The sequence below is a fragment of the Sorangium sp. So ce375 genome (genome assembly GCF_051473855.1).
GTDB lineage: Bacteria > Myxococcota_A > Polyangia > Polyangiales > Polyangiaceae > Sorangium.
This window is the reverse complement of sequence record NZ_CP150335.1, coordinates 12,059,234-12,116,904: the sequence shown is the minus strand read 5'-3', so window position 1 is coordinate 12,116,904 and position 57,671 is coordinate 12,059,234. Positions and strand designations below refer to the sequence as shown.

At 72.3% G+C, this 57,671-nt stretch carries 40 protein-coding genes (2 of these 40 running past the window's edge); 25 read left to right on the top strand and 15 right to left on the bottom strand.

Going from position 1 to position 57,671, the window contains the following annotated elements:
* From WME90_RS45025 to WME90_RS45010, 4 genes are all read right to left on the bottom strand, one after another.
* Positions 1 to 747: the 5' portion of a carbohydrate-binding family 9-like protein gene (locus WME90_RS45025; protein WP_437278273.1), read on the bottom strand. Its footprint begins 216 nt before the window's first position; the window shows 747 of its 963 coding nt (coding positions 1-747); the start codon lies at positions 745 to 747; the stop codon falls past the left edge of the window.
* A 112-nt stretch (positions 748 to 859) separates the two neighbouring features.
* A complete protein-coding gene (gene ffh, locus WME90_RS45020; RefSeq protein ID WP_437278272.1) occupies positions 860 to 2,512 on the bottom strand; it encodes a signal recognition particle protein in 1,653 nt (550 codons plus the stop codon).
* 185 nt (positions 2,513 to 2,697) lie between these two features.
* Positions 2,698 to 3,276, bottom strand: coding sequence for a hypothetical protein (locus WME90_RS45015; RefSeq protein WP_437283743.1), 579 nt, complete (start codon positions 3,274 to 3,276; stop codon positions 2,698 to 2,700).
* Positions 3,277 to 3,290: 14 nt separating this feature from the next.
* On the bottom strand, positions 3,291 to 3,833 hold the full coding sequence (locus WME90_RS45010) for a hypothetical protein (protein ID WP_437278271.1): 543 nt from the start codon (positions 3,831 to 3,833) through the stop codon (positions 3,291 to 3,293).
* A gap of 189 nt (positions 3,834 to 4,022) precedes the next feature.
* Between WME90_RS45010 and WME90_RS45005 the strand changes: the two genes are divergently transcribed.
* The 4 genes from WME90_RS45005 (at position 4,023) to WME90_RS44990 (ending at position 11,640) form a co-directional block, all read left to right on the top strand.
* On the top strand, positions 4,023 to 8,033 hold the full coding sequence (locus WME90_RS45005) for an RHS repeat-associated core domain-containing protein (protein WP_437278270.1): 4,011 nt from the start codon (positions 4,023 to 4,025) through the stop codon (positions 8,031 to 8,033).
* A gap of 5 nt (positions 8,034 to 8,038) precedes the next feature.
* Entirely contained in the window at positions 8,039 to 9,715 is a 1,677-nt protein-coding gene (locus WME90_RS45000; protein WP_437278269.1) for a hypothetical protein, read from the top strand.
* 313 nt (positions 9,716 to 10,028) lie between these two features.
* Positions 10,029 to 10,739: a hypothetical protein gene (locus tag WME90_RS44995; protein ID WP_437278268.1), complete on the top strand. Its 711-nt coding sequence runs from the start codon at positions 10,029 to 10,031 to the stop codon at positions 10,737 to 10,739.
* 40 nt (positions 10,740 to 10,779) lie between these two features.
* A complete protein-coding gene (locus tag WME90_RS44990; RefSeq protein WP_437278267.1) occupies positions 10,780 to 11,640 on the top strand; it encodes a hypothetical protein in 861 nt (286 codons plus the stop codon).
* Between the two features lie 114 nt (positions 11,641 to 11,754).
* Here the strand turns inward: WME90_RS44990 and WME90_RS44985 are convergent, their stop codons facing one another.
* A complete protein-coding gene (locus WME90_RS44985) occupies positions 11,755 to 12,018 on the bottom strand; it encodes a PIN domain-containing protein (RefSeq protein WP_437278266.1) in 264 nt (87 codons plus the stop codon).
* 444 nt (positions 12,019 to 12,462) lie between these two features.
* Here WME90_RS44985 and thiO point away from each other — a divergent pair, with 444 nt between their 5' ends.
* From thiO to WME90_RS44955, 6 genes are all read left to right on the top strand, one after another.
* On the top strand, positions 12,463 to 13,572 hold the full coding sequence (gene thiO / locus WME90_RS44980) for a glycine oxidase ThiO (RefSeq protein WP_437278265.1): 1,110 nt from the start codon (positions 12,463 to 12,465) through the stop codon (positions 13,570 to 13,572).
* A gap of 46 nt (positions 13,573 to 13,618) precedes the next feature.
* Positions 13,619 to 13,840, top strand: a complete 222-nt coding sequence (locus WME90_RS44975) for an addiction module protein (protein ID WP_437278264.1) — start codon at positions 13,619 to 13,621, stop codon at positions 13,838 to 13,840.
* Positions 13,837 to 14,136 carry a type II toxin-antitoxin system RelE/ParE family toxin gene (locus WME90_RS44970; RefSeq protein WP_437278263.1) on the top strand — a complete coding sequence of 100 codons (300 nt, stop codon included), beginning with the start codon at positions 13,837 to 13,839 and terminating at the stop codon, positions 14,134 to 14,136. Before WME90_RS44975 ends, WME90_RS44970 begins: the two co-directional genes overlap by 4 nt.
* A gap of 220 nt (positions 14,137 to 14,356) precedes the next feature.
* Complete coding sequence (locus WME90_RS44965) at positions 14,357 to 14,941, top strand: RNA polymerase sigma factor (RefSeq protein WP_437278262.1); 585 nt, start codon at positions 14,357 to 14,359, stop codon at positions 14,939 to 14,941.
* Positions 14,881 to 15,624, top strand: a complete 744-nt coding sequence (locus WME90_RS44960) for a zf-HC2 domain-containing protein (RefSeq protein ID WP_437278261.1) — start codon at positions 14,881 to 14,883, stop codon at positions 15,622 to 15,624. The genes WME90_RS44965 and WME90_RS44960 overlap by 61 nt, the downstream gene beginning before the upstream one ends.
* Positions 15,625 to 15,645: 21 nt before the next feature.
* Positions 15,646 to 16,749, top strand: a complete 1,104-nt coding sequence (locus WME90_RS44955; RefSeq protein ID WP_437278260.1) for a cytochrome c biogenesis protein/redoxin — start codon at positions 15,646 to 15,648, stop codon at positions 16,747 to 16,749.
* Between the two features lie 103 nt (positions 16,750 to 16,852).
* Here WME90_RS44955 and WME90_RS44950 read toward each other — a convergent pair whose 3' ends face one another.
* Together WME90_RS44950 and WME90_RS44945 are read right to left on the bottom strand one after the other, a co-directional pair.
* The gene (locus WME90_RS44950; protein ID WP_437278259.1) at positions 16,853 to 17,281 is read right to left on the bottom strand and encodes a (deoxy)nucleoside triphosphate pyrophosphohydrolase; all 429 of its coding nucleotides are present in this window, start codon (positions 17,279 to 17,281) and stop codon (positions 16,853 to 16,855) included.
* Positions 17,282 to 17,516: 235 nt separating this feature from the next.
* Entirely contained in the window at positions 17,517 to 18,860 is a 1,344-nt protein-coding gene (locus tag WME90_RS44945; RefSeq protein ID WP_437278258.1) for a hypothetical protein, read from the bottom strand.
* 286 nt (positions 18,861 to 19,146) lie between these two features.
* Between WME90_RS44945 and WME90_RS44940 the strand changes: the two genes are divergently transcribed.
* The 3 genes from WME90_RS44940 to purM all read left to right on the top strand — a co-directional run bounded on the left by WME90_RS44940 (position 19,147) and on the right by purM (position 22,081).
* Positions 19,147 to 19,779, top strand: a complete 633-nt coding sequence (locus WME90_RS44940; RefSeq protein WP_437278257.1) for a hypothetical protein — start codon at positions 19,147 to 19,149, stop codon at positions 19,777 to 19,779.
* Positions 19,780 to 19,980: 201 nt separating this feature from the next.
* A complete protein-coding gene (locus WME90_RS44935; protein WP_437283742.1) occupies positions 19,981 to 20,766 on the top strand; it encodes a PhzF family phenazine biosynthesis protein in 786 nt (261 codons plus the stop codon).
* 268 nt (positions 20,767 to 21,034) lie between these two features.
* Positions 21,035 to 22,081, top strand: a complete 1,047-nt coding sequence (gene purM / locus WME90_RS44930) for a phosphoribosylformylglycinamidine cyclo-ligase (RefSeq protein WP_437278256.1) — start codon at positions 21,035 to 21,037, stop codon at positions 22,079 to 22,081.
* A gap of 55 nt (positions 22,082 to 22,136) precedes the next feature.
* On the opposite strand, the gene WME90_RS44925 is transcribed toward purM, so the two are convergent.
* On the bottom strand, positions 22,137 to 25,703 hold the full coding sequence (locus WME90_RS44925) for a protein kinase domain-containing protein (RefSeq protein WP_437278255.1): 3,567 nt from the start codon (positions 25,701 to 25,703) through the stop codon (positions 22,137 to 22,139).
* Positions 25,704 to 25,924: 221 nt separating this feature from the next.
* Here WME90_RS44925 and purN point away from each other — a divergent pair, with 221 nt between their 5' ends.
* Positions 25,925 to 26,647 (top strand): phosphoribosylglycinamide formyltransferase, encoded by a 723-nt coding sequence (purN, locus tag WME90_RS44920; RefSeq protein ID WP_437278254.1) that lies wholly within the window; start codon positions 25,925 to 25,927, stop codon positions 26,645 to 26,647.
* On the top strand, positions 26,644 to 28,269 hold the full coding sequence (locus WME90_RS44915; protein WP_437278253.1) for an NAD(P)-binding protein: 1,626 nt from the start codon (positions 26,644 to 26,646) through the stop codon (positions 28,267 to 28,269). Before purN ends, WME90_RS44915 begins: the two co-directional genes overlap by 4 nt.
* 119 nt (positions 28,270 to 28,388) lie before the next feature.
* Here WME90_RS44915 and WME90_RS44910 read toward each other — a convergent pair whose 3' ends face one another.
* Positions 28,389 to 29,183 carry an ABC transporter ATP-binding protein gene (locus WME90_RS44910; protein ID WP_437278252.1) on the bottom strand — a complete coding sequence of 265 codons (795 nt, stop codon included), beginning with the start codon at positions 29,181 to 29,183 and terminating at the stop codon, positions 28,389 to 28,391.
* A 327-nt stretch (positions 29,184 to 29,510) separates the two neighbouring features.
* On the opposite strand from WME90_RS44910, the gene WME90_RS44905 reads away from it, so the two are divergent.
* Together WME90_RS44905 and WME90_RS44900 are read left to right on the top strand one after the other, a co-directional pair.
* Complete coding sequence (locus WME90_RS44905; protein WP_437278251.1) at positions 29,511 to 30,983, top strand: cellulose binding domain-containing protein; 1,473 nt, start codon at positions 29,511 to 29,513, stop codon at positions 30,981 to 30,983.
* Between the two features lie 200 nt (positions 30,984 to 31,183).
* Positions 31,184 to 32,548 (top strand): hypothetical protein, encoded by a 1,365-nt coding sequence (locus tag WME90_RS44900; RefSeq protein WP_437278250.1) that lies wholly within the window; start codon positions 31,184 to 31,186, stop codon positions 32,546 to 32,548.
* 21 nt (positions 32,549 to 32,569) lie between these two features.
* On the opposite strand, the gene WME90_RS44895 is transcribed toward WME90_RS44900, so the two are convergent.
* Entirely contained in the window at positions 32,570 to 33,592 is a 1,023-nt protein-coding gene (locus WME90_RS44895; protein ID WP_437278249.1) for a phosphotransferase, read from the bottom strand.
* 142 nt (positions 33,593 to 33,734) lie between these two features.
* On the bottom strand, positions 33,735 to 34,076 hold the full coding sequence (locus WME90_RS44890; RefSeq protein ID WP_437278248.1) for a hypothetical protein: 342 nt from the start codon (positions 34,074 to 34,076) through the stop codon (positions 33,735 to 33,737).
* A 71-nt stretch (positions 34,077 to 34,147) separates the two neighbouring features.
* Here WME90_RS44890 and WME90_RS44885 point away from each other — a divergent pair, with 71 nt between their 5' ends.
* Complete coding sequence (locus WME90_RS44885) at positions 34,148 to 35,998, top strand: DUF2169 family type VI secretion system accessory protein (protein WP_437278247.1); 1,851 nt, start codon at positions 34,148 to 34,150, stop codon at positions 35,996 to 35,998.
* Between the two features lie 96 nt (positions 35,999 to 36,094).
* On the top strand, positions 36,095 to 38,416 hold the full coding sequence (gene tssI / locus WME90_RS44880) for a type VI secretion system tip protein TssI/VgrG (RefSeq protein WP_437278246.1): 2,322 nt from the start codon (positions 36,095 to 36,097) through the stop codon (positions 38,414 to 38,416).
* Between the two features lie 92 nt (positions 38,417 to 38,508).
* Here the strand turns inward: tssI and WME90_RS44875 are convergent, their stop codons facing one another.
* The 3 genes from WME90_RS44875 to WME90_RS44865 all read right to left on the bottom strand — a co-directional run bounded on the left by WME90_RS44875 (position 38,509) and on the right by WME90_RS44865 (position 41,586).
* Complete coding sequence (locus WME90_RS44875) at positions 38,509 to 39,726, bottom strand: STAS domain-containing protein (protein ID WP_437278245.1); 1,218 nt, start codon at positions 39,724 to 39,726, stop codon at positions 38,509 to 38,511.
* 277 nt (positions 39,727 to 40,003) lie between these two features.
* Positions 40,004 to 40,534, bottom strand: coding sequence for a hypothetical protein (locus WME90_RS44870; RefSeq protein WP_437278244.1), 531 nt, complete (start codon positions 40,532 to 40,534; stop codon positions 40,004 to 40,006).
* Complete coding sequence (locus WME90_RS44865) at positions 40,531 to 41,586, bottom strand: AAA family ATPase (RefSeq protein ID WP_437278243.1); 1,056 nt, start codon at positions 41,584 to 41,586, stop codon at positions 40,531 to 40,533. The genes WME90_RS44870 and WME90_RS44865 overlap by 4 nt, the downstream gene beginning before the upstream one ends.
* Before the next feature lie 643 nt (positions 41,587 to 42,229).
* On the opposite strand from WME90_RS44865, the gene WME90_RS44860 reads away from it, so the two are divergent.
* The 4 genes from WME90_RS44860 to WME90_RS44845 all read left to right on the top strand — a co-directional run bounded on the left by WME90_RS44860 (position 42,230) and on the right by WME90_RS44845 (position 51,885).
* Positions 42,230 to 44,206: an ATP-binding protein gene (locus WME90_RS44860; RefSeq protein WP_437278242.1), complete on the top strand. Its 1,977-nt coding sequence runs from the start codon at positions 42,230 to 42,232 to the stop codon at positions 44,204 to 44,206.
* The gene (locus WME90_RS44855; RefSeq protein WP_437278241.1) at positions 44,203 to 49,584 is read left to right on the top strand and encodes a hypothetical protein; all 5,382 of its coding nucleotides are present in this window, start codon (positions 44,203 to 44,205) and stop codon (positions 49,582 to 49,584) included. The genes WME90_RS44860 and WME90_RS44855 overlap by 4 nt, the downstream gene beginning before the upstream one ends.
* Positions 49,585 to 49,646: 62 nt before the next feature.
* Positions 49,647 to 50,258 (top strand): DUF488 domain-containing protein, encoded by a 612-nt coding sequence (locus tag WME90_RS44850; protein ID WP_437278240.1) that lies wholly within the window; start codon positions 49,647 to 49,649, stop codon positions 50,256 to 50,258.
* Between the two features lie 466 nt (positions 50,259 to 50,724).
* The gene (locus WME90_RS44845; protein WP_437278239.1) at positions 50,725 to 51,885 is read left to right on the top strand and encodes a hypothetical protein; all 1,161 of its coding nucleotides are present in this window, start codon (positions 50,725 to 50,727) and stop codon (positions 51,883 to 51,885) included.
* Between the two features lie 205 nt (positions 51,886 to 52,090).
* Here WME90_RS44845 and WME90_RS44840 read toward each other — a convergent pair whose 3' ends face one another.
* Complete coding sequence (locus WME90_RS44840) at positions 52,091 to 53,020, bottom strand: ketopantoate reductase family protein (RefSeq protein ID WP_437278238.1); 930 nt, start codon at positions 53,018 to 53,020, stop codon at positions 52,091 to 52,093.
* A gap of 86 nt (positions 53,021 to 53,106) precedes the next feature.
* Between WME90_RS44840 and WME90_RS44835 the strand changes: the two genes are divergently transcribed.
* Positions 53,107 to 55,851, top strand: a complete 2,745-nt coding sequence (locus WME90_RS44835) for an ATP-binding protein (protein WP_437278237.1) — start codon at positions 53,107 to 53,109, stop codon at positions 55,849 to 55,851.
* A gap of 362 nt (positions 55,852 to 56,213) precedes the next feature.
* Positions 56,214 to 57,671 carry the 5' portion of a nitrite reductase large subunit NirB gene (nirB, locus tag WME90_RS44830; RefSeq protein WP_437278236.1) on the top strand. 1,083 nt of this gene lie beyond the right edge of the window, so the window shows 1,458 of its 2,541 coding nt (coding positions 1-1,458); its start codon is at positions 56,214 to 56,216; its stop codon lies off the right edge, out of view.

Below are 57,671 nucleotides of genomic sequence, written 5' to 3'. Positions count from 1 at the left end.
CGCCGCCCCGCCGTTGTTCTGCATGGCGTAGAAGTTCATCCGCCACGCGTCCCCCGGCGCCGGCGGCGCGGCCTTCGCCTTCGTGAACGAGCTCCACGGGATCTTCGCCTCGACCACGTACCCCCGGTCCTCGTCCGAGCCGTCGTCGATCGTCCCTCTCAGCGCGACCGCGCTCGCGAGCCCCGCGCTCCACTCCTCGTGACCGAAAGGCCCGCCGGGGCCGCCCCTTGGAGCGTTGTAGTCGTCGAACTGCGAGTCGAAGACGAGGTTCTGAGGGCTTATCTGGATCTCGTAATAGTCCTTGTTGTCCCCGTCGCCGTCAGGGTCGATCATCACCTCGACGGTGTCCCGCTCCCAGAGGTGCGGATCCCGCGCGCCCTCGGGGAACCCGCCGGTGATCGTCCTGTCGCCGACGTCGAATCCGACGTAGAGGAACCCGTCGTCCCAGAGCAGCCGCGCCTCGCCCTGCGTCGGCAGCGACGGATCCTCGCGGCCCGTGCCCACGTTGACGAACGGGCCTGTCGTCGCCGCCGCCTGCCACGCCGGCTCGTCGAGGCGGCCGTCGACGGCGATCACCGCGCCGGGCGCGAGCTTGCGCACCGAGAGCTCTTTCACGACGGCAGGCGGTCTTCTCCCGCTCTGGCCGGCGCCGCTGCTCGCCGGCGCGGGCGCGCGACCCGTCGCCCCGGACGGCGCGGCTTCCTGCTCGCCGCCGCCGCCCCGGGAGCACGCGGCGGCGAAGGCCACGGCGACCAGCGCGAGCGCCAGCAGGCGAGCGTGTGCGCCGTGAGGACCGTGCGCGCCTTGCGCACCGCCGACAGCGCGCCGCCGGCAGCAGGGCCCGAGCACGCGACGGCCGCTACTTCCGCCCCTTCTTGCGGGCGTCGCGCTCGCGCTTGCGCTGCGCCTTCTTGGCGTTGCGCTCGGAGGCGCTAAGCGTCTTCATCTTCGTCATGTTCGGGCCGCCCGCGCCGGCGCCCGGGAAGCCGCCCATGCCCGGCATCCCCATCCCGGGCATCCCCGGAAAGCCCATGCCTGGGAAGCCTCCCATGCCCGGCATCCCCATCCCGGGCATCCCCATCCCGGGCAGGCCGCCGCCGGCCATCATCTGCTTCTGCATCTCGCGCAGGTTCTTGGCCATGTTCATCTGCTTCATGCCGGGGATCTTGCCCAGGAGGCCCATGTTCTGGCCGAGGCCGCTCATCATCTGGCGCATGAAGAGGAACTTCTGGACGAGCTCGCTCACCGCCTCGGGCTTCGAGCCCGAGCCCTTCGCGATGCGCTCCACCCGCTTCGGCTCGCGGACCAGCGCGTACGGGTCGCTCTTCTCGAAGCGGGTCATCGACTGGATGATCGCCTCGATGCGGACGAGCTCGCGGTCGTCGAGGTTCACGTCCTGCGGCAGGCCGCCCGGGAACATGCCGCCGAGGGGCAGCTTGTCGACGAGGTCCTTCAGCGACCCCATCTTCTGGATCATCCGCACCTGATCGAGGAAGTCCTCGAGCGTGAAGTCGCCCTGGAGCATCCGCGCGGCGTCCTTCTCGGCCTTCTTCTGGTCGACGACCTCCTCGAAGTCCTGCATGAGGCCGACGACGTCGCCCATGCCGAGGATGCGGCTCGCCATGCCGTCGGCGCGGAACGGCTCGAACTTGTCCGTCGTCTCGCCGATGCCGGTGAAGAGCACCGGCGCGCCCGTCACCTCCTTGATGCTGAGCGCCGCGCCGCCGCGGGCGTCGCCGTCGAGCTTCGTCAGCACGACGCCGCCGATCGACAGCCGCTCGTTGAAGCCGCGCGCCGTCTTCACGGCGTCCTGGCCGATCATCGCGTCGACAACGAGGAAGATGTTCTCCGGCTTCGTCGCGTCCTTGATCTGCGCGAGCTCCTGCATGAGCGGCTCGTCGATCGCGAGGCGGCCGGCGGTGTCGTAGATGATGACGTCGCGGCCGAGCCGCTTCGCCTCGCCCCGCGCCGCGGCGCAGATGGCGACCGGCGACTCGCCCGGCACGTTGAACACGGGGATCTTGAGCGACTCGCCGAGGACCTTGAGCTGCTCGACGGCGGCGGGGCGCTGCATGTCGGCCGCGACGAGCAGCGGCTTTTTCCCCTGCTTCTCGAGGTAGCGCGAGAGCTTCGCACAGCTCGTCGTCTTACCGGAGCCCTGGAGGCCGACCATCATGATGCCCGTGGGCCCGCCGTCGGCCCAGGCGATCTCGTCGCCCTCGTGGGTCATCATCGCCTCGAGCTCGTCGTGGCAGATCTTGATGAAGTGGTCGCTCGCCGAGACCTGGTGGACCTCGCCGGCGTGCTTCACGCGCGTCTCGAGGGTGCGGCCGACCGCGGCCTCCTTGACCCGGGCGAGGAACGCCTTGACCACCCCGATCTCGACGTCCGCCTCGAGCAGGCTGAGCCTTACCTCGCGGAGCGCGACGTCGATGTTGCTCGCGGTGAGCTCCGTGAGCCCGGCGAGGCGGTTTCTGGCCTGACGAAAGCCCCGTGTCAGCGTGTCGAACATGGCAGGGCGGTCTTAGCACAGGGGACCGCGAGCGCGGATCCCCTTGCCCTTTCCAGCGGCGAGCGACGCACGCCGCGGGCGCGGCCGGCGCCCCTCCCGGCGGGGGCGCAGCGCGGGCGCACCGGGGGCCGACGCGGGCGCCGCCGGCGGGACGCCGCCGATGCGGACGCGCCCGACGCGGGCCGTCACATCCCGCGCCGGCCCGAGCGGCGGAGGATCGCGAGCGCGTCGGCGCACCTCGGCATGACCTCGGCGCTCTCCTTGACCTTGGCGTCCGCCGCGGCGAGATCGGCCAGCGCGCCGGGTCCGGCGGCCCCGTCGGGCGCCTCGAGCAGGGCGCGGACGCGCGCCTCGGCGGCCGTCGCGTCGAGCAGCAGGCGGTAGGCCCGCGCGCACGTGTCCTTGGCGCTCGCGGCGGGCGGCGTCGACGCGGGCATCCGCTCGAGCTCCGCGAGCAGCGCCTCGCGCGCGGCGCGCGGCTCGCTCGGGGCGTCGCGGAGGACGTCGATGGCGTGCAGGAGCGCGTCCGCCTCCTTCTGCTCGGCCGACTGGCCGCACCCGGGCGCCGCCTGGACCACGGCGACGGCAGCGAGCGCCGCGGCGATCCGCTTCGCCGCGGCGGTTCGCCGCGCGGCCGTTTCTGCTGCGTTCGCCGTTCCTGCCGCCCCTGCTGCGCTCGCTGCCCCTGCTGCGCTCGCCGTCCCTGCTGCGCCTGCCGCCCTCGCCGCCGTCCCTGCGCTGCCCGTCCTGCCGGGCCTCGTCATCACGCTGGGCGCCCTCAGTCGGCCGGCTTCGCGGGCGGACCCATCTGGATGCGCTCGCCGAGGTAGGAGCCGATCAGCGTGAAGAGCACGCCGATGAGCGCCATGATCACGTACATGAACAGCGGCATCGTCCGGACGGTCTGGCTGTGCAGGAGGTAGAAGACGGTCGGGATCGCGACGAGGAACGAGGCGACGACCGGCTCGAGGAAGGTCTTGCCGGGTGAGATCATGCCGAGGAGGACGCCGCCGATGAACCAGACGGGGATGGCGACGATCATCCCGTTCGACCCCTCGAAATCGAGCTGCTGCACGATCATGGGGAGGCCGCCGACGAGGGCCGCGGTGAGCACGCTCTGCAGGACGAGGGCGATGAGGCACCAGAGGATCGAGAAGCCCTCCTGCTGGTAGCGGCGGTTGCGGTCGAGCTCGGAGTCGCGGAAAGGCGCGAGCGAGCCCATCCTGGCGCCGCACGCGATGCAGCGCCCGCTCGCCGTCACGGAGGCGTTGTTCGCGCCGCACGACGGGCACACGATGGAGCTGTCGTTCTTCGAGGGCATCGCGGCTAGGCTAGGCAAGGCGCCGCGTGCGGGCAAGCGCGCGGCGCGGTCCCCCCTGCACCGCGGTCGTGCGAGCGGGGCGGCTCCCTGCACCGCGGCCGTGCGAGCGCGCGGCGAGCTCAGGGGCAGCCCCGTGAGGACGGTGGGCCGCTTGACGGTGCGCGCGGCGCCTAGCGACCATGCAGGCCCATGGCACGCACGGCCCCGGTCCCGAACATTCCCGCCATTCCCGGCATGAACCCGGGCACATTCATCCTGGGTGGCGGGGGCGGAGGGGGCGGCGGCCGCGGCCGCGGAGGGCGGGGCCGCGGCGGCGACCAGGGGGCGGGCGGCAAGAGCGGCGGCAAGGGGCCGCGAGGCGGCGGCAAGAACGCAGGCGCGTGCGGGCCGGGGAGCGGCGGCGGGTGCCCGAATCCGTCGCACGGGCGCGGGGGCGGCACGTCGGCCGGGGATCCGGTCGATCCGGTGACGGGGCGGGTCTACACCGCGAAGGCCGTAGATCTGGCGCTCGGCGGGATGATCTTGCCGCTCCGGATCGAGCGGAGCTACTCGTCGGAGACGAGCGACGTGGATCTGGGGCTCGGGTTCGGGTGGAGCCACTCGCTGGCGTGGGCGATCGAGGAGCGGCGGTGGACGCTGCGTGTCCTGGAGCCCCACGCGGCGCCGACCGAGGCGGAGATCCCCGAGCCGGGCCATCCCGTCCCGATGCCCTGTGGCGTGCTGAGGCGTCACGAGGGCGGCTACACGCTGGAGGCGGGCGGCGTGCTGCTCGTCTTCGGCGAGAGGGAGGAGAGCAGGTGGCTGCTGTCGCGCATCGTGGACCGGTACGACAACGAGATACGGCTCTCGTACGAGCGAGGGCGCCTGTCTCATGCGACCGACGCGGTGGGGCGGATGGTGCGGGTGCGTCGGCGCTCGGATGGAATGATCGCTGCGTTCGAGGTGAAGGACGAGTCGGCGGGAGGCGAATGGCGAGCTTTTCGGACGTACCGTTATGATGACCGCGGCGATCTGTTGGCGGCGCGCGACGCGGCGGGCCACGAGGAGCGGTACGAGTACGACGAAGAGCACCGCATGCTCCGGCGCCGCGAGCCTGGGGGATTGGTGGCGGAGTTCCGCTATGGCGACAATGGCCGCTGCGTGGAGGCGTGGTGCCATCGCGAGGGCAACGACGCGCTCGATCCTGACGTGCCGGACACGCTGGATGACCGGGCGACGAGGGCGAAGGGGTTCTGTCACGTCAAGATCGAGGACTGCGAGCACTTCGTCGAGGTGATCACCTCGCGCGCGATCCGGCGGATTGAAGGCAACCACCTGGACAAGGCGGACAAGGTCGCGTGGTACGGCGGCCTGCACTCCTACACGTTCGATGCCGCGGGCAACGTGCTGGCGTATCGGGACGCGCTGGGGCACTCGTGGAGCTGGGAGCGAGACGAGCTGGGCAGGCTGCGCGTCGCCACGGATCCGATGGGAGCGAGGGCCGCGTACGAGTACGACGAGCGCGGCTTCGTCAAAGAGGTGCGCGATGCCCTCGGCGGGTTCGCGCGCTACGAGCGGAACGCGCAAGGTGATGTGGTCGCGGTCGACGACGACCTCGGACCGGTGGTCCGCTTCCGCTACGACGAGCGCGGCTTGCTCGTCGAGGCGACGTTGCCGAACGGCGCTGTGACGCGGATGGCCTACGACGCGCTCGGCAATCGTGTGGAGGTGATCGAGCCGGACGGCGCGCGGCGGCAGATTCGTTATGATTTCCTGGGACGGGTGACGAGCTTCGTCGACGAGCGCGGGCTGGAGACGTCGTATGGATACGACCCCTGCGGAAGGCTGCTCCGTGTGCGGCGGCCGAGCGGCGCGACCGACTGGTACGGTTATGATGTCGACGGGAACCTGTCGGAGATCGCGGACGCCGATGGGCGGGTGACGACGCTGCGGTGGGGCGGCATCGGGGCGGTGACCGAGGTGGTGAGGCCGGACGGGAGCGCCGTGCGGTACTTCTACGACCGGGAGCAGGACCTCGTGCGGGTGGTGAACGAATCCGGCGAGGAGCACCGGTACGGGCGGCGCGGCGAGGGGCGGATCGACGAGGAGCGGACGTTCGACGGGCGGCGGATCCACTACCGTCACGATGTGATGGGGCGGATCACGCAGATCCGGGACGGCGTGGGTCAGATCGAGTTCGCCTACGACCCGTACGGCCGGCTCGTGAGCCGGAGCTTCACGGATGGGCGGACGGAGAGCATCGGTTATGACCTGCTCGGCCGGATCGAGCACGTGACGAGCGGAGAGGTGGCGTGCGAGTACACCCACGACGCGCGCGGGAGGGTGGTGCGGGAGACCGTGACGCAGGGCGAGCGGCGGACGGTGGTGGAGACGGCGCACGACGCGCTGGGCAAGGCGGTGCGCACGAGCGGGCCGTTCGGTCGGATGGAGATCGCGCGCGACGTGGTGGGGCGACCGGTGGCGGTGGCGGTCGGAGACGTCGGCGCGCAGGCGATGAAGTTGCGGATGACGTACGATCCAGCGGGCCACCTGGTCGACCGCTTGCTGGCCGCGGGAGGGCGTATATCGGAGGGGGTGACGCCGGATGGACTCCCGTCCGGGGTCCAGGTGATGGGCCCCAGGGCGACTCCTGCGGTGCGACCGGGCGAGCCGGCGTGGGTGGGGCCGCTGCAGCATGAGGTGACGTTCGCGCAAAGCTACGAGTGGTCGGCGGCCGGGCTGCTCGGCGCGGTGGGCAGCGGCGAAGCGGACGCGGCGTATGTGGAGTACCTGCGCGACGCGCAGGGGCGGGTGGTGGGGCGGCAGCGGGTGAACGGAGCGCGTCGGGAGCTGATCGAGGGATATCGCCACGGGCCTGGCGGGGAGCTCCACGAGAGCGCCGCGCCGCGGGAGTATGCGCCAGGCGGGCAGCTCAGGAGGCGGGGAGGCGCGGAGCTCGCGTATGACGAGCGCGGGCGGATGACGAGCAAGCGGCTGCCGGACGGGCGCGTCGCTCGCTTCGAGTGGGGCGACGACGATCTGCTCCAGGCGGTGCGGTTGCCGGACGGGCGGGTGGTGCGCTTCGCCTACGACCCGTTCGCGCGGCGGCTGGAGAAGCGGGTCGAGCGGGGGCGCGACCGGGTGGTGGAGAGCGTGACGCGGTATACCTGGAGCGGGGACGCGCTGGTGTACGAGCTCCGCGAGCTGTTCCCGGAAGCGGGCGGGGAGCCGGTGGTGGAAGAGCGGACGTATGCGGTGCTGCCGGAGGGCGTGACGCCGCTCGCGGACCGGGTGCGGCGGGGCGACAGCGACGAGGTGCGGTACTACGTCGAGGCGCCGAACGGGATGCCTGCGGCGCTGGTGGGCGGCGACGGACGGCTCCTCGGCGAGCTCGAGGCATCGCTGTTCGGCAAGGTCGACAGGGAGCAGGCCGGGCTGACGCCCGTGCGGTTTCCGGGGCAGTACGCCGACGAGGAGACGGGGCTCTACTACAACCGGTACCGGTACTATGATCCGGAGACGGGGCAGTACCTGAGCCCGGAGCCCATCCGGTTGGAGGGGAGTTTGATGGCATATGCGTACACCGACGGATGGCCCATCGACTTCGCCGACATCGATGGTTTGATGCGATGTACCATCACACGTAGGGATGGCTCAGCCGTGGAGGACGTTAGCGGATTCAACGATCCACTGACCGGAAACAGAAGGACACCTGACCAGCTTCATCCAGCCGTTCAGGCTGCCTTGCCTCCGTCCAACGCTCGAGGTCCGGCATCGCGAACGCCCTCGTCGGGCTGCGCGGAACCATGGGCGTTGTCCAGGCATCTTGACGACTGGGAATCCCGCAACGCGCCGAAGACTTGCCGACCAGAAGATCCGAGATGGCGAGATAACCTCAAGGCTGCACTCGGAGAAATCAACCCCCGCGGAGGCATTGCGTCTGCGGAGGTCGACTTGCCGCGGGCATCTTGTCCGAACTGCTCTCAAACGATCCCTCGTCTCTGGGCGCTCGCCGGCCAGATGCCGCCGAACGGCGTGATCGCCCCAGGCTACCAGGGGAAGAGGCGGAGGGGACCAGTCGGGCCGACGACCGATCCTGCGCCTCTCTATTTCCACCACCAGTCGTCAAATCATCTCGCCAGCACGAGTGACTATGGCGTTCGCCAGCTCGGCACCTGGAGTCACGGCGAAACTGGATGGAAGCGCCGTCCCCAGAGGTGAGAGCCATGCACATCTACTCGTCGCGCATGCTGAAGTATCTATCAGGACCCCAGAGCAGCTTCAGGCCATGGTCACCCGATGCCTTGCAGAGAGTCGAGCGCGAGCATGGGCCGCTATCGAAGAAGCATTGGGAGATCGAGAAATCGCTGTTCGAGGCCGGTGGACGTCGCGGCTCTCCAGTCATTGGACCCTATGTCTTCGGAGCTGCCGAGTGTCTTCGCGAGGGCAATGCACCGCTATACAATCGGAGCGCCGTTGACGGCTCGCGCGCGACGCTGTTTGCCTGCTCACCGCGCGGCGGGCTCTATGTGTCACCCTCGGGTTCGGTCGAAGATCATCGGGGGTACTTTATTGGTCGTGAGGCCCACTCTGTGATCGAGCGACTCGCAATGATCGAGGGGCGCGAGTGGCTGCCCATGCGAGCGGTCCTCGTTGGACACTGTCCAGACATGACGCTAAAACGATCGAATCTAAGATCAATACGGGAAGCCAGCGACGGCTCTGTTGAGGTTTGGGCGGACGAAGACGCCCTGATCGTGACAAAATCGCTCAATGGCAACAGAGCGTACTTTGGATCGTTCGAATCGATGAGTCGAGTTCTTCGAGCCCTGTCTTCATCGAGCATTTTCGTTTACATAGAATCGGACTCTCCGGTTGAGCGCATAGACTCGGACGACGTCGAGTGGACGGCTCCGCTCGAGAGCAAGGCGCAATACAACATGAATGGTGAACGACTGATCGGGAGCGACCCCTCCGCACGACTCACGTTCGAGGCAACCGGTCGCAAGGGGCGCGTCGTCGAGAAGAAGGTATTCCACCGCGACCGCACAGAAGTCACGCGTTACGCCGCGGCCTCCAGATATCTTGAAAAACTCGTTTCAAACCGAGTCGTTCGTCATTGTGATATACATGGCCTGTTTCGCGACCCGACGCTCGCAGGCGGATTCGATGCGTTGGCCACCGAACTCGAGCGACGGGATCTGCCATTTCATGATGCGTGGTTCGAGTTCGAGGAGAAATTTGGTGGGATCGCCTGGGAGAACATCCATCTCCGTCGCATGGAGATGTCTTTGGGGATATGGCAGTGCTTGTCCGCCTCTGTGAAGGACGAGCCTGCGTGGCGAATCAAGTCGGGCCAGCTCGCCCCAGATGTATGGCCAACGGCGCGCTTCGGGGAACGTCATCTCATCTTGGCAGGGGCCATGGACAATTTTGACGATCAGCTATTCGTCGATGATCACGGCGTCGTGTATCGGCTCGTGGGTCTGCTCGACGAGCTCAGCGCGGAAGCGACGGACGGTCGCTCGTTCCTCGAGAAAATGGCCGCCGAATGGGAGATGTACGGATCGATTGAGGAGTCGGCCCCTACGACGATTGATGCAGATATGTCAGAGGAGCTCGTTGGACGACTGTCGCTCTCACCTCTGGAGGAGGCTTCGGACGCGGTGTCACGCGTGTTTCGTAGCGACCAGCTCTGGGTTTGGCAGCATCTCGCCTTTGCTTCCAACACGGCCAAGACGACGCTGGTAGCGCGTACGCCGCAGGCGGTCGTTGATGCGGTCAAGATCGCGCGCGAAATAGATCCGAGCGTCGGTGTTTCCGTGCGGAGAGACCTCCCGGGGGGGCGAGCGCGCCTCTCCGCGCTCCGCGCTGCGGGGATGAGTGTGCGGGAAATGTTCTGAAATAGTGGCTCTTTCCGTGGGTGCCAATCCGTCGGCGCCGAGGCGCAGCCTTGAGCGGCCCTTCGCCCGTGTCCTGCGCGCCGCGACCGGCATCCTGCGCGCCCATGGCCGCCACGCCCGAGCCCGCTCCTCCCCTCGCCCGCGTCGCCGCGGCCGTCCTCATCGAGCGCGGCCGCGTCCTGCTCACCCAGCGCAAGGCGGGCGCGCGCATCGAGGCGCCTGGGAGCTCTCCGGCGGCAAGGTCGAGGCCGGCGAGGACCGGCGAGACGGCGGTGCACCGCGGCCGGCGCTCCGGCTATATACTCGTCGAAGCGTGCCCACCGATCCGACCTCGACCCTGGAATCCATGACGCCCGGCCCGCGCGGCCCGGGCGGCGATGGCCTCGACGTGGCGGGGCCCGATCCGGAGCTGCTCGCGCTGCCGTCGCCGCCCAAGCAGGAGCGCACGGTCACGGTGGCGCTGATGGCGGCGACCGCGATCGCCGCGCTGTGGATGGCGGTCGCGCTCCTCGGCGAAGCGCGCTACGCGCTGTCGCCGGGCCAGCCGACGGACGTGGGAGAGCTCGCGTCGCTGCGCCCGCAGGCGGACCTCGCGAACCGCTACGTGCGGGCCGTGGGCCTGCTCGGGACGCGCGGCGCGATCCGGTACGGGCGGGCCGCGGAGGGCGACTCGTTCCGGCTGGCGCCGGTGGCCGGCAACCCGGGGTTGTGGGTGGAGATCCGGGTGCCGGAGGGCTTCGAGGGCCCGCGCTTCGTCCCGCCGAGCACGTTCGCGGGGCGGCTCGTGCCGTTCAAGGAGGCGGGCGTCCGGCACGCGCGGCTGGCCGCCGAGGTGGAGGAGCAGTCGGGGGCGGCCGTCACGGACGATGCCTGGCTGCTCATCGACGGCAGCTCGCCGCGCGCGTCGCGCTGGGCGGTCGCGCTCGTCGCCCTGTTCCTGGGGTTCGCCGGCTGGAACCTGTTCGGGATCGCGCGGGTGCTCCACCGAGTGCGGGACGCGAGGGACGCGCGCCGCGGTTCTTGACGCGCTCGCGGCAGGGGAGCAGGACGCTCCCCGTCCACCGATGCCCAAGGTCACGTTCGTCAACGAGCACAGGATGGTCGAGACCGCGCCGGGTCGTCTCCTCAGCGACATCGCGGCCGAGCTCGGGATAGCTGTCTGCCGCGAGGCGTTCCGGGGCACCGGCGTCGGCGATTACACGTGCTGGGTGAAGGGAGAGCCTGGCGCGACGTCGCCCCCGACGCTCCTGGAGAAGCTGCTCGGCGCGCGCGGCCAGCGGCGGATGGCGAACAGGACGCGCGTGCTCGGCGACGTGCAGGTGTGGACGCAGGCCGGCCCAGGCAACCGGCTGCGCACGCCGCGGCCGATCGCGCCGCCGCCGAGCCCGGCGACGGATCCGGAGGCCGCGCGCAAGCCCATCGACGCGAGCGGCAGCGCGGCGTTCCCGTACGGTGATCCGCGCGCGGTCGGCCAAGGCAAGCGCGAGCCGATCGCGGCGGGCGCGCTCGAGGCGAAGGCCGCGAAGGAGAAGAAGGCGAAGGCAGCCCCGGCGAAGGCGGCGGAGGGCGCGGCGAAGACACCGGAGGCCGCGGCGAATGCGCCGGAGGCCGCGGCACCCAAGGCCGCAAAGGCGCCGAAGGCTGCTGCCAAGGCGCCGGAGGCCGCGGCACTGGACGCCGTCGAGGCGCCGGAGGCCACGGTGCCGGAGCCTGCCGCCCAGGCGACGGAGGGCGCGGCGAAGACACCGGAGGCCGCGGTGTCGGAACCTGCTGCGAAGGCGCTGGAGGCTGCGGCGAAGACACCGGAGGCCGTGGTTCCGGAGCCTGCCGCCAAGGCGCCGGAGGCCGCGGAACCCGAGGCCGCGGCCGAGGCACCCGAACCAGCAACGGCAGCCAAGGAGACCGGCGGAGGGGCATCGGAGTAGCGCTCGTCGCGCGCTCACGTCACGCCGACGCCGGCGAAGTCGGAGGCGTCGATGGCCTGTTGTCTCGAAGATCCTCCCGCCCCCTGACGCCTTTAACAGGGCGTGAGTATGTTCTTAAGGCGCTGAAGCGGCTTCGTCGAAAGGATTGAGGAGCTTCACGCCCATACGCACAACGTCGCGGGTGTTGCGGGTGACCAGGATGAGGTTCTGCACAATGGCCGTGGCTGCGAGGAGGCCATCGGCGGTCGGTAATCTGTCGGGTACGGACAGGCGACGCCAGGTTTCTGCGATCTCCTGAGTGACTGGCAAGATTCGCCCACCAAACGAGACGAGGATGCGGTCGAACCACGTATCGGGTTCCCCTACCGTTGCCGGCACCCGGCAGAGCTTCCTCCTACCCCTGCCGGGTCTCCGCAGCGCTTCCCCCTATCCCTGCCGGCACCCGGCAGAGCTTCCCCCTACCCCTGCCGGGTCTCCGCAGCGCTTCTCCCTACCCCTGCCGGGTGTCGGCAGCGCTTCCTCTTCCCCCTGCCGGTACCCGGCAGCGCTTCCCCCTACCCCTGCCGGGTGTCGGCAGCGCTTCCCCTTCCCCCTGCCGGCACCCGGCAGCGCTTCCCCCTACCCCTGCCGAGCCTCCGCAGCGCGGATGCTCCGGAAGGCGCACGCCCCGACTCGGCCCCACGGTCGAGCACCCCTCTCCCCTGCGTCGACAGATCCCGCGAAGCAGCCCCGATCTCATGTCGCGGTGCGCCGCGGTCGTCGTGGCGACGCGCTCCAGGTTGTGTGGCTGCCCGCGCCGCCCGGCGTGCTATGCACGCGCCGATGAGCGACGTGGTGGTGATCGGCGGCGGTGTGGCCGGGTGCGCCTCGGCGCTGGCCCTGGCTCGGCGCGGGCTGTCTGTCCGCGTCCTCGAACGCAACCAGGGCGAGGGCGCTTCCTGGGCGGCGGCGGGGATCATCGGCCCCCAGCTCGAGGCCGCGAGCGACGGCCCGCTCGCGCGGCTCTGCCTCGCGAGCCGCGCCCTGTACGCGGAGCTCGCCGCGTCGCTCGTCGAGGCGACGGGGATCGACGTCGGGTACCGGCAGAGCGGCGCCCTCCGCGTGGCGTTCACCGCCGAAGGTCGCGAGGAGATCGCGGGCGAGATCGCGTGGCAGCGCGAGGCCGGCCTCGCCGTGGAGATCTGCGACGGCGACGGGGCGCGCGCGCACGCGCCGGCGCTCTGCGACGAGGTCGCCGGCGGCGTGTGGCTCGCCGACGAGGCGCGCATCGATCCGCCGTCGCTCATGCGCGCGCTGCGCATCGCGGCGGAGCGCGCGGGCGTGCAGTTCAGCACCGGGGCGACCGTCCGGCGCATCGTGGTCGAGCGGGAACACGCGCGCGGCGCGCAGCTCGAGGACGGGACGAAGGTCGAGGCGCGCTGGACGGTGATCGCCGCCGGGAGCTGGTCGTCCCTGCTCGACGCGTCGGGCCTCGCGCCCTCGGCGGTGCGCCCGGTCCGCGGGCAGATCGTCGAGCTCACGCCGGCGTCGCCGGTGCTCTCGCAGGTCGTCTACGGCCCCGGGTGCTACCTGTCGCCGCGCGACGACGGGCGCGTGCTCGTCGGCGCGACCGTGGAGTTCGCCGGCTACGTCACCGCGGTGACGTCGCGCGCCGTGCGCGACCTGCTGACCGCGGCGCTCCGGCTCGTGCCCGCGCTCGGCGACGTGCCGATCGGCAGGACGTGGGCCGGCCTCCGGCCCCACCCGAAGGACGCGCTGCCGATCCTCGGCCAGGGGGAGATCGCGAACCTCATCTTCGCGACAGGGCACTTCCGCAACGGCGTCCTGCTCGCCCCCGTGACCGCGAAGATCGTGGCAGCGCTGATCGCCGGAGAGGAGCCGCCGCTCGATCTGTCGCCCTTCTCGGCCAGGCGGCCCGGCATCGCCGGCTGAGCGGCCAAGATCCTGCTACGATCCAGCCATGTCGTCCAGGAGTGCCGTGCTTGCCGAGGCCCTGCAACTTCCCCCGGAGGAGCGAGCAGACGTCGCGAAGCGCTTGATCGCGAGCCTCGACGGACCCGCGGACGAGGACGTTGAGGCTGCCTGGCTCGCCGAGGTGGAGCGACGCCTGCAGGACGTCGACCGCGGCACAACGACGGTGGAGCCCTGGGACGCTGTTCGGGAGCGGCTCGCCAAGCGTCTCCGCACGAACCGCAAATGAGGGTCGTGGTCATCGGCGAGGCCGATGCCGAGCTTACCGCTGCAGCGGACTGGTATGAGCAGGAGCGAGAGGGGCTCGGTGACGATCTGCTGGCCGAGGCCGATCGCGTACTGAACGCAATCGCGGCAAGCCCGACCACATGGCCTCTCGTTCCGGGCAGCAAGAAGGTCCGCCGATTCCTGTTCACACGGTTCCCGTACGTGGCCTACTTCGTTATCCGGGACGAACACGTCCTCGTGCTGGCGTTCGGCCACACGAGTCGGAAGCCCGGATATTGGCGAAGCCGACTCAAATAGTGAACGGGAGGGACGTACCTGCTCGACACGCCGTTGGAGCCGATCACGCGTCCGCGACAGCACACCGGCCAGGGCTGCGCTACGAGCACCGGCGGAGGGAGATGGCGGGCGCCGCGCTGTACCTCGTCGCCCGAGCAGGAACTTTTCGCGGGGCTCGCCGTGTCTTGAGAGTGTCAGGGGAACGAGGCGGCGCCCAGCCCTCCTGCTCCCGGTCCAGCCCATGCCCACGTCTCCCCACACCTCGTTCGTCGATCGGCTCCTCGCCGAGCTCCCGTGCCTCCTGCGCGCGGCGCGGCGCCTGACGCGCTCGGAGCAGGACGCCGAGGATCTGGCGCAGGCGACGGTCGTGCGCGCGATCGAGCGGCACGCCGACCTGCGCGACGAGGGTCGCATGCGCGCGTGGCTGCTCCGCATCGAGCGATCGGTGCTGCTCAACGCGACGCGCGGCGCGCGGCAGCGGCTCGAGGTGATCGAGGGGGGCCGCGGCGCCGAGTCGGTGCCGGAGCCGCAGGGAGATCTGGAGGCGGAGCTGCTCGAGCGCGGCTTCGCGGACGAGGTCGAGCGCGCGCTCGCGCGCTTGCCTCCGGAGTGGCGCGAGGCGCTGCTCCTGCGGGAGGTCGAGGAGCTTTCCTACGAGGAGATCGCGGATCTCCAGGCGTGCCCGGTGGGCACGGTGCGATCACGGCTCTCGAGGGCGCGGCTCGCGCTCGTCGAGGGCCTCTCCGAACGGCGCGAGGAGACGTCATGGCAGGGTGCAACCGCGAGTGGTTCGAGAACATTTCGGCGTGGCACGACGACGAGGTGACGCCCGGAGACGCGGCGCGGATCGAGGCGCACGTGGCCGGCTGCGGGCCCTGCCGGCGCGCCGCGGAGCTCCTCGGCAGCGTGCGGCGCGCGCTCGTCGCGAAGGCGGACGGGGAGGTCCCGGAGCGCCTGCGCGATCGGGCGGAGGCCGCCGCGCGGAACGCGCGCGCGCGGCGCCGCGGCCCCTGGGCGATCACGGCTGCCCTCGGCGCGGCCGCGGCGGCCGCCGCGCTGCTCGTCGGCAGCCCGAGCCGGGGCGTGAGCGCGGCGATGGCCGACGAGCTCGTGAGCCACCACGTGCGCGGCTTCGCGCGCGAGCGCCCGTGCGACTTCGAGTCCTCCGATCCGGGCGCCGTCGCCGGGTGGCTCGAGGGGAAGCTCGGCTACGCGGTGACCGTCCCGGCGGTGTCCGGCGCTCGGCTGCTGGGGGCGCGGCTCTGCCAGATCGGCGACACGCGCACGGCGGCGCTCATGTACGCGAGCGGGGACAAGCCGCTCACGGTGTTCGTGCCGCCGCCCGGCTCCGGGGCCGCGACGGCGGCGCGCGCGCTCGCGGGGCGCGGCGTGGGGTGCACCCAGGGGCCGCTCGGCAACGCGATCTGCGCGAGGAGCGTGGAGCAGCCGGTGCTGGCGGTCGCAGAAGTGGACGCAGCGGCGCTCGCGCCGGCGCTCTCCGGGCGCTGATCGCCCCCATCGCGAGGACCCATGACGATCGGTTCATTGCTGACGCTCTTCGGCGCGGGGCTCCTGACGTTCGCGTCGCCCTGCGTGCTCCCGATGCTCCCCATCTATCTGTCGGCCCTCGGCGGCGCCGGGGCGCTCGGCGGCCCGGACCGCGCGGCGGCCAAGCGCGGCGTGCGCCTCGCCGGCGTCGGCTTCGCGATCGGCCTCGCGCTCGTGCTCGTCGCGCTCGGCGCCGGCGCCTCGGCGATCGCCGCGGTCCTCGCGCCCCATCGGCGCGCGTTCACCGTCGTGTCCGGCGCGATCCTGGCGCTCTTCGGCGCGAAGCTCCTGGGCGTGCTGCGCCTCCCGTGGCTGGAGCGCGAGGCGCGCCCGCTCCTCTCCCGCCTCCCGGGCACGGGCGGCTTCTGGGGGGGCATGCTCTTCGGGATCGCCTTCGCGGCAGGGTGGACGCCGTGCGTCGGCCCGGTGCTCGGCGCCGCGTTGACCTACGCGGCCAGCGCGGGCGCGAGCCCGCTCACCGGCGCGATCCAGCTCGGCGCGTACGCCGCGGGCCTCGCCGCGCCGCTCGTCGCCGCGGCCTTCGTCGGGCCGGCGGCCGTCGAGCTCGCGCGCCGCCTGGTGCCGGCCACGCCAGCCCTCCAGCGCCTGACGGGGGCGCTGCTCATGGCCGCCGGGATCGCGGTCGCTGCCGGCCAGCTGGACGCCCTCTCGCCGGCGCCCGCGGCGGCCGTGGAGGCGGGCGCGCCCTGCGAGAGCGGCCCCGCCGGCGCGTGCGCGGCCCCGGAGGGCGCCGTGGCGCACGGCGACGTCGCGCTGCCCGAGGGGATGCCTCGGCTGCTCGAGTTCGAGAGCGCGCACTGCGCGGTGTGCGAGCGCATGGCGCCGCTCGTGAAGGATCTCGAGGCGCGCTGCGCCAAGGAGGCCGGCACCGTCCTGCGCATCCAGGTCGACGATCCGCGCGGGCAGGCCCTCGCCTCCCGCTACGGCGTGCGCTTCGTGCCGACGTTCCTCAGCGTCGACGCCGCCGGGCAGGAGGTCGAGCGCGCCGTCGGCGAGCAGTCCGCCCAGCGGCTCGCGAGCCTCATCGGCGACGTCCGCGGCGAGGCGTGCCCCCCTGCCTTGTGAGCCACGGCGGCGGGGGCTCGCTCCCGTCATCCCCGGAGGCCACCCGAGCTTCGCGGAGCGTCGTGTACCAGCTCTCAGGCGGAAGACATCATTCCACGATGGGCTACGTCGCCGCGAGCCACGCGCGCACCTTGGCGAGCACCGCGACATCGGCGGGCGGGAAGAGCTCGTCCCGGAGCTCGTCCGCCTCGGCCCAGCGCACGGCGGCGACATCGAGCGCGGCGGGCGCGGGCGAGCCCTCGGCGAGGGCGGCGGCGTAGAAGAGGAGGAGCACCGGTCTCTTCGGATAGCGGTGGTAGGTCACGTCGACGATATCGCCGACCCGGATCTCGACGCCGATCTCCTCGCGCAGCTCGCGGATCAGGGCGTCTCGCGGATCCTCGTCGGCCTCGACCTTGCCGCCGGGGAACTCCCACGCGCCCTCGAGGTGCGCGCCCGCCTTGCGCTGCGTGAGCAGGACCCGGCCGCGCTCGATGATGACGGCGGCGGCGACGAGGACGAGCGGAGGAGCGGGATCGGGCGTGGCGGACATGGGCGCGTAGAATGTCGGTCGCGGCGCGCAAGACAAGCGAGAACGACGCGCTCGACGCTGTACTTCCCTCCCAATTCTTCATTGCCTCGCTCGGCTGGGATTTCTCACCCTCGCACTCGATCTCCGGTGGCGGCGGGACCGGGCTCCGGTGGCGGCGGGAGCGGGGCGCGATCGGCAGCACCGGCACGAGCGGCAGCACCTCCGGCAGGCCAGCGCGGCCGGTCGCGTCCAGCCCTCACGGCTCGTAGCTGGGCAGCTCGATCACGTAGGCGTCGACGGTATCGCCGTTGCCCCAGTCGCTCCCGAACACGGCGCGCGTGCCGCTCGGGCTGGGCACGGTGTGCGGCTCGGCCCAGTACGGCTCGGCGAGGCGGCTGTTCTCCTTGCCCCAGCTCCGGTGGCGGCCGATCCGGCAGACCTTGCCGGTGCTCGTGTCGGCGATCAGATTCTCCATGTCGAGCACCCCTCTGCCCGACGCGTCGCCGATCGACGACACGAACACCCGCCCCGGCTGCCTGTACGCCATCCCCGAGATGTGCCCTGTCGGTGGATAAGGCCACCCCGTCTCCGGCCCGATGACCACCTTCGAGGTCCCCTCCGCGAGATCCCATGTCACGAGGAGCCCGATGTCGTCATTGCCGCCGGGACCGGGATCGTACACAGCCCCGTTCCAGGTGTCGTGACCGTTCACCATGCTCAGCGACGCGTGGCCGTACGGCTCCAGCAGGTCCAGCGTACGCACCACGTTCAGCCGCGGATCGGTCACCCCGCCGCTGTCGCTCAGGAACGCGAGCGTCCCGCTCGGCGCGACCTGGGCGGGGTTCTCGTCGAGCGCCTTCCTGCCGAGCACCGCGTTCTGGCCGATATCATAGATGAACACCTGATCGTCGCACGTGAGGCCGATGCGGCTCGAATCCCACGACATGAACAGCGGGTCGCCGCCCGCGCTCGCGCCGCCCGAGCAGAAGTCGAACGTCGTCACGACCTCCTTCGTCCCGGCGCCGACGTGGTAACGGATGAAGTCCCTGTCGTCGACGTAGAACAGGACGTCGGGATCGGAGGTGTGCCAGTAGACCTGCTCGATGTCCGCCGGCGAGATGTCGAGCGCCTCGATGAACTGGTACGTCTTGCCGTCGTAGAGCTGGTGCTCGCCGGCCGCGACCGAGAAGAGGAGGAGCCTCGACTCGTCGGCGTTCCACGCCGAGATGGTCGAGTACATCGGCTTGATGACCGGGTCGTTCCCGCCGCCCGGCGCGACCGCCGTGATCCGGCGGATCGTGGTGCCGAACTCGGCGTCCGTAACCACCTCGCCGAGCGCCGGCTTGGCGAGCTCGGTCATCGGGTGCGCTTCCTTGTCCTGCACCAGGCCCGCGCAAAGATCGATCGGCTCGCCCGGACCCGCGCCGCCCGCGCCTACCGAGCCGCCCGTCCCCGTCGCGCCGGCGGCGCCCGTCCCCGCAGCGCCGCCGGATTCGCCCGTTCCGCCGGTCCCGCCGTCTCCGGTCGACGAGCCGCCGTCGGAGCAGGCGGCGAGGAAGGAAGAGAAGACAAGGACGGTGGCAGCGACGCCGACTCTCATGGGATTTCCTTCGCGCGAGCCACGACGCGTGGCCGCGGCAGCATACCCCGAAGCGGAGGCAGCGATGCCTCCGCGAGCACCGGCGCCAGCACGACCTGCGCGTCACGCCCCGCTGCCGGAATCGTGCTTGGCCGTCCGGCGGCGCCCCGCAGGCGTGGATCGAACTTGATCAGCCCGTGCGTGAATGAGATTCTCGATACCTGCTTATCGCCAGCCCGGCTGGGCTGACCGTACATCGAAGGGCCGTCCAACCCACGGCGCATTGGCCAGCGTCAACGAGGGAATCATGAAGCGAACCGACACCTCGGCCGCAGTGATCCGGAAGTTCGAGCCTTCCTCCTCGCGGCGCGGGGACACCCGAGCGGGAGGCGGCTGGCGCGGCCGGGCGGTGCTGCGCGCGGCCGCCACCGGGACGGCCCTCCTCGCGATCGCCGCGCTCATCGCAGGATGTCCGTTGTGCAACGGCGACGACATGGGGTGCGAGGACGGCGCCACCATCTCGGGGCCAATCGGGCTCGCCACGAATACGTCGGCGCACATCGAGGTCCGGGCCTGCTGGAACGGGCGCTGCGGGGAAGCGAAGCTCAGCTCGGTTCCGGGTGTTCTTCCGGGCTCGTCGGACGCTGCCAACGGCGCGAGCGCCGACGTCGGCGGCGGGCGGTTCAACTTCTCGCTCTTCGACTTCGACCCGACCAACACGCAGTGGGAGCTCTCGATCGGTTTCTCGCCGGACGTCGACACGGAGCTCGAGGACGGGGACGTCTATTCGGTCAGCGTCATCGACGCCGACACCCAACGCGAGCTCGTGAGCTTCGAGCGCAGCGTCTCCTACGGTGAACTCCAGCCCAACGGCGAGGGCCCCTTCTGCACGTCGTGCACCGCTGCGGACATCAAGCTCCCTCCGCCCGCTGCGCAGTGATCGCGAGGGGGCCCGGGCCTTCGGCCCGCCCGACGCGCACCCATGACCTTGCAAAAGGCGCTGTCCGGTGGGAGCATCAGGCGGCAACCTGGCAAGCGCCGGACGGCGGCCCTCACGCTACGGTCTGGTGCAAGCCAGGGACGCCGTCTCCGCTCGGACACTCGAACCATCGCTGGGCACGTCGACAACCTGGTAGACACCGTGCGAGCACCCATCTTTCAGCTTGACTCATTCACCACGCGGCGATTCACAGGGAATCCGGCGGCCGTCGTCGTCCTGCAGAGTTTCCCCGAGGAACCGGTCATGCAGGCCATCGCCGCGGAGAACAACCTCGCGGAGACAGCCTTCCTCGTGCGCGAGGACGCCGAGTACCGGCTGCGCTGGTTCACGCCGATGGTCGAGGTGCCGCTCTGTGGTCACGCCACGCTGGCGAGCGCTGCCGTCGTCATGGAGCGCCTGGAGCCGGCGCGCACCCGGGTGACCTTTCACTCGGCGAGCGGTCCGCTCACCGTTGCCAGGGCGAGCGCCGGTTACCTCATGAACTTCCCCGCGCGATTTTCGGATGCCGTGCCGCCTCCGCCCGGTCTGGAAGAGGCGCTGGGGCTCGTTCCCCTCGAGGTGCATGTCAATGCATTTAACTATATGGCGGTCCTCGAGAGCGAGCGCGCGGTCCGGGACGTCGCGCCCGACATGGCACGTGTGCGCGGCCTCGATCGCAGCGGGCTCATCGTGACCGCCGCGAGCAGCGGCGATCATGATTTCGTCAGCCGCTACTTCGCCCCGGCCAAGGGCATTCCCGAAGATCCGGTGACCGGGGCCGCTCACTGCATGCTCACCCCCTACTGGGCCAAACGGCTGCGCAAGAGCGAGTTTCGCGCCTTTCAGGCATCTCCGCGAGGTGGAGAGATGACGTGCCGGCTGATCGGCGATCGCGTCGAGATGGAGGGTGCCTGCGTCTTCTACATGGAAGGCGAGATAGAGTTCTGAAGCTCATGCGGTCGCGCGTCCGCCGGCGGCGGCCCCGCGGCTCCAGCGTCAGCGCGAGGCGGCCAGCCGAACGTCGTCGCCGGCGCTCGCCGCCGCTCCATCCCCATGACCTCGACCACCGCGGCGTCCTCGCTGACCGCGGAGCCCCGCGTGTGATCGCAGCGAGCCCCCGGCGGGGAGGCCGGCCGCCCGCCGGCCCCGGAGCCGGCCCGGCGCCCGAAGAGCGAGCCCGCTTCCCTTTGCCGCCGAGGTGTGGGATGCGCCTGCCATGAGCGTCACGTACCGGGAAGCCGGGGTCGATATCGATGCAGGGGACGCGCTCGTCGAGCGCATCAAGCGGCTCGCGAAGCCGACGCGCACCCCCGAGGTGCTCGCTGACGTGGGTGGGTTCGCCGGGCTGTGCGCGCTGCCGGGCGGGCTATCCGAGCCGGTGCTCGTCAGCGGCACGGACGGCGTCGGCACCAAGCTGAAGGTGGCGTTCGCGACGGGCGTCCACGACACCGTCGGCATCGATCTCGTCGCGATGTGCGTGAACGACGTCCTGACCGTCGGCGCGCGGCCGCTGTTCTTCCTCGACTACTTCGCGACCGGCAAGCTCGACGTCGACGTGGGCGAGGCCGTTGTGCGCGGCATCGCCGAGGGCTGCAAGCAGGCCGGCTGCGCGCTGATCGGCGGCGAGACGGCCGAGCTGCCAGGCATGTACGCGGACGGCGAGTACGACCTCGCCGGCTTCGCCGTGGGCGTCGTCGAGCGCTCGCGCATCCTCGACGGCAAGCGGATCACGGCCGGCGACGCGGTGATCGGCGTGGCGTCGAGCGGGCTGCACTCGAACGGCTTCTCGCTCGCGCGGCGCGTGCTCGAGAAGGAGATGGGGCTCAAGATGACCGACCGCGTGGCCGAGCTCGGCGGCACCGTGGGCGAGGCGCTGCTCACGCCGACCCGGATCTACGCCCGCGCGATCACGGCGCTCCTCGCGGCCTGCGGCGACGCGGTCCGGGGGCTGTCGCACATCACGGGCGGCGGCCTGCCAGGGAACCTGCCGCGCGTGCTGCCGGACGGGCTGGGCGCGCAGCTCGACCTCGGCTCCTACCAGCGGCCGGCGGTGTTCCAGGTGCTCCAGCGCGGCGGCCCCGTGGAAGAGGCCGAGATGCGGCGCACGTTCAACCTCGGCGTCGGCCTGGTCGCGGTCGTGGAGAAGAGCGCCGCGGACCGGGCCATCGAGGCGTTCGCGAAGAGCGGCGAGCGGGCCTGGGTGCTCGGCGAGGTGGTGTCGGTCGGCGACGTGCCCTTCGAGGAGCGCGTGCGGTTCGGCTGAGAGGGCCGGCGCCGACGAGGTCGGGGCCCGGCGCGAGGCGCCGCGCGGCCCCAGCTCACCCGCCTTCGAGCCGCGATCGCAGCTTCTTGATCGCCTCGTCGATGGCCCGGTTCGTCTTGTAACAGGGCCTCACCGCCGTCTCGAGCACGACCAGCGTGCGCGCGTCGCCCTCGGAGACGGCGCGCTCGAGGAACGGGAGCTTCTCGCCGCACGTGGCGTCGCGCATCTCGAAGGAGATCCGGAGCGCGGGGGTCCCGCGGGCCGCGATCTCGGGATCGCGCAGCAGCTTCGCGGCCCGGGTGGCCGGGGTGGAGCGGCCGCGGGTCTCGACGATCTCGTACAGCACGTCGATGCCCGCCGTCCCGAAGCGGCTCGAGAGCGCGTCGAAGACCCTGTCGGCGTGCTCCTCGCCCGTCTTCGCGATGGCGATGGCGACGTTGCGCGCCGCGATCGCCATCGCGCGGTCGCGGAGCGCGGTCGGATCGCCCTCCGCGAGCTTTTGGATCGCGTCGGCGGCCTTCACCCACCGGCGCGCCCTGACGGCGTCGGTGAGCGCCTTCCGCGCCGCTTCGTCGGGCGGAGGCTCGGCCGGCGCGTCGGGCGCGGCCGACGCAGCGGCCTCGGGCACCGGCGCCGTGGGCTCTGGGGTCTCGGGGACGGCGGCAGCGTCGGCGGGGGCAGGCTCGCTCGTGGCGAGCGCGCTCGCGGGCGGCTTCGTGGGGCCGAGCTGGGGTTCCGGCTCGGGCGGGGCGCGCCCACCGCCGGCGAGCGCTGCGATCACGGCCGCGGCGAGGAGGCCGCCGCCCAGGTAGGGAGCGAGCTTGCCGAAGCGGCCGCCGAGGCCTTCGTTTGCCCGCCGCGAGGCGCGGGCTTCCCGCGCTTCGCGCTTCCGCTTGGCCTTCTCCTCGCGCTCGCGCGCGGCGCGCTCTGCCGCCTCGGCGAGCTCCCGCTTGGCCTCTTCCTCGCGCTCGCGGGCGACGCGCTCTGCCTCGGCGGCCTCCAGCTCCCGCAGCAACGTCGGGGCAAAGGCAGGCCGCGAGCCGCTCATCCGCTCGGACGTCGGCTCCGAGGCGGGCGCCGCGTCCTCCTCGGACGGCTCGTCCAGCGACGGGGACGCCGACGCCGCGGAAGCCACCTCGCCCTGGGACGGCTGCGCCTGCTGCACGGACGGCGTGGGCGTGGGCGACGAGGCTCGCGCCGGAGCGGATGACGGGAGCGACGGCGACGACGCCAGCTCCGCAGCGGGTGACGGGAGCGACGACGACGCCGGCTCCGTGCCGGATGACGGCTGCTTCCCGGACGCGCGCTCCGCGCCGGATGACGGCTGCTTCCCGGACGCGCGCTCCGCGCCGGATGACGGCTGCTTCTCGGACACCGGCTCCGCACCGAATGACGGCTGCCTCTCAGACGCAGGCTCCGCACCGGATGACGGCTGCTTCTCGGACGCAGGCCCCGCGCCGAATGACGGCTGCTTCTCGGACACCGGCTCCGCGCCGGATGACGGCCGCTTTCGGGACACCGGCTCCGTCGCGGATCCCGACGACCGCTTCCCCGACGCCGGCGCCGGCTTCGATGAATCCGGCTCCCGCTCCGACGCCGGCAGATGCTCCGATGACTCTGGCTCCGCGGCGGTTGACGGCCGCTTCCCTGATATCGGCTCCCCGCCGGGCGCCGGCAGCTCCTCCACGCCGGACGGTGGCGTCCTGTTCGACGAGGGCTCCCCCGGACGGCGCTCCGCCTGCTCCGACGACGGCGGCCGCTCGTCCAGCTGGATCGACGTGGAGCTCCGTCTTGCTGCCTCCGTTGCCACGCGCGCTTCCAGCGATGATGCCGACTCGCTCGGCGATATCGGTAGCGCCGCCGGCGACGGAGGCGTCGGGACAAGCAGCGCGGACTCCTCCGGCTTCGGCGGCTCCTGAGACTGCGCCGGCACCTCGGGCAGCTGCGACGGCTCACGCGGCGGCCGCGGGCCATCGGCCTCGGAAGGAGCGCCGCCATCGGCGGTCTCCCGTGCGAGAGCGATCGCCTGGGCGATCACCGCCGCGCCGGCCACCGCCGTCGGGCGCGCGTCGTCCGGCACGCTCGAATCGTCGGCCGCGGCGGCAGCGGCCCTGGCGGCCTCCTGTGCGAAGGCGACTTGCGCCATGAACGCCGCGCCGCCCACCGCCGTCGGGCGTGAGTCACGCGTCAGCTCGGCGACGAGGGTCGGCGTGTTGCGCACCGGCGTCGGCCGCGAGTGGCTGAGGGCGTCGTCCTCGTCGTCGTCCCCATCCTCCGCCGGCTCCACGGGCGCCGCCGCCCCCGCCGGCCCCACGCTGGCCGCGCCGCCCTCCCCCGGCTCGCTCGACGCGCGCGCGCTCTCGGCCTCTGGCGCGCTCGCTCCGCTCCCGGCCGGCTCGCCAGCGGCCTGCTGCGCGGCCGGGGCCAGCGCGTCCGCGACGTCCTCCAGCGAGACCAGGCACGAATCGCCGAGGACGATCGCCGAGGAGCCACCCGCCTCGGGCTCGCGCGACGCCGCGCTGGGCAGGGGCGGCCGGTTGCTCGCCGCGCTGGGCAAGGGAGGCCGGTTGCTCGGCACGCGCGCCCCGTCCGCGATCGCGGGCACCGACGTCATCTCCCCCCTCGACGACATCTCCGCCCTCGGCTCGTGCGTCACGATCCCGGACACGGCGCATGCGTCGTCGAGCGCCGCGATCAGCTCCGCCGCGCTCTCGAAGCGGGCGCGCGGATTCTTCTCGAGGAGGAGCCGCACGACCGCCTCGATGGCCGGCGGGACCACGACGCCCGGCGAGTGCGCCGCGATCGCCGGGACGGGCGCGCTCCGCTGCTGGTTGAAGAGCTCCACCGGATCCTTGGCAAGGAACGGGTGCTTGCCGGCCAGCATCTCGTAGAAAATCAGGCCGACGGCGTAGAGATCCGCGCGCTCGTCGACGAAATCCATCCCGAGCGCCGACTCTGGGGCGAGGTAGGCGATGGTCCCGAAGATCACGCCGGCCGTGGTGAGCCGGACCGGGAGCGAGTCCGCCCCCGTCCGCCCGGACTCCGGCGCCGCGACGGACCGGCGCAGCTGATCGACGCTCACCTTCGCGAGGCCGAAGTCGATGAGCTTCACGAGGTCGCCCTGCGGCTCGACGACCATCGCGTTGCGCGGCTTCACGTCGCGGTGGACGATGCCCATCGCGTGGGTCGCCTCGAGCGCGGCGGCGAGCTGCCTGGCGATCAGCACGGCGCGCGCGGCCGGCACCGGCCCCCGCCGGATGATCTCGTAGAGCGTCGTGCCGCGCACGTACTCGAGGACCAGGAAGAACGAGCCGTCCTCCGCCTCGCCGAAATCGGTCGCGGTCGCGACGTTCCGGTGCTGGATGTGGGCGCCGGCGATGGCCTCGCGCTCGAAGCGCTGCACCAGCTCGGGGAGCCGCTCGGTGTCGGGGTGCAGGATCTTGATCGCGACGCGCTTGTGCATGTGCACGTGCTCGCCGCGGTAGACCGCGCCCATGCCGCCCATCGCGATGACCTCGTCGATGCGGTAGCGCTTCGAGATCACCCTCCCGAGGTAGGACCTCGCCCGGTGCTTCGCGGCCTCGTCGGCGGTAAGGGTCGGCTCAGGCGGGCGTTCCGACATCGTGGCGCCGCCACCCTAACCCGAGCGGCGCGGCATTGGTAGGTGGCCGGCCAGAGGCGCGCGCAGCCGCAAGGCGAGCCGCGAGCGCGCGCAGCCGCAAATGACGGCGCGAGCGGCCCGGAGGTCGCCGCGCGGCCCTCCAGGCGCCCCCCAGGGAGCCGGGCGGCCGCTTCCGCCCCGGATCTCTCCCGCGCCCGCCTCCGCCGTAGTATCTGCCCCCCATGCCCCCCCTCGATCTCGGCGTCCTCGTCTCCGGCCGCGGCTCGAACCTCCAGGCGATCCTCGACGCGATCGCCGCCGGCCGCCTCGACGCCCGCGTGCGGCTCGTCCTCTCGAACCTGCCCGGCGTGGAGGGCCTCGCGCGCGCCGAGCGCGCCGGGGTCCCCACGCGCGTCATCCCGCACCGCGACTTCGCCGATCGCGACAGCTTCGACGCCGCCGTCGTCGCCGCCCTCCGCGAGGCGGGCGCCACCTGGGTCGTGCTCGCGGGCTTCATGCGCCTGCTCACGACGACGTTCCTCGACGCCTTCCCGCACCGGGTCGTCAACATCCACCCGTCGCTCCTGCCCTCCTTCCCCGGCGTCGACGCCCAGCGGCAGGCGCTCGAGCACGGCGTGCGCGTCACCGGGTGCACCGTCCACCTCGTGGACGCCGGCACCGACACCGGGCCCATCCTCGCGCAGGCCGCCGTGCCCGTGCTCGACGGGGACGACCGCGACGCGCTCGCCGCGCGCATCCTCGTCCAGGAGCACGCCCTGCTCGTCCGCGCGCTCTCGTGGATCGCCGAGGGGCGCCTCCAGATCGCGCTGCCGGACGCGCCGGGCGGGCGCGCGCGCGCCACCATCGCCGGCGTCGACACCGCGCTCGGGCTCGCCCAGGGCGACCGCGCGCGGGGAAACGTCGGCGAAGTCGAGGAAGTCGGGGAAGTCGGGGAAGGGGCGTGATCCACAAGCACTACGACGTCATCGTCCTCGGCCGCTCCATCGGCGCCCTCACGGCCGCGGCGCTCCTCGCGCGCCGCGACTTCACCGTGATGGTCGTCGGGCACGGCGAGCGCCCGCCGACCTACCGCCTCGACCAGCACGTCCTCCGCCGGCGCGCCTTCACCATGCTCGCCGAGCCCTCGCCGGCGTGGCGCCGCTTCCTCGTCGAGCTCGCCCAGTCGCAGACCTGGAAGCGCCGCATCGTCCCGGCCATGCCCATGCTGCAGGCCGTCGCGCCGCGCCGGCGCCTCGACGTGCCGCCCGACATGGTCCTCTTCGGCCGCGAGATCGACCGCGAGTTCCCCGAGCTCCGGCGCGTCGTCGACGAGCTCTACGCCGAGCTCGCGCACGTCAACGGCGCCGCCGACGACGCGTTCTCGCACGACGCCCTCTGGCCGCCGGGCACGTTCTGGGAGCGGCGCGAGACCGCGCGCTACGCCGGCATGCTCCCGTACGCGCGCGCCGAGCCCGACGCCGACCTGCTCGTCGAGTTCCCGCGCGGCCACCTGTTCCGCTCGATCGTCACGCAGTCCGTCCTGTTCGCCACGGATCTCTCGGCGCTCCCGCCCCCCTTCGCGGTCGCGCGCCTGCACGGCGCGTGGACGCGCGGGCTCATGATGCTCCCGCGCGGCGAGGAGGAGCTCGAGGAGTTCCTCGTCGAGCGCATCCTCGCCCACGGCGGCCGCTGCCTGCTCGACGAGCGCGCCGCGTCGGTCCACGTCCGCCGCGGCACCGCGGCGGGCGTCGTCCTCGACGGCGACGATCACCCGAACGGCAGCAGCTTCGTCATCACCGACATGGACGGCGAGACGCTCGCGAGCCTCTCTGGCGGCGAGGGCATCCACAAGCGCGCGCTGCGCGAGTGGCCCCGGATCACCTCGTCGGTCGGCCGCTTCGTCGTGTCGCTCATCGTGCGCCGCGAGGGCTTGCCCGAGCCGCTCGGCCCCGAGGCGCTGCTGTTCCCCTTCCCGTCCGCGTCGACGAACCGCTCGCCCGCGCCCCCGCGCGTCTCGAGCGACGGCGCCTCCGGGGCCCGGCCGAGCTCGCCGCGGCACACGCGGCCGACCGGGCCGGGGCGCCCCGTCGTCCACCTCCAGCGCTGCGATCTGCCGCCGCCCTCGACCGACACGCTGCTCGTGGCGGAGATCCTGCTCCCCGACCGGGGCCCGCTGTCGCTGCTCGAGGCGCGCCAGGCGGTGCTCGACGCGCTCACGGCCGAGCTCCCGTTCCTCGAGCGCCACCTCGTGCTCGTCGACTCGGTGCACGACGGGCTGCCCGTGTGGCTCTACGACGGCCAGCGCCGCCGCCTCGTCGAGCGCGCCGCGCTGAAGGGCGCCGCCCCGGGCGCCGAGCCGATGGTGCGGCAGCTCGAGGTCGACCCGCCCGGCTACCTCGGGCTCGCGGGCGAGCCGATCCGCGGGCCGATCGAGCGCACGCTGCTCGTCGGCCGGAGCGTGCTGCCCGGCCTCGGCCAGGAGGGCCAGCTGCTGGCCGCCTGGGGCGCCGCGAGGCTCGTGACCCGGACCGACCGGCGGAAGGAGCGGATGCGGCGCGACATGTGGAGCAAGGTGGAGATCGGCTGAGTCCCGAACAGGGAAATGCCGGTTGAGAGATCTCGATCTCTTCTATGCCGATCACGGCAGGCCGATCTGCCGATCATCGCGGGCCGAGATGAGACTCGATATCGACGCGCCCCCGCGTCTCACAGGCTTCGAGGAAAGACCTGGAAGAAGCCGTCGCGCTCGACCACGGTGAGCGGCACGTCGAACAGGCGAGACAGGTTGTCGTCTGTCAGCACCGCGCGCTTCGGGCCATCGGCGAAGACGCGGCCTCTCTGGAGCAGGACGACCCGCCCGATCTCCGGCGGGATCTCCTGCACGTGGTGCGTCACCAGGACCAGCGTCTTTCCCTGCCGCGCGAGGCGCCTCAGAAGGTCGATGAGCTCGAACGCGGCCTTCAGATCGAGGCTCGTCGTCGGCTCGTCGAACACCAGCGCCTCCGGGTCGTGCACGAGCGCGCGCCCGAGCAGGCAGCGCCGCTGCTCGCCGGCGGACATCTCCGCGATGGGCTTGTCGCCGAGGTGCGCGACGCCCAGGTCGCGGAGCACCGCCTCGGCCCGCCGGCGCTGCGCGTCCGTCGCCGGCTCGTGCTCGTGCAGCCCGGCGCTCGCGAAGAAGCCGGAGAGCACCACGTCGGAGCCCCGCACACCCCGGGGATAGGCCATCTGCAGCTCGTACGACACGAGCCCCAGCCTGCGCCGCAGCGCAAACACCTCCCACCTTTCGTGACCGAGTATGCGCACATGCGAGCCCTCGCGGAGGACCGGGTAGATTTCCCGTGAGAGCAGCCTCAGCAAGGTCGACTTGCCGGCGCCGTTGGGCCCGAGGATCGCGGTGTTCTCCCCCTGCTCGATGCGCAGCGACAGCCCCTCGAAGACGCGCGTATCGCCGCGGAAGACCTCGGCGTCCTCGATCTCGATGAGCGCGGGCGCGCTCATCGCTCCACTCCACGGTCCTGGCTCATCGGGCGCAGACTACCTCCTTGCACGCGTCCTGCATCGAGAAATCAGGCCATTCGTGGTGGATCATCCGTGCCCCGGTTTGGCGATCCACTCCATCGGCCCGCTCTCCATCTCTCGCGGACAGGCACCGTCGGAATGTGCCCGTGAACCGGCGTTCTCCGCTCTGGAGAGACGATGGCCCGGCCGTTGCAACGATCTACGAACCTTCCTTTCAACGAGCGCCCCGTGCCAAGCCGATGCTGGCACTCGGGAGTGGAAAAATCCGACGCGGCGCCGAGCCGCGCGGACACTTGGAGATTGACAATGACGAAGATCAAGGGTTCGCTTTTCGGTGCTGGGGCAGCTCTGTGCCTGCTCGCCGCTCTCGGCGGGTGCATCGTTGTCGCGGACGATGGTTCCAGCGCCTCCGAAGAGGACGAGATTTTCGCCGATGAGGCGGCGGCGGCCGCGGCGGCATCGCAGATGCGCTTCGGCGTCGCTCCGCAGTGGAGCCAGACCTGGTCGCCGCCCCAGTCCGGACCCGCCAACGTCGATGTGGTCGCCGTCGGGGACTGGTTGCAATCTGGCGGCTTCACCAGCACACATAAGACCAAGCTCCAGCAGATCGTCAACGCGGGGAAGACCCCCTACTTCTTCGGCTACATCGCCACGGACATGACGAAGAAGGGGCTCGGGTCCGAGAACGATTGCGACGGCAACAGCGGCGCGCCGCTGTGCCAGAAGGGCGCGGCGTACGTGCGCGCCAACATCGCCTCGATGGCGAGCGCCTACCAGAAGGCGGCGGCAGGGATCGGCGCGGCCCTCGGAGGGCGCGAGGCGCTGATCCACATCGAGCCGGACTGGTACCAGTTCTCGCAGACGGCGCAGCAGAACGCGCTCACGGAGACGGAGTCCGACAACTTCATCAACCAGATCCTCGGCGCCATCAAGTCGGGCTGCCCCTCGTGCAAGGTGGTCATCGACTTCAGCCCGTGGTTCAGCCCGTCGGCCACAAAGTGGGCGTCGTCGGTCGGCGACTTCTACGACGGCTGGGATCGCAGCGTGGTCAAGTACGTCGGTCTCACGGGCAAGCAATTCCCGTTCACGACGGGCAAGATCGACAACTTCACCTACAAGGAGATCACCACCGCGCTCAGCCTGCCGCTCGTCATCGTCGACGCGTACACGTTCGGCGGCGGCCCGATCAACGTCGACTCCAGCTGGCTCAACGAGAGCAACGTCGCCAAGGCCGTCGACATGGGCGTCGCGATCGTCATGCTCTCCCAGACGGGCGACGTCGCCGGCTATGACAGCTTCATCGCGAAGGTAAAGGGCAGCTCCAGCTCCAGCAGTTCCAGCAGCTCCAGCTCCAGCTCCAGCTCCAGCTCCAGCTCCAGCAGCTCCGGCGCTGGGGGCAGCGGCGGCGGCACCACCACGTCCTCGTCGAGCAGCAGCGGTAGCGGCGGCAGCGGAGGTAGCGGCGGCAGCGGCGGCAGCGGCGGCGGCACCTCCGGGACCGGCGTGCGCGTGGAGGGCGGCAACATCACCGTCAGCATCACCCCCAACTCGACGTGGACGGGCGGCTACTGCAACAACATCAAGCTGACGAAGACGGACAGCGGCGAGACCACGTGGAAGCTCTACGTGCCCTCGAACGGCGCCACGCTCCGTGACTTCTGGAACACCACCGCCGTCAAGCAAGGCACAGACTTCGTGTTCACCGGCGTGAGCTGGAACGCCAAGATCAGGCAGGGGGCGAGCGTCGAGTTCGGGTACTGCGCGAACGGCTCGCGCTGAGCCCCGGTCGACGAGCGGTCGTCAGCGCGGCGCGCGGCCTCCCGGTCGCGCTCGCCCGCGCCCCGCGCCCTCTGGTACCGTGGGCGCACCGTGCCCTCCGCCCCGCAGCGCTCCCCCGTCGCCGGCGATAGCCCGGTCGACTCCACCCACACCACCGCGCGCCCTCGTCGCCGGGCGCGCCGTCCGGTCCGGGGCGCCGCATGGCGCTGAAGCTCCGGGTCACCTGGCGCAACGCGGGCAGCCCGCTGCTGCCCGACGCGCTCTCCGAGGTGCAGGCGACAGCCGACGACGCGCCGCTGCCGCTCGCCGGCTCGGGCCCGGGGCGGCGCGAGTTCGAGATCCCCGCCGGCGCGTCGCGCGTCGCGCTCAGCGCGCGCTTCTCGGCGGAATTCGATGCCTTCGAGGACATCCTCGCCCGGCGGGAAGAGGTCCTGTCGGTCGAGCAGGCCTTCGATGTCACGGGCGGCGGCACGGCGCTCAGCCCCGCCCCGGACCCGGAGCTCGGGCAGGCTCACCCGCTCGTCGACACGCAGGCTGCGCCCGGCCTCGCGCTCGCCCAGATCAGGACGGATTTCGTCGATATCACCCCGTTCTGGATGGCCTATGCCATGTACGCGGACGAGTACGAGCGCGAGCACCGGCCCGGGACCGAGCTCGTGGCCCTCGGCGCCACCGCCGGAGATCCGAAGATCTGGTTCGCGAGCATCCCGGAGGCCTGCAAGGCTCCGCCGGACGACGGGATATCAGCCCTCGTGTTCTACCGGCCGGAGGGGTACGCCTATACCCGGGTCGACCAGCGCCACCAGATGTTCGGGCTGAATCGATACCTGCTCGCGCCCGACCCGTCTCCGGGCGCGTCGTTCTGGGCGCGCGACGTGTTCGAGCGCGATCCGCGCGACAAGTCCCGCTGGGTCTATGTCCGCTGCGGCTGCGAAGAGGCGCTCTCCGCGAGCGGCAAGGCGGTGGTGATGCTGCACCCCTGGCCGAACGGGGCGAGCTTCGGCGCCGCGACGACCGCGAGCCTTCCCGGCCTCGCCGAGGCGGCGCTCCGCTTCCTCTGCGGCGCGCGGAAGATCGGGTGTGGACGGGGCGGGCCGCGGCTCGGGAAGCTCGGGATCGCGGGCTTCAGCGCGGGCGGTCTGCCCCTGTGGCAGGCGCTCGCCGCCAACAAGGACCGCGTGAGCGAGGTGTTCGCGTTCGACGCCCGCGGCATCGCCAAGAACGAGGCCTTGCTCGTGCGCTGGCTCGCCGGCGACGCCTCGCGCCGCCTGCGGATGACCGGCGGCCACCAGCTCGACGCGAACGCCGCGATCCAGCGAAAGCTCCCTGGTCCCTCGCAGGAATCGCGCCTGTCCTGCCTGCCGCCCGACAAGGGCGGATATCTCCCCGGGGCGAACCCCCTCTGGGATCACGTGTGCTCCTCGCTCGACGCGAGCGAGAAGGACACCTATCTGAACGCCGACTGGGTATGGCACCAGTTCGCGATGTTCGGGGGCTTTCCGGAGGCCGGAGAGCAAGCCGCCGTCACGTTCCTCCAGCGCTTCCTCGAAGCGTCGGACCTCTGAGCCGGACAATCACGCTCTCCCTCACCGCGCGATGAGCCGCGCCAGCGCGCGCATGTCCTCGTCGTCCCCGAGCCGCGCGAGCGCGGCGCGCGCCCTCGCCAGCGCGGGCTCGACGTAGCGCAGGTAGCTCGAATCCGCGCCGATCCGGTCGAGGAAGACGAAGCGGCCGGCGTCCTTCAGCTTGCGCTGGACCGTGAGCACGTCGAACTCCCGGCCGAGCGCGTCGCGCCCCGGCCGATCGAGCGAGGCAGCAGCCGCGTAGTCGTCCAGCCGGGCCTCGACGAACGGGCGATCCAGGTCCTGGGCGCTGTCGTTGAGGAGCGTCGCCAGATCGTAGGCGCGCGGGCCGAGGAGGGCGTCCTGGAAGTCGAGCCAAGCGATCTCCAGGCCCCCGCCCGGGGCGTCCACGACCATGAGGTTCTGGCTCTGGTAGTCGCGGTGGACGAAGCCCCGCGGCCACGCGGCGATGCGCCGGGCGAGGCGCTCCGAGACCGCGTCGAGCTCGGCCCGCGCGGCGCCGCCCAGCCGGAGCCCGCGCGCGTCGAGCGCCCACGCGCGGAAATGGTCGAGCTCCCAGCGCAGGAGCGTCGCGTCGAGCGCGCACGAGTCGACGATCGATCCGCGCGGGAGCGCCGCGAGCGCCCGCTGCGCCCGGGCGAGCTCGCGCGCCGCCAGCGCATAGACCTCGGCGCGCCGGGCGGGCGCGCGCTCGACGAAGGCCGAGAGCGTCGCGTCCCCGAGGTCCTCCAGGAGGAGCAGCCCGTCCTCGCAGCCCTCCGCGAGCAGCGCCGGCACCCGGACGCCGCGCTCCTCGAGCAGCGCGCGCACCTCCAGGAACGGCCACCGCGGGGGAGGAGCGCCGCCCGCCGCGCCGTCCCCCTCCACGCTCGGCGCGAACATCGCGACCGCCGTCCCGACCGGCGTCACGGCGCGCAGATAGCACCGGCACGACGCGCCCCCGCGCATCGGGACCAGGGACGACGGGGGGTGGCCCGTGGCCCGCTGGACGAGCCGGAGCAGGGCGCCGGTGTCGAGCTCGCGCACACCCCTTCGTACGCCGTCAGACGGCGCCGACGCCAGCGCGGATGCGCGATCGCCCCCCGCGCCGCGCTGCAGCCGTCACGCCTCGGCGCCTGCCCTCCATCGACGATCCCCCCTGTCCCGGCGGACGTAGCCCGCCAGACGCTCAGCAGGCGCCGGCGCAGCCGTCGGCGCTGTTGAACCACAGGCCGCCCGAGTCCTCGCACGCGCTGCGGTCGTACCTGCCGCTGCAGCAGCGCTCCTGGCTCTCGCACGCCTTCGCGGCGCCCTCCCCGCTCCGGAAGCAGCACTTCCGGCTCTCGGGCGGCTCGGGCGCGGCGGCCGCATCCTCGGGCGCGGCCGGCTCGCCGGGCGCGGTCGCCTTCTCGATGACCACCGGCACCGCGGGCGCGACGAGCGTCGCCACCGTGTCGCAGCCGAACGAGGCAATCATGACGAGGAGGGCGAGCGCCGATCCCAGCGCACGAGCGTTTCCAGCCAGCTTCATGATTTCCGTGGGTGGCATGGGCGCAGTGCGGCCGCAAGTTCATGGCGGCGGCCGTGCTATAACGCCGCGGAATGGCGAACCGTACGGCGAGCAACGCGACGAACCGTGTGACGAACGGCGCGACGGGACCGGTGAGGATCACGCCGCTGAACGGAGCAGCGGCCGCCGCCGTCGCCTGGCGCAGCCGGGGCCAGCTCCAACTCACGGTGATCGTCAAGGCCACCTTCTCCTTCGCGGCGGACGCGGAGATGCCGAGGGTCGAGCCGCAGCAGGTCCTCCACGGGGAGGTTCACCACGGCAACAATCCCGGGCGCAGCGTCCGGCTCACGAGCGATCTGGCGCCGCACCTGGAGCGCGCCGACGTGCTCTTTACCGGCCACGCCCATGCGCCGCCCGGCGCCCCCGTGCGCGCCTTGCCCGTGCGACTCGCGATCTCCGACGAGGGCGGGCTCCTCCTCGAAAAGGAGCTCCTCGTCCAGGACAGGGCCGGATTCCAGCGGATGCCGATCGTGTACGAGCGGGCGCTCCGCGGGGAGAACGACCAGGAGAACTTCCTCGGCGTGCAGGGGACGGGCGACGCGTCCGAGCCCGAGGCGAACATCATCGATCCTCTCCAGCCGGCGCGCGCGGCGGGCTTCGGGCCGATAGCGCGCGCCTGGCCCGCGCGCAGGCGGCTGCTCGGGGCCACGCCGCGCAAGGCGCTCGACGCGCCCATTGCCGAGATCCCCGAACCCTTCGAGTGGGCCTATTACCAGGCGGCGCCCCCCGATCAGCGGACGCGTTACCTGCGCGGCGGCGAGTGGATCGAGCTCGACGGGCTGCACCCGACGCTGCCGCGCCTCCGGATGCGGCTGCCCGAGGCGCGCGGCCGGGCGCGCGTTCACGGGCTCTCCGCCTTCGGCGTGAGCGAGGGCCACCCGCTCGAGCTGAACGCGGACACGCTGCGCATCGACGGCGACGAGCAGCGCTGCACCCTCGTCTTCCGGGGCAGCCTGGCCGTCCCCGACGAGGCCGCGCTGGCGGCGGCCACCATCGTGGCGGGGGTCGAGCTCCCCGGCGAGCCGCTCGAGTGGCCGGAGCTCCCGGCGCAGCAGGGCGCCGCGGCCCAGGATGCCGCGAGGGCGGCCGGCGCGGCCGACCGCGCGCGCGGCGCGGGCGAGGACGGCGCCGGCGGCGACCCCCTGGGCGATACCCAGGCCGCTCCGGCCGCCGGGGCGCGCACGGTGAGCCTCTCGGACGTTGGCACGGCGGCCGCTGCCCTCGCCGCGGTGGCGGCGACGCCGTTCCGCCCTGGATCGGCTCCCGGCGACATCGCCGGGCCGGCCGCGGGCGCGCACGGGCCGCGGGTCGACACCGGGACCCTCTCGATTTCCTCGGTGGAAGAAGGGCCGAAGGGGTCTCCCACCGTGACGCTGGCCCTGCTGTCCGAGGAGGACGCTGGCGCGACGGACCAGCCGGCGCTCCCGTTCCAGCCGGCGCCCCCGGGCGGCGCGCTGCCTCCCTCGATGATCACCCGGGCGCCGGTCACGGCGGAGGAGCGCGCGGGCTCGGGCACGCTCGCGCTCGCGATGGAAGACGACTGGGAGCCGGTCGCCGACGCGCCCGGCCCCTTCGGCGCCGGCGCGCTCGCGGCACCCTCTGCGCTCGTGCCGGCGGCCGCGGAAGCGCCAGAAACGGCGGCAGCGCCGCTCCCGGCTCCTGAGCCGGCGGCGCCACCTCCGGAGCCGCTGCTGCCGGAGCCGCCCCCCCCGCCGAGGCCAACGCTGAGCGCCTCGCCTGCGCGCTCCCCCGAGGCGGACGAGCCGCCGCCGGCCCCGCCGCCCCGCAGGCCGCCGCCTCCGCCGCCCGAGCGCCCCGCGCTGCCGACCCCTTCCCCCGCCTTGAGGAGGAGCCTTTACGAACGCTTCGATCGCAAACGGTAGCTCGCCGAGCCCGCATCGACGAGCGCGAGGGGCGCCCGCGGGCGAGGCGCCCCTCGGCAAGAGACCCACCCCTACGTCACGAAGGATGGATCGACGATGACGACGCGCAAGCTCTCCGATTCAGGCGCCCCTCCGCAGGAGCCCCTCTCCCACGTCACGAACGATGAGTCGACGAGGACGGCGAGCAGGCTCGCCGATTCAGACGCCCCTCATCAGGAGACCCTCTCCCACGTCACGAACGATGAATCGACGACGACGGTGCGCAGGCTCGCCGATTCAGACGCCCCTCATCAGGAGACCCTCTCCCACGTCACGAACGATGAATCGACGAGGACGATGAACAGGCTCGCCGATTCAGGCGCCCCTCATCAGGAGACCCTCTCCCACGTCACATCGACGAGGCCCGTGAGCAGGCTCGCCGATTCAGACGCCCCTCGGCAGGAGACCCTCTCCCACGTCACGAACGATGAGTCGACGAGGACGATGAACAGGCTCGCCGATTCAGGCGCCCCTCATCAGGAGACCCTCTCCCCCGTCACATCGACGAGGACGGTGAGCAAGCTCGCCGATTCAGACGCCCCTCGGCAGGAGACCCTCTCCCCCGTCACATCGACGAGGACGGTGAGCAAGCTCGCCGATTCAGGCGCCCCTCGGCAGGAGCGCCTCTCCCACGTCACATCGACGAGGCCGGTGAGCAAGTTCGCCGATTCAGACGCCCCTCGGCAGGAGACCCTCTCCGACGTCACGAACGATGATTCGACGAGGACGATGCGCAGGCTCGCCGTTTCAGGCGCCCCTCAGCAGGAGCGCCTCTCCGACGTCACGAATGATGGATCGACGAGGCCGGTGAGCAGGCTCGCCGATTCAGACGCCCCTCGGCAGGAGACCCTCTCCCACGTCACATCGACGAGGCCGGTGAGCAGGCTCTCCGATTCAGGCGCCCCTCGGCAGGAGACCCTCTCCCACGTCACGAATGATGGATCGAGCAGGCTCTCCGATTCGCTAGACATTCGACTCGAGCTCTCCGCCATCTCGTCCGACCTACTCCGGGTGAGCAAGCTGTCCGGGCGCGAGGCGATCTCTCAGCTCTTCACGTTCGACGTCGAGGTGGTCTGTCCGAGCGACGCCGGGGTCGACGGACAGACCTTCACGGGGGAGAGCGTCGCGATCGTCTTCGAGCAGAAGGGGGTCGAGGTGCGGCGCGTCCACGGGATGATCGCGGAGGTCCACGACCTCCTCGCGAACCTGCGCGACTTCCGCACGTACCGGCTGCACATCGTCCCGCGCGCCTTCCGGCTCACGCTGGTCGAGACCACGGAGATCTCGATGAACAAGGCGGTGCCGGACCTCATCAAGCAGAAGCTCGAGCTCGTGGGCCTGAGCGGGAGCGACGTGGAGCTCAGGCTGACGGGGACCTACCCGCCGCGGGAGTTCGTGGTGCAGTACCAGGAGACCGATCTCGCCTTCATCAGCCGCCTGGCCGAGCACGCCGGGATCAGCTTCTTCTTCGAGCACCAGGACGGGCAGGACACGATGGTCTTCACCGACGGCGCCGGCTTCGAGCCCGCGGCCGGCGCCGAGTCGGTCCAATTCCGCGAGAACACCGACAACCGCGACGTCTTCGAGATCGAGGCGAGATCGCGGCTGGTGCCGAGCGTGTATGTCGCCCGCGACTACAACTACCGGCAACCGATGCTCGATCTGACGTCGGAGCACGTCCTCCCGACCGGGTATGCGGGCGGCGTGATCGAGTACGGCGGCCATTACAAGACGCCGGCGGAGGGGAAGGCGCTGGCGCAGGTCCGGGCCGAGGAGCGGCAGGCGACGCAGCTCGTGTACGCGGGCAGGAGCGCGGTGTGCGGGCTCGGCGCGGGCGCGCGATCGACGCTGGAAGGGCACCCGATTCTGGAGTCGCTCGATCTGCTCTTCGTCGAGGTGGAGCACCGCGCGACGCTGCTGACCGGAGGCGACGAGCCGCGTCGTTACCTGAACACCTTCCGTGCGATCCCGGGCCGGAACACGTACCGGCCGCCGCGCGTCACGCCGACGCCCCGGATCACGGGCGTCGTCACGGGGATCGTCGATGGTGGGCCGGGGGGCGGGGGCGGCAACGCGCAGATCGACGATCAGGGCAGGTACATGGTCCGGTTCCTGTTCGACACGGGGGCCGCGGGCGGCGTGTCATCCAGGCCGGTGCGCATGCTGCAGAACCACGCCGGCGCGAACTACGGCACGCATTTCCCGCTCAAGCCGGGGACCGAGGTGCTGATCGCGTTCGTGAACGGCGACCCGGATCGTCCGGTCATCGTGGGCGCCGCGCCCAACCCGCTGACGCCCTCTCCGGTCAACAGCGCCAACCGCTCGACGCATCGGATCAAGACGCAGGGAGGCATCGTCTTCGATCTCGTGGACGAGTGAGGCGATTCGCTCTCGTGAACGGGTAAGCCGCGCGCGGGTCCCGGCCGGGGGCCGCGCGCGACGCCGCCCGGGGTGGCGGTCGATAATGCCGTTCAGGGAGCGGGCTTCCTGGGGAGCGCCGGGCTCGCGGCGGACGAGGAGCCCTGGGCGCCGGTCATGGCCCGGATGGCGTAGTTGAGGGCGGCGCGCAGGTTGCGTTGCGTGTTGAGCTGGGTGAGGTCGAGGCCCAGGGCGACCATGGTCTGGGCGACGGTCGGCTTGATGCCGGCGACGATGCCGTCCGCGCCGAGGAGCCGGATCGCGGTGATGAGCTGGACGAGGTGGCTCGCGACCCTTGTGTCGACGACCTCGACGCCGGTGAGGTCGAGGATGGCGAAGCGGGCGCGCTTCTCGACGATCTGCGCGAGCAGGCTGTCCATGACCTCGGCGGTGCGGACGCTGTCGACCGTGCCGACCATGGGGAGCGTGAGCACGCCGTCCCAGACCTCGATGATCGGCGTGGAGAGATCGCGGATCACCTTCTGCTGCGCCGCGATCTGGTCGAGCTGGACGCGCAGCTCCTTCTCGACGAGCCTGGAGTCCGACACGTCGAGCGAGACCCCGAGCACGCCGTCGACGGGACCTGCAGGCTGGCTGCGGAGCGGGGCGAGCCAGGTGTCCCAGTCGGCGCCGTGCGCCTCGCCGCGACCGCGGCGCACCTCGCCGTCGTACCATTGCTGCATGTCGGCGGCGGCTTCCGGGGAGGCCGCATAGATCTCGTACACGCTGCGCCCGAGGTACTGCCCCCGCTTCAACCCGGCCTTCGAGACCGCCTTGCCGTCGTGATAGAGGTAGATCCCGTCGCGGTCGAGCGCCCATATGGTCAGGGGATCCACGTGCTCGGCGATGCCGTCGAGGATGCGCGCCTTGAGCTGGAGCGTGCTGAGCTCCTTCTCGGTCATCGCGGAGGTCATCGCGGACGAGGCGGCCGCGGGCGCGGGGCGTAGCGAGCCGAGGACGGCGCCGCGGTCGGACGACCGGCTGGCGCTGCACGAGAGCGCCCGGTAGGCGCCGCCGCCGTCGCGCAGGCGCACGCTGAACGAGACGGGCTCGTCCCGCTGAAGGAGCGTCGACCAGGCCGCCGAGAGCGCGGCGCGATCGTCCGGGTGCGCGAGATCCGCGAGGAGCGCGCCCCCCTCGGCCCCCGGGCCCAGCGCCTCGCGGAGTCCACCGCTCCCGTGGAGCAGCGCGCCCTCGGGCGAGGCGATGAAGAGCAGATCGGGAGTACGGGCGAAGAGCTCGCCGAGCAACACGCTGGGGGCAGATTCCATTAGACTCACAACTCCTCGGAGAGCAGAGAAGGATAAGTGTAACGTGGGCGGAGCAGGTTGTGGAAGGACTCCCGGGCGGCCGCGATGCGATTGCGCCGGGAAAAACGCACCACTTCGTAGGGGCGCTAGCCTGGCGGGCGCTGCGCCGCAAGACGGTGAGCCGGCTTGCCGCGACATGAGCTACGGCGAGGTGGGGCCATGACGGCGGGGCGCCGCCCGCGTGGACCGGAGCGGGAGAGGTGGTGAGACGTGGGGTGCAGGAGATTCGTGAATCGCGTCACGAAAGGTTCGTGACCACGAGGCCGTGGACCGGGTCGGTCTGGACGAGGGACCGGCATGTCACAAGGACCCTCGGATTGAGCCAGGTGAGCTCGCGCTTGATGGCTTCGCCGAGCGTTGAGGCGATCGCAGGCTCAAGCGGGCGATCTTCTTCCAGCCAGAGCACGACGGGAACCTTCTTGGTGCGGGCGAGGATCCGTCGCACGAAGCCACGCAGCTCACCGCGATCGAGCGGCAAGCGATCGCAGGCCCACACCATGGCCGCGACGGTATCCCGCACCTTGTACGCGACCTCTCGAGCGAGCTCTCCGCTCGAGAGGCGGACCTTGTTCTCAATCCGGTGACCGCGGAAGTCCTTGACTTCGATGAAGTAAGGCTCGTCGAGATACAGACCGAAGAAATCGACCGCCTTGGTTTCTTGAAACCTCTGCAGCCCACCGACATACGCGCCGTGGTCGTCCCACTTCAGGATTTTCCAGTCGCTGTCGAAGGCGAAACGAAGCTTGCCCTCGTCGTGTACGAAGCTCATTCCGCGGCGCCCTCCTCGGGCGCCTCGTCGAAGAGCTTGCGCTCGAAGTCGTAGTGCCGCGAAAACTCATCCAGGATCGGGTTGGTCGGCAGTTCGGCCAACGTATCGCCGGCATCGACGAGCGCAGGGCCGTGCGCCTCCTCGCGGTGGAAAGCAAAGAACCGGATCGGCACGTCGGGCTGCTTTCTGTACTCGGAGAGGAGCGACAGCTTGTGCGAGAGCAGGTAATCGTGCGTCGTGACGAAGATCTGCACGCCGCGCTTGCCCAGCTCGAGGAGGATGTCGACAACCAGCGAGACGAGCTGCGGGTTCAGGTTGGCCTCGGGTTCGTCCCAGAAGAGGATGCCGTTCGTCGTCAACGAGCCGTTCGAGACCATGTGGGCGAGGCATGCGATCTTGCGGAGCCCTTCGGCGACGAGGTGCGCCTCCATGCTGCCGTCCTTGCGCAGGAGATAGAACCGACCGCCCTGGAGCGAGACCTTGCCACCGAGCGCGGTCTCGATCGGCTCGATCAGCACCCTCGCCTCCTCGGATCGGGGGCCGCGCAGCGCCGCCTGGCTGAGGGCGACGCAGGCGTCATAGTATGTCTCATCGAACGAGAGCTTGCGTTCCTGGTATGCCGCGATGAACCCCTCGAACATGGCGAGGACCTCCCGCGTCGGCAGGAAGATGGATGGCGCCTCGGTCTTCCAGGTCGCGGTCTTGACCTCGACCTGCTGTTTGCCCCTCGTGTTCAGCACGACCGCGACGTCGCCCGTCGCTCCTCGGATGGTGATGAACCCCTTGCCCTGCCCCTTGCGGCGGTGGACGAGCCTTCCCATGTACGCGTCGTCCGGTCGGAAGACGTTGGCCAGCTTCTCGTGCAGCCGCAGATCCAGGGGGATGACCGAGCCCTCCTGCTCGAGCGTCTTGAGCGGGGCATAGAGCGCCTTCATGGTGTGGCTCTTCCCCGTCGCGTTGGTGCCCAGGAAGACGTTGATCCCCGGTGAAAAGGCGAGCTCGACGTCCTCGAACGCGCTGAACTGCTTCAAGTGCAGGTGCTGAACCTTCATGGCTCTCCGCGGCTTCTCGTTGACGGTGCAGGACGGCGACGGCGGCAGCGTAGCTCAATGATCGCGAGCGGTCACACAGAGGGGGCGCCCCGGGACAGACCGGGGCGGGTCACGAAGGGAGGTCCTTACGGCGAGGTGGCCCCAGCAGACGCTCGCGCCACCTGTCGAGCGGCGGCGTGGCGCTGGCTACCCACCCATACCGGACGCTCTGGCCGCTGTGAGCCGATACGCTCTTCAGGCTCGGGCTGATGTCTTGACGCAGTTCGTGCACGCGCTCCCTTCTCCGGAATTCGCACCCCGGCTGCAGGTGCCAGACGGCGCCCCCTCCCTGAGCGCGCGGAGCGCGCGATTGGGGAGGGGCGGACCGCGCGCAGGCGCGGAGCGCCGAGCACGGGCCGGGGGTGGGCATCCGCCCTCTCGGAGCCGTCCTCATCAATCAACGCCGCGCCGCATCTGCCTCCACGAAACGGCGCGCGAAACCGAGAGCGGGATCGACCGGAGCGCCGCTGGACGGGGCAACCCGACAGCACCTTCTTACCCTGCTCCCCAGAGCTCCGGATCTCTCGCACGGATTCCACCCCTCCAGCCCCCGCAGGCCCCCTTCCAACCGCAGCTCTCCCCGTGTGATACCCTCGCAGCACGCATGGCCCCCTACCGCTCCTCTCGCGAGGACCGCGCAGCGCGCCCGCCGCCCCCAGGGCCGGTCGCGGACATGGTGCAGCAGTTCGCCGATCCGTACGCCTTCCTCCGCGAGCTCGTGCAGAACGGCATGGACGCCGGCGCGCGGAAGATCGACGTGCGCGTCGAGGCGCTGGCCGGCGCGTGCGCCACCTCGGTCACCGACGACGGGTGCGGCATGAGCCGCGAGGACATCGAGGGGCCGCTGCTCACCCTCTTCAGCTCGTCGAAAGAAGGCGACCTCACGAAGATCGGCAAATACGGCGTCGGCTTCGTCTCCGTGTTCGCCCTCCAGCCGGAGCAGGTCGACGTGGAGACGTGGCGCGACGGGAAGGCCTGGCTCCTCCGGCTGCACAGCGACACGAGCTACGAGCTCGAGGACGCCGGGCCGCGACAGGGCAGCGGCACACGCGTGACCGTGATCCAGCGGCTCGACCGGGAGGCGTTCGTGGAGCACGCGCGCCGCGCGCAGGCCGCGCTCCGCCGCTGGTGCCGCCACGCGGACCGCGAGCTCACCCTCCGCGTCGCAGACCACGAAGGCAGCTCCCGGACGAACACGCTGCGCATCGATACGCCGCTCTCCGTCGCAGCGCCCGTCTCCGTGACCGCCGTCCACGAAGAGACCACCGTCGTGGTCGGCCCCTCCGCCGGAGCTCAGCACCCCGCTCCACCCCAGCACCTCGCTCCACCCCAGCACCCCGCTCCACCCCAGCACCTCGCTCCACCCCAGCACCTCGCTCCACCCCAGGACGGGGACCCCGCACTCGAGCACGGCCAGAGCTTCGCCGGCTTCTACAACCGCGGGCTCACCCTGTTCGAGACCGCGGACGAGCTCTTCAGTGGGCTCTCGGGCGTGCGGTTCAAGGTGATGAGCCCGCACCTCCAGCACACCCTGAGCCGCGACAACGTACGGCGCGACGACGCCTTCTGGGAGGCGATCGCGCGCGTGCGCGAGCTCGTCAAAGGTCCGCTCCGGCGCGAGCTCGCCGCCCGCCTCCCGCACGCCGCAGCCGCCGCAGCCGCAGGCGAGGCCGGGGGCGCCGCCACCTACGCGGCGATGCTGGAAGCGGCGCTGTCGCCGCCGACCACCCTCGATCCGGACGAGATCCCGTTCCCGCTCGCGAGCCCCGTCGCAGGCGACAGGTGCCGCGCCGGCCTCAGGGCGCTCGCGCCGTGGCGCGAGCCGTTGCTCGTCGCCAGGCAGCCCGACGCGCTGACCGCAGCCATGGCGCGCAGCGGGCTGCCCGTCGTGCTGTGCAACCACCCCGCCACCAGGGCGCTGCTGAAGCGGTGCTTCCCGGCCGCGCGCGTCGAGAAGGCGCACGCCGCCTACCTGCTCGTGCGCGAGGTGCCGGAGCGCGCCCGCGCGGCCGACGCCCCGCTCCTCCGGGTGATCGCCGACGCGCTCGCCCGCGCCCGGCACGGGGTCGCCCGGGTGAGCCTCTGCCAGGTCGAGGGCGCCCTCCGAGAGCGGTGCGGGATCCTCCTGCCCGGAAGCGCGGAGCGCAGCGGGCCCGAGCAGAGCTGCCACGCCGCGCGCGAGGTCGTGCGCCGCGCGGCGCGCTTCCCGTCCGGACACACCCTCTACCTCAACATCGAGAGCGATACGGTGGCCCTCGCGCGCAGGCGCGCCGCCGTCGACGCGGTGACCGCAGGCAACCTGCTCGCCCGCGCGCTGCTCGTCGAAGCCAAGGGGCCGCTCGATCCCGAGGACAGCGACCGGCTCCTCGACCTCTCGTCGAGCCCGCCGCCCCTCGCAGGCGCAACGCGCGGCGAGAGCCCGCCGCCCCTCGCGGGCGCAACGCGCGGCGAGAGCCCGCCGCCCCTCGCGGGCGCAACGCGCGGCGAGAGGGCGCCCGCAGGCCGCGAGAGATCGCCCTCGGGACGCGAGAGATCGCCCTCAGGTGGGAAGCGCCCCGCGCCAAGGAGGTCGCCGCGATGAGCCGGGTCGTCGCCCGCGGCGCGATCCGGGTCGATGCCCGCCGCGCCGTCCAGAAGCTCAGGGAGCACCTGCTCGTCGACCTGGACCTCTACCTCCTCGAGCTCGTCCGCGCCGCCGCGGCCGGGGGCGCGACGCAGATCGATCTCCGCTACGACGCCGACGACCTCGTCGTGACCTTCGACGGAGAGCCGCCCGACGGGCCCGCCTTGACGCGCCTCCTCGACCACGTGCTCAACGCCGCGCCCGACGCCGCGTCCCGGCGGCTCCGCCTGCTCGCGCTCGGCGTGAACGCGGCGCTCGGGCTGCGGCCGGCGCGCGTCGATCTGCTCACGACCGGACCTTCCGGCGAGGCCGCAGGCGCGACCTGCACGCGCGTGCGCTTCACGCCCACCCTGCTCGAGGCGCCCCCCGAGGCCCCCGCGTCGGCCGCCGCCCCCGCCTGCGACCAGGTGCCGCGGCCGCCCGGAATGCCCGCGGTCGGCCTGCGCATCGAGGTGCGGCGGAGGCTCGGCTGGTCGGTGCTGCGCCGGGCGATCACGGGCGATAGCCCGCCCGAGCTCGCGCACCTCGCCGCGGCCACCGGCGACTTCCCGATCCCGATCGCGCTCGCCGGCGAGCCGCTGCGCCGCGCCCTCCCGGACAGCGACCTCGCGGTGCTCGTGCGCGTGCCGTTCCACGTGCGCGGCGCGCGCCGCGCCGCGCTGGAGATCGTCGCGCCCCCCGAGCCCGCAGCAGGGCCGAGCAGCTCGGCGTCCCGCTCGCTCTCCCTCTCCACACCCGTCGCCCCGCTCCCCTCCGGGCTGCCCGCCGTCGACTACCTCGAGCACGGCGTGCGGCTCGCCCGCGAGCGCTGGAGCTTCGCGCCACGGTTCCCCTCGGCGCCCTACCAGGGCGTGGAGCTCCCGGTCCGCGTCGTCATCGACGCGGACGAGCTGCCCACCAACGCGTCGCGCTCGGCGCTGCGCGAGGACGCGCCCCTCCGCGCGCGGCTCCGCGACGCGGCGGCCGGCGCGCTGCTCGACGCCATCAAGGCCCTCGCCGCGCTCGTCTGCGACGAGGGCGCGATCCCCGACGGCGCGCTCGTCGTCGACGAGGACCGCGGCCGGCTCGCGGACGCGCTCGGGGCCTTCGCGTGCGTCGCGACCGGAGCGGCGCGGACAGGCGCCGAGCTGCCCGCCGAGGCGCAGGCCGTGCGCGAGCTCCCGCTGCTCCGCGACGGGCACGGACGGCCGATGTCGCTCGCGTCGCTCGACGCGCGCCACGCGCACGACGGGTCGCTCCTCTACCTGTTCCGCGGCGACGCGAAGCTCCCGAAGGCGCTCGCCCCCTGGGCCCACGACGTGGTCTGGAGCCACGGGGGCCTCGTCGAGCGCGCGCTCGCCGGGCTCCCGCTGGCCGACGCCGAGGCCATGATCGAGCAGGCGAAGCTCGGCGCCGAGCGCCGCAGGGCGTTCCTCCAGCACGCGACCAGCGAGCCCGTCGTGCCGCCCTCCCCGGAGCACGCGTTCCGCGACGCCTTCCACGTGGACGAAGGGCCGCTCGCCGGCCTCCGCGGCGAGCTGGCGGTCTTCGCCGACGACCGCGAGCCCCCGCGCGGCGCAGAAGTCCGGGTGTTCGTGGAGGGGCGGCACCTCGAGACCGTGGAGCTCGACCCCGCCGCCGTCCCCTTGCCCGTCGAGATCGCGCTCGCGTGGAAGGGGCGCGTGCGGCCGCGGTTCGCGTACGACGGGGTCGAGCGCGACGCGCGCTTCTGGCGCGCCGTCCGCCACGCGCTGAAGGTGGCGCTCGCCGCGGCCGACCGCGAGGCGAGGCGGCTCTTCGGACCGGGCGAGGCGCAGCGGGACGCGCCTGCGCCCGAGGGCGAGCTCGCGCGCGTGAGGCCCGCGCTGCGCGCCGCGATCGGCGCGGTGTTCTGCGCGCCGCAGCGCCTCGGCGCCGCAGACGGCGGCGCCGGGGACGGCGGCGGCGCGGGGCCGCCCCCGGACGACGGCCTCGCGCCCTCGAGCTTCGAAGGCCTCCTGAATGCGCGGATCTGGCCCACGCTCGCGACGGGACGCTTCATCAGCCTGAACGGCCTCTCCGTGCTCTCCCGGCCGACGCGCGGCCTCTGCACAGCCCCGCCCGAGGCGCTGGGGCGCGCGGCCGACCGGCGGACGGTGCTCGCCGTATCGCAGCGCGAGCTCGACTGGCTCGCCGCGGCGCTCCCGGAGCGCGAGCTCATCCCTTACGCCCAGGGGCTCTTCACCGAGGACGAGCTCGCGGCGCGAGGGCCGGCGCGGCGGCGCGCGCTCGCGGCATCCCTGGAGAAGCTCGCGGCGCTCCCCGCCGGCGCGCCGGTCCTGGATGTCAGCGGCCCTGGCTTCCTCGCGTTCGCCACGCCGAGCGACGCGATGGTGGAGGCGTGGCACCACGCGTCGCGGCCGCTCGCCACCCTGACGGCCGCGCCGCTGCTCGGCCCCGCCGCCGTCGCGATCGACGACGACGCGGCGGCGCCGAACAGCGGCTGGAACGGCCTCCTGTCGCCGCGCCACGACGCCGCCGTCCACCTGGTCGAGCGCGCGCTCTGCGAGGCGCTCGTGGCGGCGCTGGAGGGCGACGCCGCGGCGCGCGCGCGGCTCGGCTTGCGGGGCGATCCGCTGCGCGAGCGCGGCAGGCCCGACGTCCGCGTGAGCGCCTACCTCCTCGACAGCGCGCGGGCGCTCTCGGCGCGCGCGAAGAGCGCGCCCATCGAGGCGTCGCTGGGCGAGCTCGCCGCGCGCATCCGGCGCCTGCCGCTGCTCGGCGTGCTCGACGCGCGCGGCGAGGAGGTCGCGTGCTCGCTCGAGATGCTCGACGCGACACACCCGGCGCCGGCGCCGATCCCGGTGCTCGACGCGGCGCCCGGCTTCGAGACGCTCTCCTGGCACCCCGTCGTCGTCCGCGACCCGCGAGAGCGCGCGGCCCTGGTGCGGTGGGCCGGCGGGCGCGCCCTCCTGGCGCAGAGCGGGGTGCCGGCGCGGCGGCAGCGCGCCGCGCTCGAGCAGGAGCGCCGCGCCGCGCTCGAGCAGGAGCGCCACGCCGCGCTCGAGCAGGAGCGCCGCGCCTCCTCTGGCAGGGCGCAGCAGGAGCAAGGCGCGCGCGGCGGAGCCGCTGGCTCCTCGCGCGCGCCGCTCGCGCTGCCGGGCGCGCCGTCGCACCCGCGGCTGCGCGTGAGCGCCGCCGCGCTCGGCGTGCAGGGGCTCGAAGGCGAGATCGAGATCGTCGAGGGGCCGGGCTCGGACGCGCGCTTCGTCGGCCCCGACGGCGCCGAGCGGCGCGTCGAGGTGGATCTGCCGATCCCGCTGCGCGTCCTCGTGCGCGCCGGCGCGGCGGATCCGCCGAGGGACGCCTCGCGCGCGCTCCTGACGCGCATCGCCAAGGCCGCGGGCCGCCACCTCATCTCGCTCGCGCCGCGCTTCGACGAGCTGCCGCCGTTCGCGCGGGGCCACGCGCGCCGCGCGGTCCTGAGGACGCTGGCCCAGGGCAAGCGCGTCGTCGCGGAGGCGGCGCGCGCGCCGCTCTTCCACGACATCGAGGGGAACCTCTTCTCGCTCGACGACCTGCGGCGCGACCCGCGCGCCGGGTGGCTGTGCACCTCGACGCCGCCGCCCTACCCGAAGCAACGCTACGAGCGGCCGGTCCTCACGCTGAGCGAGCCCGAGCGGCTGCAGCTCGCGACGGCCGTGCTCATCAAGGACATCACCGAGGCGGTCGCGCGCGATCGCGCGGCCGAGGAGCGCCTCGCGGCGCCGCCGCTCGCCGCCGTCGGCCTCGACGCGGCCGCGCGCGCGGCGTGCTTCGCGATCGTGCCCTTCGAGCGGCCGGCGGGAGCGCAGGAGGCCGCGCCGCCCGCGCACGGCGAGATCGGCCTGCTCGTCCCGGAGCACGCCGGGGCGGCGGGCATCGCGGTGCACGTTGGGCGGCGCCCGCTCTGCGCGCTCGACGCCGGCGACGGGTGGCCCCTGTGCGCGGCCATCAACGACGACGCGCTCGAGCCGAACCGCGCCTTCGACGGGCTCAAGGCGCGCGGGGACGCGGCGAGGCTCCGGCAGGCGGTGCGCGACGCCGCCGCGCGGTGGCTGCGCGCCCGGCTCGCGCCGCCCGGCGACGCGCTCGCGACGCGGTGGATCGACGTCGCCACCACCTGGCCCCGGCCGCTGTTCGTGACCGGCGCGCTGTGGCTGCCCGCGCGGTGGCCGCGCGCGCCGCTGGTGCTCGTCGCGGCGCCCTCCGCGGCGATCCTCGGCGAGGGCCGCGGAGGGAGCGACGGGGACGGGTTCACGCCGCGCGCGCTGCTCTGCAGGACGGGCGGGGGGGCCGGCGTGGTCGAGCGTGTGCCGGTCGAGGGGCGGCTCCTCGTCTGGCCGCCGCGCGAGGCGCGCTGGGACGTCGTCGCGGAGCTCGCCATGGAGGCCGCGGCCTCGATGGCGGCCGAGCTCTCGGACGAGGCGGCCGCGGCGCCGTACCTGTGGAACTTGCACCTCCTCGGCCGCCTCTCCGGCGGCAAGCTCGCGGCGCGGACCGCCGCGGGGGAGAGCGTCGGCCCGGCGGCTGTCCGCGCCGAGCTCGCGGCGAGCGGCTGCCTGTGGATCTCCGATCGCCGGGGGAGCGCGGACGGCGATTTCCCGGACGGCACGCCGGCGTTCGTGCTGCTCGACGACGGCTCGCCGCTGGTCGAGGTGCTGCGCCACCGCACCGCCCCCGGCGCGCTGCGCGAGCTCGGCGCCCCTCGGGCGGCGGCGGCGCCTGCGGAGATCGGGCTCGCCTCCGGGGCCGGCCTTCCTACCGCCGGCGCCCGCGGCGCGGAGCCGCGGAAGGCCCCGCGCGGCGTGGAGCGTCCGGCGGCGCCGCGCGGCGCGCAGGCGCCGGTGCCCCCGCGCGGCGCGCAGGCTCCCGCGGCCCCGCGCGCCGCGGAGCCGCCCGCCGCGGAAGCGCCGCCCGACGCGAGCGGCGCGCGAGCCTGGGCCAGCGCGCTGTGGCGCAGCGTGCTCGGCCTGCTCGGCGGCGAGGCGCCGCCGCTCGGCCCCGCGCCCGACGGGCAGGGCGCGGCGCCCGGAGGTCCGCTCGCGGCCGCGCTCCACGAGGCCATCGCCCAGATGAACCTCGAGGGGTCCCCGGTCCGCGCCGTCGTCGAGGGCCGCTCAGGGCGGCCGATCCGCTACGACGCGAGCCGGAGCCACATCGTCATCAACACCGAGCACGAGGCGCTCGCGTGGCTGCGCGCGCGCGGGGCGCCCGATCCGGCGGCCGTCGCGCTGCTGGCGGCGGCCGCCGTCGGCGAGGTGAACCGGGCGCTCCAGTCGGTCACCGACGCGGAGGAGCGCCGGGCGCTCGATCATCTGCTGCGCTCCATCGGGTAGCGCGCGCGCTCGCCTCGCTTCCCGCGTTGCCGGCGCGCCGCCGGGGCGCAAAGCTCTTCCCCGTGGACACCGTCTTCACCGTCGGCCACGGCACCCGCGGCCTCGAAGAGCTCGTCGAGCTGCTCGGCGAGGGGCCGGCCGACACGCTCGTCGACGTCCGGAGGTTCCCGGGATCGAGCCGGTCCCCTCACCTCGCCCGCGCCGCGCTCGCCGAGGCCCTGCCTCCGCTCGGGGTGACCTACGTCTTCCGCGGCGACGCCCTCGGTGGACGGCGGACCGGGCGGGCCGATTCGCCCCACATCGCCTGGGAGAACGCGAGCTTCCGGGCCTACGCCGATCACATGGAGACCGACACGTTCCAGCGCGCGCTTTCCGAGATCGAGGCGGAAGCGCGGGCCGGGCGGCGCATGGCCCTCCTCTGCGCCGAGACGCTCTGGTGGCGGTGCCACCGCCGCCTCATCGCCGACGCCCTCGTCGCGCGCGGCCTCACGGTCGTCCACCTGCTCGGCCCCGGCGCGCAGGCCGCGCACGAGCTGAACCCCGCCGCCCGGCCCGACGGCGCCGGCCACCTGATCTACGACGTCGGCGCGCAGCGCGCGCTGCCGCTCGGCGGGGCCGCTGCGGAGCGCGCGCCCTCGCCGGGAAAGCCCGCGCGCCCGCGCCGCGCGCGGTGATCTCGGACGCCCAGCGAGCCACAGGCGGGCCGCGCCGCGCCGCCAGGTACACCCGCGCTCACCGACCGGGAGCCGGCGGTTCGCCACGAGATCTGGGTCCTGCTCGCCCGCGACGACCCGCCGACACACGCTGGCTGGGAGCCCGCGATCGACCTCCGGTATCGCTGGCCGCTCACCAGCGCCGAGCGGAGGGCAGTACGGTACGTGCCAAAAATCACGAAGTCCGTGTAGCGGTCTAGTCGGGCATCACCTGAAAAATAGACCATCAGTCGTCGCACTGACGTCCTGATGACGGGCGCGACCGTGGGAGCGTCATCCGCTCCCACGGAGGCTTTCCGCGGAGCTCGACATCGAGCGCTCCCCAGCCCGTCCGGTATGGCGGCGCCGAGCCGATTCCGTTACGGTCCCGAAATCACATGAAGGCGCGCCCCGGTGTGGGCAGGGCCTCCTGGCTCGGGAGACAGTAATGAAAGTGCAACGCATCTCGGCGATCCTGCTCACCTCGGTCGCCTTCTCTGCTGGCTTTATCGGTTGCAGCAACGGCGATCCGGATCCGGGCGCAGGAGGAGGCTCGTCGAGCTCGACCTCTTCGAACACGAGCTCGTCCTCGGGAGCCGTGAGCGGCACGGGCGCGGGGCCGGGCACGGCCGAGTACCTCGGCACCCGCTGCACGGCCGACGCCGACTGCGGGCCGGACGGCATCTGCGCCCTGGAGTCGGCCGAGGCGGGCGGTCCTGCGGGCGGGTACTGCACGACGGAGTGCTCCGACGATGGCGACTGTGAAGGCGAGGGCAGCGCCTGCCTCGATGGCATGTGCTACCTGGGCTGCACCTTCGGAGAGCCCGAGATCGATTCGCTCGACGCGGAGCTCGACCCGTTCAAGTGCCACGGCCGCGATGAGCTGCGCTGTGAGGAGGTCGATGCAGGCGTGACGGTCTGCACGCCGAACTGCGGCTCCGATTCGCAGTGCGCCGACTCCGGCCGCAGCTGCGATCCCAGGCAGAACGTGTGCGTCGACGCGCCGCACGAGGGCCTGCCGATGGGCGCCGCGTGCGACATCGACGCCGAAGAGGACCCGTGCGCCGGGTGGTGCGCGGGCTTCCCCGGCGAGGTCGGCGCGTGCACCGAGTTCTGCGGCTTCGGCGGCGATGTGGCCAAGTCCGACTGCGGCGGGTTCACGAACGGTCTCTGCCTCTATCAGTTCGCGGAAATCGTCGGCGCCGGCGACTTCGGCGCCTGCACCAAGGCGTGCAGGGCGCACGACGATTGCCTGTTGCCGAACGCCCGCTGCGAGGACTTCGGTCTCCCGGACAACGGGTTCTGCATCTTCACGGCGGAGGAGTGCGCGGACGACGACGATTGCAAGAATCCGGACAAGTGCGCCGAGACGCCTGATGGCTTCTTCTGCCTCGACCCGGCGTACCCGCTGAGCAACGAGGGCGAGGGTGGCGCGGGTGGCGCAGGTGGCGCGGGCGGAGCTGGCGGCGCGGGTGGCGCTGGCGGAGCCGGCGGCGCGGGTGGCGCTGGCGGCGCGGGTGGCGCTGGCGGCGCGGGTGGCGCTGGCGGCGCGGGTGGCGCTGGCGGAGCCGGCGGCGCGGGTGGCGCAGGTGGAGCCGGCGGCGCCTGACCGCTGAGCCCTGGGACAGGGACTCATCTCCTCTCCAATCTCCAGGAGGTGAGATGAGTCCCTCGCGCTTCACTCCCCTTCTTCGGAGCACCCGAGACGCCGTCGCCGCGCGGCGGTCCTGACGCTGCGTTTCACGGGGCTTCACGCGCCCAGGAAAGGGCGCGCGCCGACGTCGCCACCACCGGTTCGGTCGCGAGCGCGACGCCTATCCGACGGCAGACGGCGCGGTCGCCCGCGGCGACAGGCCGCGGACGAGGGTCGCGAGCGTGCGCAGCACCGGGGTGTCGACCCCGGCCCGGCGCCCGCGCTCGACCACCGCGCCCTGGAGGATATCGACCTCCGTCGCGCGGCCGGCCCGCACGTCCTGCAGCATCGACGGCTCGGTGAGCGGGAACTCGGCGCGCGTCAGGGCGAGCATCGCGTCCGCGGTCGCCTCGGAGATCTCCGCCCCTTCCGCCCGCGCGACGGCGATCACCTCGAGCATCGCCGCCCGGGTGAGGTCCGCCATCCGCTCCACGACCACGCCGGCGCGCTGGCCGGTCAGCGCGCAGATCGCATTGAAGGGGGCGTTCCAGACCATCTTCTCCCAGAGCATGGAGCGGTGATCCGGGCCCCTGCGGACCGGGATGCCCGCGCGCTCGAGCAGCGCGGCGGTCGCCTCGACCCGCGCCTCCTGCCCAGGCCGGTAGGGCGCGAGCCCGGCGCGCGTCGGCGCGAGCGTCTCGATCTCGCCAGGTCCGGCGAGGCCCGCGGACATGTACGCGATCGCGGCGATCACGCGCCGCTCGCCGACGTCGCGCGCGACCACGTCCTCCGAGTCGAGCCCGTTCAGCAGGGGCGCGGCGAGGCCGTCCGAGGCGAGCAGCCCGGGCAGCTTCGCGCTCACGGCGGCGAGCGACGGCGATTTCACGGCGATGAGCGCCAGATCGAACGGCCCGCGCGCCCTGTCGAGCTCGACGACACGGAGCGGCGGAGTGCGCAGCTCGCCGGACGGCGTGCGGACGATGAGCCCGCGGGCCCGCATCACGTCGGCGTGCGCGCCCCGCGCGACGAAGGTGACGTCTTCCCCCGCGAGCGCGAGCCGCGCCCCGAAATAGCCGCCCACCGCGCCCGCGCCGACAACGAGGATCCGCATCGGCGGCGACCATAGCACGCTCGAGCCGGGCCGCGGCGAGCCGACGAGTGGCGACCCGCGAGGATCGCGGATATGCCTACGCCGAGATGCGTAGGCCGGAAGCCCCCGCTGCAGCGCCCGAGAGCGGCCTCATGAGCGCAGGCGAGCCGAGCATGACGATGGAAGCCGAGCAGCTCCAGCGCTTGCTGGACGCCCTGCCGGCGCTCATCTCCTATATCGACAGCGACGAGCGCTACGGCATCGTCAACCGGGCCTACGAGCGCTGGTTCGGCGAAGACAGCGGCGCCATCGTCGGCCGGCCCGTGCGCGAGGTGCTCGGCGACGCCGCCTATGCCACCGTGAGGCCGTACATCGCCGCGGTCCTCGCCGGGAGACCGCAAGACTTCGAGTCGCGGCTCAGCTACCGGAAGGTTGGCCGGCGCCACGTGCGCATCCAGTACATTCCCTACCTCGGCGCGCGCGGCGAGGTGCGTGGCTTCTTCACGCTCGTCGCGGACATCAGCGAGCAGAAGCGCGCCGAGGACGCGCGGCGCTTCCTCGCCGACGTGTCGGCCGCGCTCGACCCGGCGCTCGATCGCGACGCGAGCTTCCGGCGCGTCGCGGCCCTCGCGGTCACCTCGGTCGCGGACCTGTGCGCCGTCCACACGCTCGAACCGGACGGCTCCGTCCACACGCGGGTCGTCGCGCACGCCGATCCGGCCAAGGCAGAGCTCGCCGCCCGGCTGGCTCGGCGCGGCCGCACCCCACCGGAGCCCGGGGCGCCGCCATCGCCGCTCCACGAGGTGCTCCACGGCGGCCACGGCCGGCTCTTCCCCGACATCGCCGGCCACGCGCAGGCCGGCGCGGACCACCTCGCCGTCCTGCGCGAGCTCGGCTGCCGCTCCGCGGTGATCGTGCCCCTCCGCGGCGACGCGTGCGTCCTCGCGGCGCTCACGCTCGCGTCCGCAGAGGCCGATCGCGCCTACGGCGCGGCGGATCTCGCCCTCGCCGAGGAGCTCTCGCAGCGCATGGAGGTGGCCCTGCAGCGCGCGCGCCTCTACGACATGGCCCGCGACGCCGAGTCCGAGGCGCGGCGGCGCTTCCTGGCCGAGCAGGAGGCGCGCCGGGCCGCCGAGCGCGCGGCGCAGCGCATGGCCGGCCTCCAGCGGATCACGGCGGCGCTCGCCGACGCGCTCACCAGCGAGGCCGTCGCGGAGGTCGTCGTCGACCAGGGCGTCGCGGCCGCGGGCGCGTACGCCGGCGCCATCGTCGTGACGGTGGGCGACGGGCTCGAGTGCCTCAAGGAGGTCGGCTACGAGCGCGAGACCGTCGAGCGCTTCCAGCCGATGCCCCGCGCCGCCGCCCTCCCGCTCACCGACGCGCTGCGGACGGGCGAGCCCATCTGGCTGCGCTCACGCGACGAGTGCGCCGCCCGCTACCCGGATGTCGCGAGCACCGCGCTGTCCGCCACGACCGCGTCGCTCTGCTGTCTCCCGCTCCTGGCCCAGGACCGGCCGATCGGCGTGCTCGGGCTGAGCTTCGCGGAGCCGCGCCCGTTCGATCGGGAAGAGCAGGAGTTCCTCGTCGCGGTGTCGCGCCAGTGCGCGCAGGCCATGGAGCGCGCCCGCCTCCACGAGGAGCGCGCCGCCATCGTCGAGCGCGAGCGGCGCGTCGGCCTCGAGAACGCCCGGCTCTACCGGGAGGCCCACGAGGCGGATCAGCGCAAGGACGAGTTCATCGCGATGCTGTCGCACGAGCTCCGCAACCCGCTCGCGCCCATCACCACCGGCCTCGAGCTCCTGCAAATGAGCGCGGGCGAGCGCACGGATCGCGGCGACGAGCAGATCCTGGCGACCCTCGATCGGCAGGTGAAGACGATCGTCCGTCTCGTCGACGATCTCCTCGACGTCTCCAGGATCACGCGGGGCAAGATCGAGCTGACGCGGGAGCGGCTCGACGTCGCCTCAATGGTCGAGGCCGCGGTCGAGTCGGTCCGCCCGCTGCTCGTCCAGCGCAGGCACGAGCTCGTCCTGTCGGTGGACCCGGGCGTCTTCGTCCACGGCGACCGGGTGCGGCTCGAGCAGGTCGTCGTGAACCTCCTCAACAACGCGATCAAGTACACGAACCCGGGAGGCCGCGTGTCGCTCGCCTGCGCCGCGATCGGCGGCGACGCGCAGATCCGGGTGACCGACACCGGCGTCGGCATCTCCGCCGATCTGCTCCCGCGCGTCTTCGAGCCGTTCATGCAGGCCCGGCGCACGCTGGACCGCTCCCAGGGGGGCCTCGGGGTCGGGCTTACGCTGGTAAAGCGGCTCACCGAGCTGCACGGCGGGCGCGTGGAGGCCCTGAGCGCCGGCCCCGGCGAGGGGACGGCCATCAGCGTCTGGCTCCCGCTCGCCGGCGCGCCGGTAGAGCTGCCGGCGCCGCCGGCGCCGCCAGCGCCGCCAGCGCCCAACGCTGGCCGCCCGCGCCCCTCGGCGCGCCCCATGCACATCCTGCTCGTCGACGACAACGTCGACGCCGCCGAGGGCCTCCGGCGCGTCCTCCAGCTCCACGGCCACGCGGTCTCGATGGCGCACGACGGCCCGGCAGCGCTCGAGGCCGCGCGCGCGTCGAAGCCCGATCTCGTCCTGCTGGACATCGGCCTGCCCGGGATGAACGGCTATGAGGTCGTCCGGCGCCTGCGCGCCGAGCCGGAGCTCAGGCGCTCCTACATCGCCGCCCTGTCCGGCTATGGGCAAGACCAGGACCGCCGCCGCTCGCGCGACGCGGGCTTCGACGCGCACCTCACAAAGCCGGTCGCCACGGAGCAGCTCTTGTCCCTCCTCGCCGAGGCCGCCCCACGAGGCTGATCGGCCCGCGCTCCATTTCAGAAGTGCAATGCACCCCGCGCCTCCCGCCAGGCGCGCGACACACCGCCGAAACAGCCTCCTCCAATTTTGAAAGATGCGCCCATTTCCTTTCATCGGCGCTGTCGCGCTCGGCCTCGCGCGGGGCCTTGTTGCGCTCGTCTATGACCGCGAAACACGCAGGAAACACGGGTAATTTCCGGCGCCGAGAGCGCCGACAGGCCGACAATTTATTCCTGCGAAACAGTTGCGAAACAGAGCCCACAGTACACAGTTTTTGGTCCGGGACTGTGGCTGACGCCGCGTTCGGACGGCAGTGCGGCAGTGACGGTGAGAAGGACTCACCGGGTCCAAAGGTGGGTTTCATGAGCAAGAAGAAGGACCTCCTCGTCATCGGCAACGGCATGGTCGGGCACAAGTTCATCGAGAATATGGTTCTCGGTGGCTTCCTCCGCGAGTGGAACATCACGACCTTCTGCGAGGAGCCGCGGCTCGCCTATGACCGGGTGAACCTGTCCGCCTTCTTCAATGGCAAATCGGCCCAGGATCTCTCGATGGTCAAGCCCGGCCTCTACGAGGAGGCGGGCATTCACGTCCATCTCAACGACAAGGCCGTCTCGATCGATCGACGGAAGAAGGCGGTGACGTCGGCGAAGGGGAAGACGGTCTATTACGACAAGCTCATCCTCGCCACCGGCTCGTATCCGTTCGTCCCGCCGATCAAGGGCAGAGACGCGAAGGGCTGCTTCGTCTACCGCACGATCGACGACCTCGAGGCCATGGACGCCCACGCGAAGGTCGCGAAGGTCGGCACGGTCATCGGCGGCGGCCTGCTCGGGCTGGAGGCGGCCAACGCGCTCAAGAACATGGGCCTCGAGGTCAACGTCGTGGAGTTCGCGCCGCGCCTGATGGCCCTCCAGGTCGACGACGCCGGCGGCGCGATCCTCCGGGCGAAGATCGAGGCGCTCGGCGTGAACGTGCACACGAACAAGTCGACGACGGAGATCGTCGCGGAGCACGGCCGCGTCGCGAGGATGGTCTTCGCCGACCAGAGCGAGCTCGCGACGGACATGATCGTCTTCTCGGCCGGCATCCGCCCGAGGGACGAGCTCGCCAGGGCGTGCGAGCTCGCGCTCGGGAGCCGCGGCGGCGTCGCCATCAACGAGCGCTGTCAGACGTCGGATCCGGACATCTACGCGATCGGCGAGTGCGCGAGCTATAACGGCCAGCTCTACGGCCTCGTGGCGCCGGGCTACCACATGGCCAAGGTCGCGGCCGACGCCCTCACCGGCGGGAAGGACACCTTCAGCGGCTTCGACATGAGCACGAAGCTCAAGCTGATGGGCGTGGACGTCGCGAGCTTCGGCGACGCGTTCGCGACCCAGCCGGGCGCGCGCGTGCTCAGCTTCATGAACGCGACGTCGAACGTCTACAAGAAGCTCGTCGTCAGCTCGGACGGCAAGCTCCTCCTCGGCGGCATCCTGGTCGGCGACGCCTCGAACTACGGGCAGCTGCTCCAGCTCGTGCAGAACAAGATCGTCCTCCCGCCCAACCCGGAGGATCTCATCGTCACGGCGCGGGACGGCGCGAAGCCGGCGGGCCTCGGCGTCGACGCGCTGCCCGACACGGCCATGATCTGCTCGTGCCTGAACGTCACGAAGAAGGCCATCTGCTCGGCCATCTGCGACGACAAGCACGTCACGGTCGCCGCCATCAAGGGGCACACAAAGGCCGGCACGGGCTGCGGCTCGTGCACCACGCTGATCACCGACATCCTGAAGAAGGAGCTCAAGAAGGCCGGCGTCGCGGTCAACAACCACATC

Bases quoted from the DNA above. Each gene is read 5' to 3' on its own strand.
- ffh (WP_437278272.1), bottom strand. From the start codon at position 2,512: ATGTTCGACACGCTGACACGGGGCTTTCGTCAGGCCAGAAACCGCCTC.
- WME90_RS45015 (WP_437283743.1), bottom strand. From the start codon at position 3,276: ATGACGAGGCCCGGCAGGACGGGCAGCGCAGGGACGGCGGCGAGGGCG.
- WME90_RS45010 (WP_437278271.1), bottom strand. From the start codon at position 3,833: ATGCCCTCGAAGAACGACAGCTCCATCGTGTGCCCGTCGTGCGGCGCG.
- WME90_RS45005 (WP_437278270.1), top strand. From the start codon at position 4,023: ATGGCACGCACGGCCCCGGTCCCGAACATTCCCGCCATTCCCGGCATG.
- WME90_RS45000 (WP_437278269.1), top strand. From the start codon at position 8,039: ATGCACATCTACTCGTCGCGCATGCTGAAGTATCTATCAGGACCCCAG.
- WME90_RS44990 (WP_437278267.1), top strand. From the start codon at position 10,780: ATGCCCAAGGTCACGTTCGTCAACGAGCACAGGATGGTCGAGACCGCG.
- thiO (WP_437278265.1), top strand. From the start codon at position 12,463: ATGAGCGACGTGGTGGTGATCGGCGGCGGTGTGGCCGGGTGCGCCTCG.
- WME90_RS44970 (WP_437278263.1), top strand. From the start codon at position 13,837: ATGAGGGTCGTGGTCATCGGCGAGGCCGATGCCGAGCTTACCGCTGCA.
- WME90_RS44965 (WP_437278262.1), top strand. From the start codon at position 14,357: ATGCCCACGTCTCCCCACACCTCGTTCGTCGATCGGCTCCTCGCCGAG.
- WME90_RS44960 (WP_437278261.1), top strand. From the start codon at position 14,881: ATGGCAGGGTGCAACCGCGAGTGGTTCGAGAACATTTCGGCGTGGCAC.
- WME90_RS44955 (WP_437278260.1), top strand. From the start codon at position 15,646: ATGACGATCGGTTCATTGCTGACGCTCTTCGGCGCGGGGCTCCTGACG.
- WME90_RS44950 (WP_437278259.1), bottom strand. From the start codon at position 17,281: ATGTCCGCCACGCCCGATCCCGCTCCTCCGCTCGTCCTCGTCGCCGCC.
- WME90_RS44945 (WP_437278258.1), bottom strand. From the start codon at position 18,860: ATGAGAGTCGGCGTCGCTGCCACCGTCCTTGTCTTCTCTTCCTTCCTC.
- WME90_RS44940 (WP_437278257.1), top strand. From the start codon at position 19,147: ATGAAGCGAACCGACACCTCGGCCGCAGTGATCCGGAAGTTCGAGCCT.
- purM (WP_437278256.1), top strand. From the start codon at position 21,035: ATGAGCGTCACGTACCGGGAAGCCGGGGTCGATATCGATGCAGGGGAC.
- WME90_RS44925 (WP_437278255.1), bottom strand. From the start codon at position 25,703: ATGTCGGAACGCCCGCCTGAGCCGACCCTTACCGCCGACGAGGCCGCG.
- purN (WP_437278254.1), top strand. From the start codon at position 25,925: ATGCCCCCCCTCGATCTCGGCGTCCTCGTCTCCGGCCGCGGCTCGAAC.
- WME90_RS44910 (WP_437278252.1), bottom strand. From the start codon at position 29,183: ATGAGCGCGCCCGCGCTCATCGAGATCGAGGACGCCGAGGTCTTCCGC.
- WME90_RS44905 (WP_437278251.1), top strand. From the start codon at position 29,511: ATGACGAAGATCAAGGGTTCGCTTTTCGGTGCTGGGGCAGCTCTGTGC.
- WME90_RS44900 (WP_437278250.1), top strand. From the start codon at position 31,184: ATGGCGCTGAAGCTCCGGGTCACCTGGCGCAACGCGGGCAGCCCGCTG.
- WME90_RS44890 (WP_437278248.1), bottom strand. From the start codon at position 34,076: ATGAAGCTGGCTGGAAACGCTCGTGCGCTGGGATCGGCGCTCGCCCTC.
- WME90_RS44885 (WP_437278247.1), top strand. From the start codon at position 34,148: ATGGCGAACCGTACGGCGAGCAACGCGACGAACCGTGTGACGAACGGC.
- tssI (WP_437278246.1), top strand. From the start codon at position 36,095: ATGACGACGCGCAAGCTCTCCGATTCAGGCGCCCCTCCGCAGGAGCCC.
- WME90_RS44875 (WP_437278245.1), bottom strand. From the start codon at position 39,726: ATGGAATCTGCCCCCAGCGTGTTGCTCGGCGAGCTCTTCGCCCGTACT.
- WME90_RS44870 (WP_437278244.1), bottom strand. From the start codon at position 40,534: ATGAGCTTCGTACACGACGAGGGCAAGCTTCGTTTCGCCTTCGACAGC.
- WME90_RS44865 (WP_437278243.1), bottom strand. From the start codon at position 41,586: ATGAAGGTTCAGCACCTGCACTTGAAGCAGTTCAGCGCGTTCGAGGAC.
- WME90_RS44860 (WP_437278242.1), top strand. From the start codon at position 42,230: ATGGCCCCCTACCGCTCCTCTCGCGAGGACCGCGCAGCGCGCCCGCCG.
- WME90_RS44855 (WP_437278241.1), top strand. From the start codon at position 44,203: ATGAGCCGGGTCGTCGCCCGCGGCGCGATCCGGGTCGATGCCCGCCGC.
- WME90_RS44845 (WP_437278239.1), top strand. From the start codon at position 50,725: ATGAAAGTGCAACGCATCTCGGCGATCCTGCTCACCTCGGTCGCCTTC.
- WME90_RS44840 (WP_437278238.1), bottom strand. From the start codon at position 53,020: ATGCGGATCCTCGTTGTCGGCGCGGGCGCGGTGGGCGGCTATTTCGGG.
- WME90_RS44835 (WP_437278237.1), top strand. From the start codon at position 53,107: ATGCGTAGGCCGGAAGCCCCCGCTGCAGCGCCCGAGAGCGGCCTCATG.